Genomic DNA, 57671 nt, shown 5'->3' on the forward strand with positions numbered 1-57671 from the left:
TTTTTCAGAAGTGGTTTATGCGCACGCTTGAGGCGATTTTCATGCGTGAGTACAGGTTGTTTTTAACTGACATTATTGAAGCGATTGATGAGATTGAAGATTTCACTTCAGGAATGGACTTCACTGAATTTCTAAACGATAGGAAAACCCGAAAGGCAGTTGTAAAGAATATCGAAATCATTGGTGAAGCCGCTAAGAATGTGCCGGATGAGATAAAAACAAGTTATCCTGATATTCCATGGCGGGTGATTGCCGGTATGCGGGACCGCTTAGCTCATGGTTATTTCGGAATCGATTATGTGATTGTGTGGGATGTTGTTGGCAATCGTCTGATTGGTTTAAGGGATTCTATCCGGGCAATTCTGGTTGAGATAGATTGAGCAGGAAACAAACGCTGAGAAAGCACACTCCATTATAACAACGGAAAGAATAGAGCATTGTGACTACATTTCCAAAGTTGAGAAGGTTCTGTTCTATACAGGCGGGTTTTTTAACAATGCCAACCAAAGTACTAATATAAAAAGACCCTCCAAAATGTGCATCAGAGGTCTCATAAGGGAATCAATATGATCAAAAAGGATATTATTCTGGGAAGACTGGATGAGCTGTTTCCGGAGTTGAAAAGGAACTATAAGGTAAAGGAAATAGGTCTTTTTGGGTCGGTTGTGAGAAATGAGTACAAAACCGGTAGCGATATTGACTTCCTTGTTGAGTTTGAGAAAGGTGCGGATCTTTTTGATCTCTCTGCCCTTGGAATTTTTCTTGAAGACGAGTTCGGGTCAAAGGTAGATATCATCTCGAAACGTGCCGTAAGGGATGAATTGAAGAGCAGGATTTTTTCAGAAGTGGTTTATGCGCACGCTTGAGGCGATTTTCATGCGTGAGTACAGGTTGTTTTTAACTGACATTATTGAAGCGATTGATGAGATTGAAGATTTCACTTCAGGAATGGACTTCACTGAATTTCTAAACGATAGGAAAACCCGAAAGGCAGTTGTAAAGAATATCGAAATCATTGGTGAAGCCGCTAAGAATGTGCCGGATGAGATAAAAACAAGTTATCCTGATATTCCATGGCGGGTGATTGCCGGTATGCGGGACCGCTTAGCTCATGGTTATTTCGGAATCGATTATGTGATTGTGTGGGATGTTGTTGGCAATCGTCTGATTGGTTTAAGGGATTCTATCCGGACAATTCTGGTTGAGATAGATTGAGCAGCAAAAAACTTAACCCGTCCTACCGGGAGTCAAATTTTATGTGTAAAAATGTTCACATATTATATATGTCGTGTGACTTAAATAGGACATTAGTATCTGTTTCCTCATCCAGCATTTCTGGCGCTTTTTCAATTGTATAATCTTTTTATACCCGTTGTATTTGTAGTTTAATGTCGATGGCTATCACTATTGAAGGTACTGCATTTCCACTCGGCGAGATAAACAAAAATGGATGGGGAATCCCTTTTTCAGAAGCAGACAATGCCATTTCCTCTCTCAAGGGTTCTGTACTTCGAATATGTCCACGGGATGCACCCCACGAATGTGACTTTTCTGAGGATCCAAACGCAGAGATTGGCAGGGTTGTTGATGCCTGGCGTGAAGGACCAGAGATCAAAGCAAGAGCGTCAGTAACTGATTCCGTAGCTGAAAGAAAGATTCAGGACGGAACCTGGGAGAACACATGGAGTGTCTATTCTCTGGCAGATTCCATCAATGATAGTTGGGCCAGCGGAGTCCATGCCAGGTCCCTTACACTTGTCCAGACTCCTGCTTGGGAGCAGGCAACCTGGAATATAGCAGCAGCTGAGGACGGAAAGGTGGCAGTACGTAACATTCATCAATTCAAAATCATCGCATCGGGTGATCATGTGACAGATAACAAAGACAATCCTAAGGGTGGTGGAGATCCTTCACCGGATGAAAAGCTTGCTGAGCTCGAAAAGGACAAGGCGGTTAAAGAAAAGGAGATCGAGGATCTGAAAGCTACTAAAGCAGAACTTGAAACAAAGGTAGAGAATCTCGAAAAAGTGGTTGCTTCCTATGAAAAGGACAAGGCCACATCTGTTCCACTGGAACAGGTGCAGGAACTCGTGGCAAACAAAGCAGATGAGATCGCCACTGCCAAGATCACAGCTTACAAGGAAGAGCAGAGAAGAGCCAGTGCAATGGACAGTTTCACGGCTGCCAGGAAGGATCTAAACCTCGAAACAATACCTGAGAATTTTCAACATCTGACAGCATCGGATATCGAGAAGCTTGCGGAAGACCTTGGAAGTATAAAACTCGGAGCATCTGTTGAAAGTATCAGTTACCCCAGCTCAACCGGGGCCGGGACCGTTGGAAGATGGGACAGCACTAAGAAAGAATGGGTGGTGGGATAATGACATACACTGGCGTTATGAAACCTGCTAACAAGATAGTGGCAGGCGGGAGTCCACTGACCCAGGAGCTTAAGGTCGAGACTGCTACAAGCATGTACCCCGGTCGTCTGGTCAAGAGGGGTACCAACGATGATGATATGGTAATGAACACTGCAGGTGGTCCTGCATTGGGTTGGCTCGGATATGAGCAGACCAATCCAGTATTCATGCCCACGGATGTTGATACCATCTATGTTCAGGATGACATGGCAGCTGTCCTGTACGGTGGGGGTTTCCTGATAGTTGGCAGTCTTGCATCGGGCCAGAACGTGGTCAAAGGTACTCGCCTTAAAGCAGCTGCAGACGGAGAGCTTGCAGCAGGTATTGTTGGAACTGACGAGATCGTAGCAATAGCTGAAGAATCAGTTGATGCAAGCTCAGCGGCTGCAGACATTGTGGTACTGAGTCTAATATAAGGTGAAAAAATGACAAATGCACTCGCAACATTCTCAAAAGAAATTGATTCCTCTCTTGTTCCTGCCTTAAGGAACGCACTTGTTGGCAGGAAATTGGTACATGTGACCCCGGAGAAGGGGTTCGGTATCACTTCCGTTGACTGGGGAAGGATCACAGACGTTAGCGATGGATACGTATCGTACGGTTTCCGCGATGGTAACGAGGATAAGGTCGAGGTCTATCTGACCAACTCAAAGGTACCTGTATATTGGAAGGACTACACGGTTGACAGGCGAATATATGGAAGCTGGCTTAGAAGCGGGGTAGACGTTGATAGAGCATCTGCTATATCGGCTGCATACAAAGCAGCAAAGGCAGAGAATGCAGCCATCATTATGGGTATCAGCAATGATGGTACAAATTACGATCTCAAAGGCCTCTATCAGGGTGCAGGTAATGATTACTCCGTGACCAAGGATTTCGGGACCTATGGCAATGCTACCGATGCCCTGGCAGGTGTCTATGAGCTCATGGACGACGATGGCATTCCTGTTGACAGCCTTTCTTTCAACTGGATACTTGCAACCGCCCAGCGCAGACAGCTGATGGCCAGTCGCAGTACAAACGGTATCAAGGAGATGCCGGATATCCTAGAAATGCTCAATGGAGGACAAATCTTTGGAAGCAGTACTCTTACTGCAGGTACCGGACTCGTCTGTCCCACAGAGAACTTCGGAGAGCCTTATGTTGACTTCTACATGACATCCGATTTCAGAACAGAGCATGGTGTCGATTCGAAGCACCCTGATACAGGTGATCTCAACGGTCGTATCTACAGTGCCGGTATCCTGAGAATAAAACAGGATGTAGCGATTTGTAAGACGAGCTCTATCTAAGGTGAGAGGATGGTTAAGGTTAAGGTACGTGTTAACAATCTTGCAATCGATGTCGATGGAAAGGAGATGAGGTTCAGGCGAGGGGACGTGTTCGAGATCCCAGCAGAGAGAGCTGCAGGGCTGGGCAACTCTGTCCTTATTCTTGAGAACATTCCTGAGCCAGAGCAAAACCCTCCAGATACAGTAGCAGCCAGAAAACGGAAGTGAATAAGTGAGTCTGTGTACGGTAGTTGAGGTTAGAGCCATCGTGGACCCAAAACACCTCACAGACGATGATATTGCTTCCATCATTGCTCATGCCAGCAATGTCATTGTCCTGAATACCGGGGCCAGTGTAGATATTGATGACGATATTTTGAGCACAGCCTGCGTTCACCTAGCTACCTCTATGGTCCTCCAGAAGATGAAGTTCACAGGAGAGTTGGCAGCACAGATAAAACTTGGTAACGAGTCCCAATCTAACAGTATTGACATTGATATAACCAGACACGAACAGCTCGCTGAAAAGTACATGAAGAAGTTCAGGTACGCAACAACCGGATTTTCAATATTGTATGGGAGAGCAGGTGTTAAAGTGGTTAATAACGAGGAATGATGATTCACGATATTGGATTATTCCACACCTGCAATATCACATCCAGAATTCAGTCTGGCCAGGATGAGTTCGGTTCACCAATTTATACAACCACCAGTAAGGTGTCAAGCTGCCGTTTCATCCAGAACAACGGTCGAATAGTTTCACTGGATAGTGGAGAACATGTGGTCACAGAAACCTCTGTTATACTTCCACCCACCGTAACAGTTGCAGAGGGTCAAACGATCACAAGCAATGTCCCCAGTTTCTCTAACACTTACGACGTTACAGCTGTAAAGGCCATCTTCTGGCCCATGGCAAATGTAGTGCATCACTACGAATGCGAGCTCAAGGCGGTGGAATAATGGAGATCGACTCTGACACTTACGACAAGATAATTGAGACCCATACCGATGTCAAGCACGTTCGTGCCGGTATCGATAAGATGAGCTGCCAACTCGATGACCACGAGAAGAGGATTCGTGTACTTGAGAAGTGTTCCATCGAGGATCATGAAGAAAGGATCCGCATGCTGGAAGAGCGACAGAACCGGTGGCTGGGAAGGAATGCTTTCATTGGTCTGGCTGTTGTCATGGTCTTGCAGATAGCGGGAATTGTGGTTCAGATAGTGTTTCTTGGGAGCTGATCATGTTCAAAATGAATGTCATTGGTATCGATGAGTTGCAGAAGAACCTGAAAGAGCTAGGTAAGGACATTGCTGATGTCCTGGAGGAAAGTACACTTGCAGGAGCAGATGTGGTTGTAAGAGCTGCTCAGGAGAACTCCAGAAAAGGTGGTGATAATTTCCCTTACAGGATAACTGGTAATCTGTTCCGCAACCTTGCACACGTGAGCCCGGTATCAGTAGAGAAATCGAACGATAAGTGTGAGGTGATGGTAGGTTCTACCATGAACTACGCAATGCGCCTTGAGAAAGGATTCAACGATACCGATTCACTGGGACGGAGATATCATCAACCTCCAAGACCGTTTCTTCGCCCTGCACTGGATGAGAACGCGGAAGAGGTCGAGAGAGCCATTGCCCTCAAACTTGAAAAACTTATCAGGAGCTACAGATGACCTCGATCCATGGGGCTCTCAGGAACCTGCTCTTTGCAGACAATATGGTGATGAGCCTAACCAGTACCCGGATCTATCCTCTCAGATTACCACTTGAATGTCCACTGTCTGCTATCAGTATTCACAAAATAAGCAATCCAATCGACCATGTGACAGGGTTTGCAACTCCCAGATACCAGTTCTCATGCTGGTCCCATACCTATGCCCAGGTCCAGCAACTTTCAGATGCGGTCATTGACTGCTTGAACAGGTACAAGGGAGTGGTTCATGGGAATCCTATCAAGCAGATCGTATACCTGGAGTCTCACGATGCCTTGGAAGACGATTCTGGTATCTATCATGTCCCTATCGATTTCAAGATTATACATATGAGGTAATAACATGGCACAAACAACTGTACAGAACTCAAATGCCATCCGGTTTGGATCCGGAAAACTGGAGATAGGTACATCCATCGGATCGCTTGTCAATATCGGCGCCATTCGCAATGCAGTATTTAAGGAAGAATGGGAGGATGTCGAGGTCAAATCCGATAATGCAGGCATTGTAAAGGTCGGAATCAAGGAACATGTCGCATACATCGAATGCGATATGATGGAAGTGAACCTGGAGAACCTGAACACTATAAGAGGTGACTTGGATGCATATTCAACAGTTGCTGAAACTCCTGTTTCCGTGACCAGTGAAACACATACACTTGAAGGCACTGATTTTACAAGACTCGATCACAGGAACGGCGATGGGGCCGAAGTATCCGGCATTGTGGTAACTGATTCATCTGATGATCCGGCTGTCAGGAACATTGACTACGTAATAGCTGTTGATACAGAAGGATACACCTGCATTGCAAGGATCTCTGATTCAATTGTCATCTCAGATGGAGAAGGTATCAAGGTGGATTATTCCTATATTCCCATCTCTGCTGCTACTCTTACAAGCGGTGGAAAAACCTCAATCTCGAATCGTGTTGTTCGCATAACCAACACCAATGAGAACGATAAGACCTTCCGTATAACAATCTACAAGGCCACTGTCAACGAAGGTCAGAATATTGAGTTCCCTGCAGATGATGGTGATGATCCCGCAATGCCACATCTGAAAATGAAAGGAGTGCTGGATGTATCAAGGACTGCAGGAGATCAGCTTTTCGAGATATATGATGAGCAGGGGGTCTGAATATGTCTGATATCATGAAGGATTTCGATACCATCGCACCTATTAAGCGGATTGCAAGGATCGGAGGAGAAGAAGTCGATGTTTCGGTGTTCTCGACACGTGCAACCCTGAAGCTAATTGACATGACCGACTCTCCAGAGAAGATACACGATCTTGAAAACGGTAAGAACATTGAGGGGTTTGTCGAGGTGGTAGCAACTGCATGCAAGCGTTCGAATCCAAAGATAAGCACAGACTGGCTCATGGATAATGTGGACATGTTCACCCTCGTTGAATTCTCAAAGTTCGTCCTGGAGCCGATCATTCAGAAACTTGAGGAGATAAAACCTACCGAGGGTCTTGAAAAAAACTGTCAGTAACCATCGGGGATATCTTCTCCCAGATGGGGATCATGTATTCCTGGGCCACCCCAGATCATCTGCTGAATCAAATGTCGATGAACCAGGTCATGCTCTACTATGAAAAAGGGATCAAGGCAATCGAACTGCAGGCAAGGATATTCTGGGGCGTGCTTGGTGAAGCTTTGAGTGGACAGGAAAAAGTAAGTGAAACAGACAATGGTGACAAACCGGACCTGGATAGGTTCTACGAACTTTATGGAAACAGGATAAAAAGAAGGTAATCATGGCTTCTGTCGGTGAACTCATAGTCTCGATCATAGGTGATATCAGCCAGATCAAGAAAGCATTTGAGGACGTGAGCTCACAGGCTGGTCAGATGGGTAAGAAATTCCAGGAAACTGGAAAGCAGATGACCTCTGCCGGGAAAACACTCTCCACTTACGTTACTGCTCCTGTTCTGGGACTTGGGGCTGTGGCATTCCATACAGCTTCATCTTTCGATGATTCCATGAGAAAGGTCAAAGCCATCTCTGGTGCAACAGGTGATGAATTCAAACAGCTCACCGACCTTGCCAGAGAACTTGGCCGAACGACCCGTTTCTCTGCAAGTGAAGCTGCAGAAGGTATGCAGTACCTCGCAATGGCAGGTTTTTCTACAGGTGAAGCAATGGAATCTATCGACGACATGCTAAGCCTTGCTGCAGCTGGAGCCATTGATCTTGGTACTGCTGCCGATATCGCATCGAACGTTCTTACTGGTTTTAACCTGCAGGCAAGTGAGGCAGGAAGAGTTGCAGATGTCCTTGCCAAAGCATCTGCTTCCTCTAACACCGATATCACCCAGCTGGGACAGGCAATGTCCTATGTTGCTCCCCTTGCCGCTGCAATGGGAATATCCATGGAAGAAACAGCTGCCATAATCGGCAAGATGTCAGATGCAGGTGTCCAGGGAAGTCGTGCAGGTACTGCACTAAGGGGTGCAATGACAAGGCTTGCAGACCCAACAGCTGAAGTTGCCGGGGTACTTGAGCAATATCAACTAACCCTTGCAGATGTGGATCCCACCACACAGTCCTTCACAGATATCATTGAGAGACTGAGCACTGTTGGTCTGTCCACAGCAGATGCAATGGCACTCTTTGGACAGGAAGCAGGGCCAGGTATGATAGCACTTCTGTCTACCGGGTCTGGTGCTATACGTGAGCAAACAAAATTGCTCGAGAACTCCGCTGGCGCTGCTGCCAAAATGGCCGAGGAAATGGAGGGCGGACCAGGGGGTGCTATACGTGAACTGAAGTCCGCCCTCCAGGACGTGATGATAACCTTCGGAGATGTGGTTGCCGAGGGGCTCATGCCATTGGTCAGTGCATTCACTAAGTTTCTCAATCTTGTATCCGGGATTCCAAAACCAATACTCAAGGTCATTGTAGCAGTAGCTGCCATCGCTGCAGCCATTGGTCCTATAATTATCATGGCAGGCTCAGCAATTGGTGCAATTGGGACAATAACAACTTTCCTTGGTGGCGCCGGGTTGGCTGGAGCTTTAGGTAGCATTGTTGCAATAATTACAGGTCCTATAGGAATAGCAATTGCTGGTCTTGCAGTGGGTGCAATACTTATATGGAAGAGCTGGGACAAAGTATCTCCCATTGTCAGGGAAACTCTGGAGAACATCAGAACTGCAATTGAACCGTTCATTCCTCTTGTGAAAGATTTCGTATCCAATGCCATGAACAAGATCACTGATTGGTGGACAGAGAATGGAGGTACGATCACTTCTGCGATAGCTGTCATCGTATCTGCTCTCGGAACACTGGTCTCATACATTGCAGACCATGTTGTCGATAATGTAATGATCTGGTTGCCTCTGGTTCTAAAAACATTTGAGTACGTGTTTGAACAGGTGCTAAATCTGATACTGCTGTTCTCTCAAATCCTTACAGGTGACTGGGAAGGTGCATGGCAAACATTGCAGAACATTACTCAGAACAGCATGGATTTCTTGTACTCAATAATATCGAGTGCATTGGAACCTATACTGAACCTATTCGCATCTGCTGGAAGCAGTTTCTATCAATCAGGCAAAGATCTGATACAGAACTTCATCAACGGGATCAAGTCAATGGTGAACCCTCTTACATCAACCGTCTCAGATGCGTTCTCAAGCATTTCCAGATATCTCCCTCATAGTCCTGCTGAAGTCGGACCATTGTCAGAACTTCCAAACTGGGACGCATTCTTTGTATCTCCACTCAAGAAATCAGTTGGAAAGATGGATTCAATGCTGACTGCAGGTCTTGGCAGTATAGCCGGAACCTTTTCTACAAGCAATAATACAACTAACAACACATATGCAGGCGATGAGTTCGTAATTCAGAACGTCAACCTGTCCGCAGATTACCCGTTCGAGAAGTTTGTTCATGACCTAGAGAAGTACAACAGACAGAAGCGTATCCAGCGGGGGTATACCTCATAATAGTGATATTCGATGGTTCTACGGTCTCTGTCATCCGGGAAACTGAGATCTCAGTGGACGTTCCTTTCAAGGAAACTACTCTGTTGTCTGGGAAAGTACACATCCAGGCATCTGCAGAGCAGCGATTTTCCAGGACGTTTGAATGCTACACAGAAGATTTTTCCGAGATCTCTACTCTGCTGGAAAAACTAGGTTCATCAGGAACTCTTGTGATAGATTCTGATTCATACACCAGCTGCTATATCGTCCCCCCGCTCAGGTATAAAGAAGTCATCAAGGGCAGTGGGAAGTACACATACACGATCACCTTTGTGAGGCATACGGCATGATGGTAGACCTAAGCACTTACCCCCTGGAATCTCTGAAGGTTTCAAAAACTATCAGGGATGCATTCTGGCAACTGGAATCTCATCTAGTGGATGTTTCTATCCCGGATAACTATTCGTATGTACTTGTTAAACTGGAAGACCATTCTGGAGCTAACAAAACTGTATTTTATGGGATTACAGCCCCTGATGAATCCTATAAGCTGAAACTGGTTGAAGAAGCAGTTGATATCTATGCATATGACCTTCGATGGTATCTCTCCCGCCAGTTCGTGCCAGAATCACAGCTGGTATTGGCAAACACAGATGACATTATAACATATATTGAGGATCTGCTCGGCGGCAGTGACTGGGCTACCGTAACTGGAGTAGAGCCGTACAGGGTACGTAATCCTGATCCTATAATCACTAAAAAGGAATTTATTTTCAATCCTAGCACATCTAAACTTGATGCTATCACAGAGATTGCAGAGTATTACAACTGTATCTTTGAGGTAAAGTGGAGGAACGTTGGAACAGAGCAATCACCTGAATGGGTGACCAGTGCTTATTTTGTCAGGTCCAATGAGATCGATGATGAAGTTGATGGCTTGGACCTTCCATCTCCCACAATACTTGCAAAGACGGATAATGATACAATTGAGATAACAGTGGCCAACTCCTCCGATGACAAGTATAACCGGATCATTGCCATAGGATGTGATTCTTCCGGGAACTGGTACAAAGGTGTGGTTGAAAGTCCGAATGTCACAGACGGTACTGCAAGACCAAGAGAGTACATGGAGTATCTTTCTCCATATGTAGTGAGCCAGGAAACTGCAGACCAAAGAGCCTCTGAACTTTACGCTTTGTTCAATTTTCCTGTGAAGAGGATTTCTGCAAAACTCACCCAAAGGCATGATCTGCAGTTGTACCAACTTGTTAAGTTCGATGGGTGGACTGAGTATACAGATGCACTTTATACAGTAGGTATGGCCGGGATCAACTGGGTCAGAATAGTTGAGATCTCTCATGTTAAATCTGCTACAATCTCCGAAGTCAACATTGTATGCGTACCAGACCGTGACCTTAGCCAGAGCAGGCTTAAAGCATACTCTGTAACCCCAAACACTGTAGATGATACTGAATCTATTATTATGGACACTCTGGCATCACTGGCCTCTGCTGAAATTGGCACAGCAGCAGATCCATTACTTGGATCATCAATCACCACTGTTGCACTGAATAGAGGAGGCACGATCACTGCCAAGTTGCTGGGAGCAAATGAAAGCATAGTGCTGCCAGTGAACAATGAAAGGGTAATTGTTTCTGGGGGTGGTGGGGGCGGTTTCAAGAACCCGGCAGAAGAGGACCTGGACATGAACGGGTTTAAGGTGAAGACCTCTGAAACTGGCAAAGACCTAGTATTCGAAGTACCCGTAGGCCAGAAGATCGTTTTCACAAGGAGCACAGCATGACCATTGGCAAGATAACAAGCTCACAGCAGGATCTGGTCTACGTTAAAGTCAGACCGGAAACAGGTGTGGAACTGGAGACTAGGATAGGTGGGATGCAGGCAGATATTTCATCTGAAGGTACTCTAGGACAGGAGTTCACGGCGGCGCATTATTTTGGCAGGATAAAGATCGCTGTAAAGAGTACAGGTACCAGTTCACTTGTGGCAAGACTGTATGATTCGCATCAAAAACAGGTCAAGTACCATGAAACGGTGTTCAGGGAAGTAGGTCAGGATAAGGTATTGCACTGGGCGTTTGACCCGCTGCCGCCTAGTATGTACTACTGGGAACTGGAAGTATGGAGTGGAGCCTCACTGTTCAAGCTGTACGGCTATACAGGGTCCACATATGGTGGATGCTATAAGGACGGAGTACTGCTGTCTGGCACGGATCTCATGAGCAAGGTAGTCTATTGCGAAGACACGGAAGTGGAAAGGCCAGTAGCAGTAGTGGGCGATACAGTGGATTCAGGAGTAACCACAGTCAAGACAGGTTCTCCTCTGGGACAGATAATGGTGGGCGTAGTTGAAAAGAACATCTCAAGGGAGCTGGATGAGCTGAACAATGGTGGCATGATAATGACAGGCTCGTGGTTCATGGAAATGGATGATTAAAGAGCAGGAGCGATCACATGGGATTTACAAGCGGAGCAAAGACATTACCAGACCTGGTAGATGATATCGCAGATGGCCTAATAGCCAGTTCTGCGTACTGGGAAGATGGAGACACGACATGGGATACAACGGACAGGTCGGTGGGAGCAAATAATGCAAGAAGATGCCTGAAATATACTGGAGATTCTGCAGATATATGGGTGGCACTAACAGTTGTGAACATATCAAATGCATCAGTGGACTGGACAGGTGCTTACCACAGGTACGCAAAAGGCCTGAGCATAGTGTTTTCATCGAGCTGGGATTCTGTAGATCATACGTATGGAACCACAAACACCCACACTTACATACCATTTGAAAGGCGGTCTGCAAACAATGGAAGTATCTCAGCGGATCTAGGAACGCTTCAATTGACATACTATCTGTGGATAGATCCTACTGGTTTTGTAATGATGGCAAAACCAGAGCCAAGTGCCACAGAAGACCTACAAACTTCATTTATAGTAGTGCTGGAGCACATGGATATCAAAGAATACAGCGATGGACTGACGAACTTCTACTGTTACCAGTGTGAAAACTACACAGGATATACAGATGATGACAGCACAGATGTATATAGACCATACAAGATGATAAGGCCGTTTGTTTATGAAAACTATGATGGTAATGGCATTGAATTTTATAAGGATTCATGGTATGCTTTCAAGAGCACAGGAAACGGAAAAGTGTACTACATGAAGCCTCTGATATACAATGATGCTGCAGAAACAATGCCGATCTACCAGAGCAAGCTGTTCTTCATGTTCTCATCAGCAGTAGGGCTTGTAGACGGAGACGTAGTAGCAGTGGATGGAGAAACAACAAAGTATCTCTGCAAATCGCTGGACTCTCCTGACAAAACGGAAATAATCAACTATGCGATGAAATACGTGGCCTGAGGTGAGAGGATGGGATTTACAAGTGGAGCAAAGACATTACCTGACCTGATAGATGATATCGCAAACGGATTGATTGCATCATCCGTGAACTGGGTAGAAGGAGACTCGACCTGGAACATAACAGACACTACGAACAACAACGCCCGCAGGGTAGTCAGATATACTGGAGATTCGGCCGACATCTGGTTTTCACTTGAATGTGTCAACCAGACAGGTATTAGGATAAGCACTGCGGACGCAGATACATATGCAAAGGGATTGAGGATAACCATTGCAGCATCATGGGACAGCATAAACCATACATGGGGAGAGACAAATCAGCAGAGCTTTGTATATTTTGAAGGAGAGTATGCAGATTCATCGCCAAATGCTGATCTGGGTATACTTCAGCTCAGCTATTATATGTGGATAGATTCTACGGGTTTTGTGGTAATGGCAAGACCAGAATCATGGCCAGATGATGCGCGCCAGGCAAGTTTCATAGTAGTGTTGGAACACATGGCTTCAAAAGAATACAGTGATGGCCTGACAAATTTTTATTGCTATTGTAACGTAAATGCAAACTGGTGCAATGGTGGATATAGCCATGCTGACTTCAAGCTAAATAAGTACATGAGACCGTTCTCATTTATGTCTGGATACTCGGTAGATTCGGGAATGCAATGGTGGAACGGTGGAAAACACGCATTCAAGAGCAATGGTAATGGAAAGGTCTACTACACAAAACCGTTAGTTTGCAACACTGCAGATGAGAGGACTCCCATCTACCAATCTGAACTGTTTTTCCTGTTTTCCACAGACAGGGGCCTGGTAGATGGGGATGTGGTGGCAGTAGATGGCCAAACCACCAAGTATCTATGCAAGTCGATCTCATCCCCAAACTCAACAAGTTTGCTAAACTATGCAATAAAATACGTGGCATGAGGTGCACATGACCTTCGAGACAGTGGTATTTGGCAGCTACGAGGTTGGAGTGGGCTTCACTCCCGGAGACTCAATACCAGAAGGAGGGTACAGGGTGTTCATAGTGCCGACAGTCAACATGGGAGATTATGCGATGGATGTGTCGTTATCCTATGTTGATCAGTTTGGCAACCCGGCCACTACCACTGTAAGTACATCAGTGCCAGCGCACACTGTAGCTGGAACCCATGTTCAGATGGTATTGAACAACGGGGACAGTGGAGTAAGGGAGGTTACAGCAGTTACAGTAGTGGGAGGTACAACAGGAGAGACCTTTAATCTGGAAAGCTGGAACGAAGGGTTAGGGGTTGCAATAGAGATCGCTCCAAGATGCCAGATGGATATACACGAAACTGCAGGATGGACCAGCAAGGACTATGCAAGGACTTCGCTGTTGGAAGAAGAATCCAGTAACAGCTTGCAGTACACTCAGAACATAAACACAAGCAATGTAGATTATGACGGGGACAAGTTCAAGCTCCAGGTAGAGCAGATCGACATTTACCCGGAGAACTCGGCTCATGTAGATACGGACGATGGATTCCTGCCGGGAATATTCACTCTGGATAACGTGACTATGAGTATGAAACTGAATCTGGTTCCAGAGGAAGATTATAACAAAGTGGATTCAACGTACATGAACAAAGGCTTTGAGATAATTGCATCAGGCTTCACGAAAATTACCTTCGACTATGATGTGGTGCTGGATTCAGCACATTTTATTGCAGAACTGGTGGACAGCAGCGGAACAGTGAAATGGAGCAAGAACGGGACAGCTTCTGGAACAGGTCAGATAGTGACATTTGTGGATGATCACTTTGTATTTAGGGTCAGGTGTACTGCTCCAGATTCTCCAAGTGTCTGGACATCACCCGCAGATCCTTGGGACAATCACATGTATATTGCAAACGTGCAGCTGGACAGGTACAAGCCTTCCGGATACATAGAGCAGACCACGTACAAGTACAGGGAGAATATGAAGCAGCTTGAACAACTGTTCATAGGAGGCTCACTTGGAACAACTGGAACAAACATCCAGGCACAACTTGATATCGGAGACAGCCTGGCAACGACGACTGGGTGGATCGGGCCGGATGGAACCTCTGTCACGAAGTACTCATTAGCTGGAAATATGATCAATACAGGAGGGCATAACGGCTCATATTGGAGGACAAAAATATACCTTACAGGAGATGGCAGGTACACTCCGTCCTTTGACTACCTGAAGTACACGTTCCTAATTTGCCTGTATGAAAAGCTGCTGGAATGGGCACCAGTTGTGCCGAAGGCATTGGATGTGACAATTGATGGTAGGCAGTTGCCACTCAGCATCTATGGGAACATTGACAAGATAAGCAACGTAGGCCTGATACTGTCAGGAAACTTTTTTGTGACTCCTGCGAACTTACTGCTGCAGGTCACAATGCAGCATCAGTCTTCAGTGGACAATGACATAGATGTAGTGGACACGGCGAGGGCCACAGGGATGTGGTATTTCCAATTATATGATTCGACAGACTTCGTATACGGGTGCAACTACAGCAATGTAGAGTTTATGAGCAATACCTTTAAGCTCAAGGCCCAAACTATTGAGCCGAACTATGGCACGGAGATAGACAGTGACCCCGGATTTCTGTCATGTAATCCGACAATAGATGCAGGAAACAAGGAGCTGTCCATAACGTTACCAGCAGACACTACATTCAATTGCATCAACTCTGAGTATGAGAGGCATTCATTCATTTGGCAAGTATCGGGCTTTACGTCACTGGAATTTGATTACGATATAAGTATCAATTCCAGTTACTTCATACTGGAACTGGTGGACGCTGATGGTACGGTTAAATGGTCGAAGAACGGCACAGCTTCGGGTACAGGTCATGTAGTCTCGATGACCACGACAAAATGGGAGCTCAGACTTCGCTGCAAGGGGAACTATACATCGCCTGCTATCTATTCAGACTACATCAAGGTAAGCAACATCAAGATTACTCGATATTCACTCAATGGCTATATAGAGCAACCTTGGCGCATGGGCAAGAATCATGTGGACCATCTGCAGCAACTTGATTTGAACTGGACATCAGGCACAGCAGGAACTGCAGTAAAGTTACAGATGGACATAGCAGATACCTGGGATGGCACTGGGACGGGCTGGATCGGGCCGGACGGCACTTCAGGGAGCTACTACACGGGAGATATCCAGGCCATAGATGATGGAGGGTACAACGGGAACTACTACAAGTTCAAGATATACTTTGAATCAGATGGCAGGTACACTCCCACGTTTACATCAATAAAGGTAATGGAGTTTATCAAAAACTATCTCAAGCTCCTTAAATTTGGTAAAACCTGGTCAGAGGCTACAGTAGGTATAGTGATGTCAGGCTATGTCCGGGATCAGGAGAATACAATAATCTCAAACGGAGTAAAAGTAGTCCTGGAAAGCACATACACCTTTGGAAAGGATACAATGGGAGCAGTCAATCCAAACACAGGGTTTTACCAGGTATTTGTCAAGGATGCAAAATATGACAAGAGGCACCTGATCCTGCAGGTTTCAGGCAAGACCACTAATCTATCACTATCGGAGTATGGAAGTCCCGAGATATTGGATGCAACAACTGGTGATGTTCCAAACCAGGACCTACATTTCTGGAAAGCTCCACTCTGCAAGTCCGTGGCTCATGTTGATTCACTCGTCACTTATTGAAGTAGAATTGCTTTCCGATAATACTTCTTTCAATTTCCCCAGATAACCCTGCAATTCCTGAGCATCTTTTGGATCCTTTGCACCAATCTCAAGAAGCAATTGCATGCCCAATTGTTGCATATTATCGATATTTGTTGCTGCAACTGAATTAAGTGCCATTCCACAACTGCAGCAGAAGTCTGAAGTTGGACCATTCATGGTCCTGCACCTTGGACATTTGATAGGACTCAACTGTGGCTTTGCATCTTCTTCTTTAGCCAGGCCATGCATTTTCAACAGTGCATTATCCACCTGTTTCCCAGACATATGAATATATACAGATGGCATATTAGATCCGTGGACCCATCCAAGGTGTTCTTCCATCTGTGCCTGGGTCAGATATTGTGCAAGTTCTGTGCTTCGGCTATGTCTAAAAAGATGATTATGTACTCTTTTTTGGATTCCTGCCTTTTTCGCAAGTTTTCTAACGAGGTACCGGAAGGCTTGATATTGGAGTTGATTTCCATTATTTGTGGTGCCATGGCCCACCCATAAATATGCATCAGAATTATTTCTATGGGGATGAAGATCTAACCATGCAGATAAGTATGGAACACTTGAGATCAACCGCACTCTCCGCATGCCAGTTTTCCCATTAACTGTAATGACTGCACCGTACTGATCGTGTACGACATGTTTGATCTTCATGTTCCCCATTTCCGAGATTCTACATCCCGAATCATATAATACAGCCACAATTGCTCTATCACGTGGATTATCAGCTGCGCTTATAATCTTTTTAATTTCTTCTTCAGTGAGTAGTTCTTCTGGGATTTTTGTTTGATTTTTCTTGACTCGCACCGAAATCCATTCTACCATTTCGGGTTTCCCAAGCCATCTGTAGAGTCTACGTATTGCAGATTTATAATCTAGCTTTGACCAGTGACTAAGGTTGGAGCGTTCAATCTTTGCCACCACTCTTTTGATGTCAGATTCTGTAGCAGATTTTATATCTGTGTCCAGCCATTTTGCAAACATACTACAATGGCTTAAGTATTTGATCACTCGTGCCTTTGAAATACCCTCTAGAAACAATTGACTTTCAAATTCGAAAATTGTGTCTTTGCTGCTCTGGCTATAGTCAGCTTCATATATACGACGCTCTGCAGAGTCCAGATATTTGTCAAAATCATATATTCCCATTAACAACACCTATTATCTTTCCTAATACTATCTTTTTCCAAGTTGGGTGAAAGTGTTTTGGGCATTATAACCGGTCCCGTATTCCGGTTGTTGGAATGGTGGCTCTTGCGGCACTGATCGCTATCATCCCTCCTCCGACCAAGAACATGGCAGTGACAATCGATAGTGTATGTCTGAACAGTGCATCTCCGAATCCGGGAAATACTGTTATTATTGATTCGACCACAGCAAACTCCCCTTTTGCAATCGATGTAGAACTATCTGTAACTGATCCTGATGGATATCCTGTCAGGGATGCCAATGTAGTACTGCGCGGGCTCGGAGGTGTTGCGACCAGTGTCACAGACGATACCGGGTACTGTAAACTGACCACTAGTAATACTACGAGTGGAGACGAGATAAGCCTTGGAGCCAACCAGAATGAAGGAAGCATGGATCTGACGATATCTGCCGATGGTTTCTATGATTACGAGAAAACAAATGCAGTGAGGATTGTCAGGACTACGTGATCCTTTCTTGACATCTTTTTTTATAATCCCATTACTATGTGCAAACGTTCCTTTTTACCGGACTGTGGCGCAGCTACAGGCCTTCCCATCAGGATGGTGGTGCTTACCATAATAGGTATGATCGGCATGTACTTAATCCTTACAGCGGTCCTTAGCACTCCCCTGACTCCTGATACCATGTATGTTTCTGTGAATAAGAGCAGTTTCAGCATCAATAATACTTTAAGTGATTCACCTGAGCTGCTGGTACATGTCTTTGACCAGGGGGACGTACCGGTGGGAGGGGCTAATATCGTAGTCTGGGACCCTTCAAGGGAACAGGCTGCAGGCGGGATTACTGACGGCTCTGGCCGGTTTGTCTTCAAACTGACAAATATAACCCTCCCTGCGGGCAAGAGCGAGGGCTTCATAGCTGTCAGGGTCATGCAGGAAGGATACTTTGAATATTCGGATAACTTCTTTGTCAAGGTTAGAAAAGAATGAGATGTTAAGTGTCTTTTGTGCTTATGCCTTCGCACGATTGGTCAGGTAGAACTTCATAAGCAATGTAATTACAAAGATAAATGCGATTCCGAAGGAAAAGTAAGGGGAACGGATGATGTCCCACCTTCCCGCAGTGATAAGCGCACCTGTGAGAACAAGTATGAGCGCACCGATGATACCCGACATCTCCAGCGGTACCTGCATGGAGCCAATGTTGATACGGCTGCGTTTTTCTGCTTTTTCCAGGCGTTCCCGCAGTTCTGCCATCTCATTCATGAGGTCCGTTGAGAACTGCTCCGGTCCTTCCCTTGCGTCCTCCGGGATCAGATCAGCAAGTCTGGCATTGTCTTCCTGAAGCTCGTGGATGTTCCGGCCAAGTTCTGTGACCTGCTGGCGCAGGGACTGCAGCTCCAGTGTGAGTTCTCCGGAGGCAGCTGCATTACTCTTTAAGCTCTCCAGTTCCTGTGTGATCCCAACGATGCCTTCTCTGGTATCTTCAAGCTCCTTTTCCAGATCAGTATCATATGCCGACAGGTCATCCTCCGGCATGTCCCCCCTGGACAATCTTCTCTCAACGGCGCGCAGCCTCTTTTCCACACTCCTCAATTCCTGGTCCTGGGAGTGCAGCCTGCCGTTGATGTCTTCTTTGATCTTTTTTTCGTCATTCATATGGATCTGCCTGCCAACAGATTCATACTTAGTTAATATTTTATATTAAAACCCTTCGATTTTTACTCAGATGCCTGTAGCGGGAGTGAGGCCGGGGGCACAGTGCTTCTGTCTGTCAGCAATGTACGTGGAACTTCAGGAAAGAAAAGATTCAGGCTGTGGCCTGATAACCCTTTGGAAAATGGGACCGATGGAAAAGATGTTTTTCCGATGCCGATCATGAATGTTTCTGCAATGAATCCTCACCAGCAGATACCCTCGTAATCGATATCCGTGCTGAGCTTCTTCGGGTCGATCATTTTCCTGCCGTCGATAACTGTCTTGCCGGCCATGGCACCGAACTCTTTGTCCAGTTTCCCGAACTCATCCCATTCTGTCATGATCAGGCATCCTTCGGCCTCTTCGAGGGCCTCGGATGAGGTCTTACAGTAAGTGATGTCAGGGAATACCTTCTTCATGTTTTCCGCAGCCATGGGATCATATGCCGCAATGTCGGCGCCCTGGCGCAGGAGTTCGGCGATGACGGGAATGGAGCGTGATTCGCGGATGTCGTCTGTGTCGTTCTTGAAGGCCAGCCCGAGCACGGCTATTCTTCTGTTCCCGAGTTCGCCCAGCCTGTCCTGTAACAGCTCCACCATCTTCAGGGGCTGGCGGTCATTGACACCCACCACTGATTCGAGGAGATGGGGCCTGTAGCCGATGCCATTGGCCTTGCCGATTAGCGCCTTAACATCTTTGGGGAAGCACGACCCCCCAAAGCCCGCACCGCAGTTGAGGAAGCTGCGCTCTACCCGGAAGTCCGTGCCTACGGCATCCATGACCTCATAGGTGTCGATGCCGAGCTGCTTGCAGATATTGCCAATTTCGTTTGCGAAGGATATCTTGGTTGCGAGAAATGAGTTATTGACGTACTTGATCATCTCGGCGGTCCTGGGATCGGTGTGCGTGACCGGACAGTCCACCCCCCGGTAGAGTTCGGAAACCACAAAGCCCGACCTCTCATCGATGGCACCCACCACGATCTTGTCAGGGTGCATGAAGTCGTAGACCGCCTTGCCTTCTCTCAGAAACTCCGGATTCATAGCAACCCCGAAATCCCTGCCGGCCTTCTTGCCCGAATATTCCTCGACTGTAGACAGCACGACCTTCTCAGTGGTCTCAGGCACCACTGTGCTCTTGACAACGACCACATGGTAATGCTCCTTCTTAGCGATGGCCCGGCCAAGGCTCTCACTTGCAGCCTTAACAATTGAGAGGTCGATGCTCCCGTCCTCTCCTGAGGGCGTTCCCACGCAGATGAATGACGCATCGGAGTTCTGCACAGCATAATCATAGTCCGATGTAGCAATAAGCGTCTTCTGGGAATGTTTCTCCAGCAGCCCGTCCAGCCCCTCTTCCCATATGGGCGCCCTGCCGGAATTGATTAGCTTCACTTTTTCTTCATCGATATCTATACAGATGACTTCATGTCCTAATTCTGCAAAACAGGCGGCAGAGACTGAGCCTACGTAGCCGGAGCCGATAATGGATACTTTCATGGGTGTTTTCTCCTGGGTGGTTGATTGATGGGGTGGGTATATTAGGGTAATAGATACCTTCTTTTATTGAAATCTCTAGCCTAGTTAAATCCTATTAACTGCTTGGTGCTGTAATATATTCATAAATTGAATCTTCAACAGGATGATTCATCTTATACCTTACTTTTACAACTGAAACATTTTTGTTGTTGTCATCTACTAAAGTGGTTTCTTCGAAGCTATCATCAATAGGTGTTACATCTCCCATCTAATAGAAATCATTACTTTCTCCATTGCTTTTTTTGATGAATAAAGGCAAACGAAGTCCATTTCTGTAATTTCTAATGGTAGATACATCATTACTCTTCAATGTTCTTCTAGATTTAGACATCCATTCAAATTCTGAATTGTTGATAAAACCTTCTTCATATTTTGTAGTACTCGAAATATTTTCTTCTTTGTGATAGTTTACGAATATTGGACAATTTGTCTTTTTGGGATGAATAAGATAACCTCCAACATTCTGCGCTAAAGGATTCTGATCCCAATTTAGAATTCTAAAAACATCTTTTCGAGAATATTTTTGATACAATAGGAACCCATCGACATACTTATCTCTGTCAAAATTTCTATCATAAATTGTTTCGGAATAATCCAGCATATCATTTAGAAAACGGAAGAATATTTCAGTTTTTAGAGTATCAATAAATTGCTCACTAAATGATAGAATTCTATTTGCATAAGTAATGATTTTTAAATCGTATATTTTACTTACACTCACTAGTTCCTTGTTATGATTTTCAGTTACAAAATCAAAATTGATGTTTTTGACACATGATTCAATTGTTTCATCAGGAACCGAAATTCCATATTTATCGAAAATAATTGCTTTAAAATCTTCCTTTAACAGATTATTTCCAGCAATTAGCTCTTTGAGAATAATGACTTCTTCAACTCTTTTTGTGTTTGCAATTTCATTGGAGAACAACTCAAGGAGTTTTGTTTCCTTTTCTAATAGTTTGTTTTGTAAGGATTCTTCTTGATTTAATACGAAATTGAAATAGGATTTTGAATAGTTCACATACAATTGTGGATCTCTTGAACCATGCTCTACAAAGTCCATCATCATAGGAATTTCACCAATCTTGAATTTTAAAAGTTCATAATCTTTAACAAGATCCTTTTTAAGATGTAAATATATAATCTAATTTTTCAGATGGATCTGAACTTTCCAATCTATTAATCGCATCAATTCTCTCTTTTTCAGTATTATTTCCAGATAATGAAACAGTTCTGTAACCTATTGAATTAAATGCATCAGAAAGTTCCTGACTTTCAGCTACACTACTACAAAATATTAATCCTCTAGTGCAACCATTATCACAGCCATAAAATTCAGCTTTTTCAATAATTCTAGTTACACGTTCTTTTGCAGTTAATAATGAGAATGCTGTATTTTCATCTAAAACTTTGCCATCTACAGTGATATCAGTTACACCAAAATAGTGAAAATTCGACAACATCTTTTCTTCTAAAGCTCTATGCAAGCGAATTTCGTAAGCAATGTTGTGTTCAAATTGAGAAAAGATATCAAATCCATCTGTCCTTTCAGGTGTAGCAGTCATGCCTAAAAGGAATTTGGGTTTAAAATGATGGAGTATTTTTTGATAGCTTTCTGCTCCAGCTCGATGAGTCTCATCTATAACAATATAATCGAAATGTTCCTCATCAAATCGACTAAGATGTTCGTATCTAGAGATGGTTTGAATAGTTGAAAATATAAAATCAGCATCAATTTTTCTTTCATTGCCTGAATAAATTCCCATTCTTCGCTCGTTGCCAAAAATATTTTTGAAACTTTTCATAGCATTCTCTGCTATATTTCTTCGATGGACTATGAATAAAAACTTTTTAGGATTGTATGTTTTCACATCAAATGCAGACAAATAGGTTTTCCCTGTACCAGTTGCAGAAATTAATAGCGCTTTTTTTTTATTTTGTGATCTTAAATCTTTCAGACTTGCCAATGCTTCCTTTTGCATTTTATTAGGAGTAATTAAATTTTTGTGGTGTAATTCGATGCTCTTTTTTGAACTTGAAATAAATCTCTTTCAAACTGTAATCAATTTCATAAGACTCAATGAATTCATCATCGACACATAAGGCATTTTCGAATTCATTTTTAAATTCATTAATTGAATCAATTATTAACTTTGAGTTAGAAGTAGCTGAAACTTTCAAATTCCACTCTTTGTTTGAGCATAATGCATTAGCTGTAAGATTGCTGCTCCCGACAATCAAGTTATATCGATTATTTTTTTTGAACAAATATCCCTTCGCATGGAAATCAGAATCAACTGCTATTTTTAACTCAATATTTTTGAGCTTTAGTAAAGATTTCAATGCTTCTGGTTGAGTAAAATATTGATATTGAGATACCAATATTTTCCCTTTTATTCTAGAGTTTTCAAGGTCTTTTAGTGGATTTATTAAAGATATCACGCCACTTTTTGTTGCAAATGCTACCGAAAACCAAAATTCGTCACAATTTTTTAGTTCTCTTGATATAGTTTGTAGTACTTTTTTCCCATTGTTTGTATCATTTACTAATAACTCTGGTAGGTAATCTTTTTTTGAAGATAGAGATTGGTCAATAAAACCGGTTTTCAGACTGTCTAATAAGTGTACAGGAAAATGATCCATTTCAACATTCCCTCATTAATTTTGAAACAATAGGGAGATCTGCTTCAGTCCAATCCAAGTTTGATAATTTTTCTGGATTTACCCACTCGAATGCAATATGTTCTTTCAAGTTAAATTTTGAACTTAAAGTGCTGCAGATGAAACTGTGCATAGTAACACTAAAATCAGGATATTGATGATTTACAGTTAAAAATTTTCTCTCAACTTTTATGTTTAGATCAAGTTCCTCTAATAATTCACGCTTTAATGCTTGTTCTTTAGTTTCATCAGATTCTATTTTCCCACCTGGGAATTCATATCTTAAAGAAATGTAATCGTATTTTCCATGATCTCTTTGAACACATAGAATCTTATTATCATCAATTATTATTGCTGCAACTACTTCATAGTGTTTCATTTGTTTTGTACGTCCTAGAAAACATGATGATTAAAATAATTTGTAAAACATTTTAAAATTGTCGGGTTGATTTGGTTAGTACCAATTAGATACGTCCAAAAAAAAGAATATCGTAACTCTGAAACAGGTGAACACAACTTCCCTTCATCTCTGTAGTCACCCTACTCAACCAAACCCCTTCCGACATCGACTCCACCAGAAACTCCAGCGTATCCCCCCAGTTCACCCCCGCTCGAATACTGCTGCAGGCATCGATAATACCTTGCCCTTGTCCTACAGTATGTTGATCGGCGGATAAACGTGCCAGAGCAGGACGTAATTGGGCGGTATCTCGTGTCTGATAATACCAAATCAAACACCGATATAATGCAATAGTTTCCAGTATTTCAGCGAAGGAATGTGCCGCCTTCGGTGGATGGTTATGTTGTTTCTTTTCCTGGTGGGACAAATCTTAATTACTCATTGGCACATACTAAATATTTAAAAACCTCAAAGTATTGATATCTATGGATTCAGAAACCCCGACCCCGCAAAAAGAACACCTTCTCCCTCTCCTCCGCGAATTCTTCCGCACAGAGGAGCATGTCGAGCTTGCCTACCTTTTCGGGTCGGTGGCGGAAGGGGAAGAAGGTCCTCTGAGCGACATCGACATCGGTGTTTACTGTCCCGCAGGCTCACGAAGGCGCAGAGGGACAGGAAGCGCCTTTAGTTGATAGCAATTCTCACAACCTTTGCTAAAAACGACAGGGTAGACCTGCTGTTACTCAATGATACCCCGCCGGTGCTAAGCTTTGAGATTATCCGGCCAAACGTCCTGATATTTGAAAGGGACAGCAGCCTTAAAGTGAATGTTGAGCAGCGTATCATGTCAACATATCTGGACTGGAAATATTATGAAGATCGTCTGAACCAGAATCTGCTCAAAAGGATTCTGGAAAAGGGGCTTGCATGAATGCGCGATGAGGACAGGATACTTCGCAAACTGAATTTCATGCAGAAATGTGTCAGTTACCCGAAGTCTGTAGATGCAGGCAGCTCCGGGCTGGAGAATAATTACGAACTACGCAGTGCGGTTGAACGTAACTTCCAGCTCGTCATTGAAAGTGCAATAGACATTGGCGAGATGATAATTTCCAGAGAAAGATTCGAAAAGCCTGAGACATACAGAAGTGGATATGGATATTCTGCACATGTTCCTGACCGAAAGGCTAGAGGATTTCGATGAATTCGCACGGCACATCGCTCGGTATTTAAGAAGCGACTCTTGAATTCTGTTTCTCGCCGGGTCTGCAATATTTCCCTATGTTCAACGCAAGAATGCAAAAGCGCAAGGATAACAACAGCTTTGAGCCTTCGAATTCTATAATGTGATCATTCGTGTTCTCCTGAAGATCTCAAGGTTACAGTTGTACCGCTCCCTTAACACCATATGCATAACTCTGCCTCCCACCCTGTGCAATATGCCAAATACACAATCCCGGCCTTCAGGCCGGGCAATCACAAAAAAGGTGTGTCCTAATCTTCAGATCGGATGCACGGTCACGGTTTCGCCTTCCTCGACCGCATTCAGGACGCTGTCTGCAACAGTGGAATCGTTCCTTACCTTGATGTCGCCGTGTCGGCCCACTGTGGCCGAGAACAGGAATTCGTCCCCTGCATATATCTCCACGTCCCTGGCTGCCAGTTCCGGGACATTGAGGACAACATGCCTGTCGGTGCGCTCGATGATCGGGCGCTGGGGTGATGTATCCTTCTCTTCCTCTTCCTGCTTTCTTTTCTTGTTCTTCTGGTCCTTCTCGTCGGACTTGCGCACGTCTATATGGATCCCGAGCCTTTTTTCGATATCGTCTATGGTGCTGCCGCCCTTGCCAATGACGCGGGGCATGTCCTTGTCACGCACTTTCACCAGTGCGCGGCTGTCAGAGACCATCTCCACGTTCACAGGGCCGCTGGCATAATCCTCCAGCACGGCCTTCACCTCATTTTCAGCAAGCTTCCAGGAAGGTCTCCTCTCTTCCTCTTCACCCAGAGGCATGACCACGATCTGTTCTCCGTATGTGTATATCTCGAACTCGCTCTTGCCGGTCTCGAAGTCTGATATCAGGATGACAGGTCTTGCAAGGTCCTCCTCTATCATTCCTGCAGGCACCTTCACCGTGAACTTCAGGATCTGCACCTTAGCTACCTCTCCCTTGTCGATGAAAATGACAGTATCGACGACCTGGGGTATCACACCGAGCTCCACCCTGCCGATAAGCCTCTGGATTGCATCCACGGCACGATTGGCGTGCACGACACCGATCATGCCCACGCCTGCAAGTCTCATGTCCGCAAATATCTCGAAGTCCTTTGTCTTGCGTACCTCATCGTAGATGGTATAGTCCGGGCGCACCAGTAACAGCACGTCTGCAGTGTTCTCCAGGCTGCCGTCCAGGGGTGCATACTGGGTGATCTCATTTGGAACCTGCAGGTCCCTGGGAGATTCCATCGTCTTCACCACAAATCCCTGATTGTTCAGGAAAGTTGCCACACCGGCAGCAAAGGTAGATTTACCAGCTCCGGGGGGGCCGGAAATGAGTATTCCCCTCTGAGCGCGTATCCTGTCTTTTAGCATATCACTAAGGCGGTACTGTTCAAGGGATACGGATGCCACCGGGCGGACTGCAGTAATCTCGAAATCGTCCGAAAAGGGAGGATTGGCAATAGCTACCCTCATACTGCCTATCTGGAGCACTGATGCACCACTATAGGAAAGTTCGAAGAATGAATTATGATCGGAACGTGCCCTGTCCAGCAGTTCCCTGGACATCTCCTTAAGTTCTGAATAGGTACTTGGCTCATCGTTTATCCTCACATACCTTACATCTACGATGGATCCTTTCTTTGCCATGGGCGGGACCCTGTTCTTAAGGTGTACCGACATCGTATCGGGTGTGAAGTAATTCTCTATGCGCAGGGGACCTAACTCCTTTGGCTCGGGTTTTACAAACTCAACATCTATTCCCATAGCCCTCGCGACCATGGACTGGATCCTGTCACCGGTCACGAACTTGGCCCCGAGCTCTATCGCCGTTTCACGTATCAGGGAATCTATCTCTCCTCCCCTGGCAAGTTTAACCTGGTCCAGGTTTGGCCTTTCCCCGTGGAAGAATAGCTTTATCTGGCCTTTATTGGCAAGGTCCTGTAATCTCTGTAACTCTTCAAGCCCCTCAAATCCGATCTCAAGTCCGCGGTTAGCCTGGGCTTCAAGCTCAGCAACCACCGCTTCGGGAACAACGATACTGGATTTCCCGAAATGCCCCCTTTTAACACCTTCAGAAATAATACCGTCGATAACCGAACTCGTATCAGGGACGACTTTCTGTCCGTCCTTACTACCTTCTATCATAATACAGCTTTATGAAATGGATTGTATAATTCAGTTGCGACCCTCGAAATTCTGTTGAAGAAAAAACCTTTGGATAAAATATTCTCCACAGAACCGATCCTCCATGTAATATCAGTACACGTCTTCCGGATCAAAGATCTTCTTCCCGACCACATCTCCTTCGATGTTGCGGTAGAAACATGATCTGTAACCTGTGTGGCAGGCACCGCCTTCCTGTTCGACCATAAGCAGCACAGCATCCATATCACAGTCGATGAAAATAGCCTTCACTTTCTGCATGTGACCTGAACTTTCTCCCTTCTTCCAAAGTTTGCCGCGGCTCCGGCTCCAGTAGTGTACGATCCCTGTCTCAATGGTCTTCTCAAGAGCTTCCTTGCTCATGAAAGCACACATGAGCACTTCCCTTGTGTCATTGTCCTGTGCAATCGCCTGTATCAGGCCGTTATCGTACTTCAGGTCATCTGTATTAATCATGGTGATCACTGGTATTTTTTTAAGTTCCTGCAAATTTATAGCAATCACTAATTGATATATAGTATAAAAGCCTATTATCTATCAATATAAATATAATTACTACATAATTACAGATATTCGGTTTACGATTGCATTTGACAGCGGGTGAAAACATGGACTATAGTTTTGATGGCACCGGTGGATATCGTATTCCCACCGGTATAAGTGGATTGGATGTACAATTGGGCGGCGGTGTCCCGCCAGGCACGACAATACTGGCTCTGGCAGAACCCGGAGCTAATTCGGAGATATTTGCCAAGCAGTTCATTTACGGAGGTCTCCTGAACAATGAGGATGTTTACTATTTCTCATCGGAACATCCTGTCTCGGAGATCATCCAGGAAATGGAAGAACACAGATGGGAAGTGAGAAAGCATCTCGAGAGTGGTAGGTTTGAGTTTATCGATGCCTATGGTCCACGGTTCTATAATGTGCTTCCCAGAGAGTTCACCAGCAATCTCTCGGCGAAGGATTTCCTGAAAAAGGGGACGGATTCAATGAATATGCTCAAATCCACGGTGATCCTGAAAAGAGAGAACAAGTACCGTGGTGTGATTGATTCCATCTCCTACTTCCTGCGTTCCTATAATCTCAATACAGTGGTAGAAGCCATCGAGATCGTCTCTTCCGTTGGCAAGGCTACAGGCGCCATCCAGCTGATCCTGATGACAAGCGGTATGCACGACCAGATAACAGAGAATAACATGAAGCACATCTGTGACGGCGTCATTGAGTTCAGGCTCAAGGAAAGAGGGAGTGAGATAGAGCGTACTATCATGATACGGAAGATGCGTGGAATGATAGTTCCCAATAGGACGATCTCCTACATTGTCACTACCAAGGGTATCGAACTCGAGACGACCACAAGGGTACTCTGATCAGGGGGAACCGTCAGTTTCTCTTTTTTTTATGACAGATAGGTTTATTGCTTATCTTTTTATTTTATAAAGGCTATTTTATTTCTGCAGAACAAGGAACACTGATTTTCATGAAACAAGATTTAGTGCGCATCCTGAGGGATATATTTTCCTCAGCTGGTTACAACGTTGCGGATTCTCATAAGCATGATTTTATCGCTGAGAAGAATAATAACAGGACCTATATCAGGCTCTCCTCTCATCCGGATATTGCGGAGATAAAGAATTTTGTCAACCAGATGGCCGATGGTGAAGGATTGTATGTGGTAACGGACAGGGTAGGAAGCGACATTCTTCAATATGCTCAAGCCGCGGGCCTTAAGGTATGGAATCGCGATGATATGTCCCTGCAGATCGGCAGAGCAGTAGTAGCTGATATCGAAGGTAGTGCAAGTGAGCTTGATCTGCTAAACATGTCCTTAAGAAAAAACTCTGATCCTGCAGCATCTGATGCAAGACCTGCTGAAACTTCCAACGCTGATGAAATTGCAAAAATGGCAGTAGATGCTATTTTCGGGAATGGCGGTGCCTATAGGGAGGAAACACCTTCAGAGGAAGGCTCTTTGCTCTCCCGCTACTCAGAACGCTCCCCTGAGCCTGTCACTATAAGTGCTCCCGTCCGGCAGCAAAGGGATATTCCCGATACCCCTCCGCAGGCTGACGGCATATTATTGAACCTTCGCTCGGCTCCGGTGAACATGACAAGGGAACATGCTGTTTCTGCTGCAAGGTCTTATGTCTATGATTTTAAGGATATACTGCTCAAACTCGTACCTTTCTGGAAATATGACTATCACCTGAGCACTGAACAGAGGTACAGGTCCAAGATAGTGGATATATCAGGAGAGGGTTCTGGTTGTATAAATGCTCTTAACGGTAACAATGAACAGCTTATGCTGCACGAAATACGTGAAACCGTTTCCATTCCTGATGTGCGCTATGAGGTAAAGCACCCGTTGACAACGGAGGAGGAGGCAAGAAAGGATTTGCTTGATAGTATTATCGATGAGCATACTAAGGATCTGCGCTTTGATAATACTCAGGGTGAAGCAATTATATCCGAGCACAAGAGATTTAAGCCTGTGCCCGATGATATCGAGCTTAATGTAAAGCTGGTCTATGTACCTGTATGGGAAATCAAGGGACAACGTAACTCCGTTGAGATAAATGCGTATAATTCGGAAGTACTGCGCAATCCCGTGGATGATGATGCAGAGTTCGTATAAGGTCTGATAAAGGCTCTCTTAATTTGTTCGTACATATGCGAATATTTTATATATGAAAAACCCATATATGGGATTACCAGCTAAATCACCTTGTGGTAAGTAAAATAAAGAGGTATCAACATGGTAGATGTAAGTGATAAAGCAGCAGCAGAATTGAAAACATTGCTTGATGAGCAGGAGAAACAGGATTATTCACTCAGGGTATTCATAGCAGGCATGAGCTGCTGTGGTGTCCAGTATGGAATGTCACTGGAGAACGAGATTAGCGAAGAAGATGTCACAGAAGAGATAAATGGTCTCAAGATCGTCATGAACAAGGATGATGTGGAAGGCCTTTCCAGCGCAACCATCGATTATGTAGATGGACCACAGGGCAAGGGTTTCGTTATTGATAACTCTTCTTCTGCAAACGCATGTGGATCATGTGGCGGCGGTTGCTCTTAAGCGCTTCCGGACAAGAGCATAAGAATACTTAAATAATAAAATTCAATTATTGTTACAAGGTGATTACATGTTTCCGGGAATTGGCGGCAGGGGCATGAACCCTGCAAAAGTAAAACAGATGATGAAACAGATGGGTATAGACATCAAAGAGATCAATGATGTGGAACAGGTCATCATAAGAACCCCTGAAAAAGATATCGTGTTCAATGATGCGAATGTTTCTATTATGAATGCACAGGGTGTGGATACCTATCAGATAGTCGGTACCCCGGAAGAAGCTGCCAGGGAATTTGAAGCCCCTGATGACGATGTCAGGCTGGTTGCAGAACAGACCGGTGTTTCAGAAGAAGAGGCAAAAGAAGCACTGAAGAATGCCAACGGCGACCTTGCGGAAGCCATTCTGGCACTTTCGGCCTGATATTCTTTTCAATCTCCTTATACTTTCTTTTTTTACAGATCATAGTGTCAGCGAGCTGGCGCTGCCTTGTCTTTATTCAGATCCTGATACAATGCTGTCCCGGATGATCCTGAATTCCGGTTAAATGTATTGATGAGTATTCAGACCAAAATACGCATATACTATTATCATGATTATACATTATAATAAACAGATTGAACATCCTGTATATGTGGCATACTTTCTTTAGGTCTTCCCTGATCCGTACAGTCTCATTCCGGATGCTGGGTCCTGCCTGTACAGTGTCTTATAAAACGCTCTGTTTGCCGGGAACTGTATCCGCTCGCGGAAAAAGTGCCACTATTAGATGTCACTATTGATAGTATATGAATGGAGTAAACATGTCTGAGAACTTTGATGTCAAGCTGGATGGAAAGAGTTACCTTCCGGACCCTTCGGTAAAAGAAGATGCATGGATAAAAGATTACGATAAGGTCTATGCGGAATCTGTAAAGGATCCGGAGGCGCACTGGGGGAAAGTTGCAGAGGAACTTGATTGGTTCAAAAAATGGGACCGGGTCCGGGAATGGGATCACCCTTATGCAAAATGGTTCACCAACGCCAAACTGAATATCAGTTGTAACTGTCTGGACCGCCATATATTCGATGGGAGAAAGAACAAGGTGGCTCTGATATGGGTTGGTAATGATGGTAAGGAAGAGGTTATCACGTATCGTCAGCTTTACCGCGAGGTAATGAGGTTCGCGAACGGCCTGAAGTCACTCGGGGTAGTTAAAGGTGACAGGGTATGCATCTATATGCCGCTTGTTCCCGAACAGATAATTGCCATGCTTGCATGTGCCCGCATAGGGGCTGTCCACAGTGTCATCTTCGGGGGTTTTGGTGCCAATGCATTGCGCTCCCGCATAAAGGACGCACAGGCAAAGATAGTCATCACTGCAGATGCAAGTCTTCGACGTGGCAAACGTCTCGACCTCAAGTCCATTGTGGATGAAGCCGTGGTCAATACCTCAAGTGTTGAAAAAATAGTGGTTCTCAGGAGGATGACCCCCGCGATGGAGCTATTCTCCGAGATAGAGGTCGATTTCTATGAGATAATGGAGGGTGTAGAGAAGGAGTGCGAACCAGAAGTGATGGATGCCGAGGACCCGCTATTCATTCTCTACACAAGTGGCACCACCGGTCCGGCGAAGGGTATTGTCCATGCATGTGGTGGCTACATGGTGGGCACCTACTATACCACGAAGACGATGTTCGACCTCAAAGAGGGTGATGTCATGTGGTGTACTGCAGACCCCGGGTGGATAACAGGCCACAGCTATATAGTCTACGGTCCACTTGCAGTGGGCGCTACCATCCTGATCTCCGAGACCACTCCGGACTATCCTGACCCGGGTGTCTGGTGGGATATGATTGAGGATTTCGATGTGACGGTATTCTACACCGCACCGACAGCTATTCGAATGTTTATGAAGCTGGGTGAGGAATGGCCGGAGAAGTACAACCTGAGCTCCCTGCGGATACTGGGCTCTGTGGGTGAACCCCTCAATCCCGAGGCCTTCGAATGGTACTACCGTGTTATAGGAAAAGGGAAATGTCCGGTCCTTGATACCTGGTGGCAGACTGAAACGGGCATGCATATGATTACAACAGTTGCGGGTGAACCCATGAAACCCGGGTTTGCAGGCAGGCCCGTGCCCGGTATCGTTGCAGATGTGGTTGATGAGGGGGGAAAACCTGTGCCGCCCGGGACCGGTGGTTTCCTGGTCATAAAGGAACCCTGGCCTTCCATGATGAGGACGGTTTACAATAAAGATGAGAGGTATCGCCAGTACTGGACCACCATTGATAATTATTATGCAGCAGGTGACCTTGCAGTAAAGGATGAGGATGGTTACATCATGATACTCGGACGCTCGGATGATGTGCTGATCGTATCCGGCCACAACATCGGCAGCGCGGAAGTGGAAAGTGCCCTGGTGTCCCATGAAGCGGTTGCTGAGGCTGCGGTCATAGGAAAACCCGATCCCCTGAAGGGTGATTCCATCAAGGCCTTTGTCATCCTCCGCATGGGTCACAAGCCAGGCGACAAGTTGAAACTGGACCTTGTGTACCATGTAAGAATGAATCTTGGTCCCATTGCGATACCTTCTGAAATAGAGTTCGTGGAATCTCTTCCGAAGACCCGCAGCGGGAAGATCATGAGGCGATTACTCAAAGCACAAGAGCTTGGTATGGACCCGGGAGATGTTTCCACTCTGGAGGACTGATCTCCTTCCTTTCTTCCTTCAAAAACTATAATAACAGTTATGAAGCATGTACTATAACTACTACTTGTAGCAGGTGAGAATTATGATCGACTTTTTTGAGTTTTACCTTTCCGAAGACTGTCCCTATGGAGATGAGACTACAGAACTTCTTGGTATCCGGGGCAATGGCAGATTGCGAATAGTGTCCAGAGAACACGGTGTGGCGGCATGTATGGATGATCTGGCTGCTTTCTACACGGATAAAGGTCTGGAAGTGGTCACTTTCCTTGATAATGGTGCAGAGTTCAACCCCAACGATGTCATATTTGGAGCGCAGGGCGACCTGCCCATGCTCTTCAAATTGTGGAGGGTGTCCCAGACCTTCCTGTCCCTGGTTTGCGCCATCGCTTCCAATACCCGTATCGCCGTGGAACTTGCACATAAGGTCAATCCGGATGTGCTGATTGCAACAAGCAGGAAGACCCACCCCGGATTTCGCAGGTATGAGCTCAAGGCCGTCAAAACAGGTGGAGGGCAGCACCACCGTAATTCACTGAGTGATTCTATCCTTGTCACACAGAACCACTTCAATGTTGCAGGGGATCCCGGCAATCTAAGGGCAATGAAAAAAGTAGAGTTAGAGCCAAGGACCCGGGAGGAGGCTTTCAAATATGCACCTCTTGCAGATGTGCTCTTACTGGATCATTACAATCCCGGTGAGCTGGAAACCCTTGTACCCGAGCTTCGGTCCCTGAACCCTCAGCTTGAGATCGGGGTGGGTGGGATCGATCTGAGGATGGTCTCCGAATATGCAGGACACGTTGACTTTATAGTAACCAGTTCCCTTTATTATTCAAAACCTCTGGATCTTACGACAAAGATCAGGAAACTTTAGGCCTTTAATTGACCTGTAAGTGCAAAGTTATTTATTCTATAAACACAAAGGTTGTGTGCAAGAAGCGCATTACCGTTGTAAACAGCCTGCTTCCTCGGGGGAGGATGGCGGATACATGTTTCCTGCTCAACGGGCGTCGAAAAGATAATTAAGTCAATAGGTCATTTTCTATTTTAAAATGAAAAGGTGTGAATATGAGTAAACCGGAATTATTGGATTTCAGTGCAACCTGGTGCGGACCCTGTAAAATGCAGAAACCTTTCCTTGATAAAGTGAAGGATGAATTAGGGGACCAGGTAGATGTAAAGGTTGTCGATGTCGATCAGAATCAGGAAATGGCTGCAAAATATGGCATCCAGGCTGTTCCTACTCTGATCATTGTGAAGGATGGGGAACCTGTCAAGCGCTTCACGGGTGTAACTAACGCAGGCATTCTTATTGAAGAGCTCAAGAGAGTACTCTGAGCATTTTCATCTTTTTTTCTTCCGTATTTTTCTTTTTAACTTATTCTCCTGAAATACATGTAAATACTTTGAGATTAATCCCTGTCCGAGGGATAAGGATATTACAGGATATGGTCGACCTTGGAATTATGGTTTTCAGGCAAAAGAACGTTAATGGTTCCTTCAAGCCTCACCTTTCCGTCAAGTTCCGCTCAGACGAAGGTGAACTTCTCACATTCTCTATAGATACTACAAGGACTCCTGCGAAATATCCACAACCTGATGCCTATCTTATCACCCATGCACATTCCGACCATAACGGCAAGTCTGCAATGCTGTCCGATCGCGCCATCTGTTCCGATAAGACTGCCCGTGCCCTTGAGATAAGGCACGACAAGACATACAAGGGCAGGACTATGGAACTCGGTGCTTCAACAGAGGTGAACGGAGTTAAGGTGAGTACCTATCCAAATTTCCATACCGCGGGTTCTACTGCCTTCTACTGGGAAAATGACGTAGGTACCCGCATACTTGTTACAGGTGATGTGAAGGATGCCTCACAGCTCCCGGATTGTGATGTGCTCATCACCGAGGCAAATTATGGGGACCCCGGGGATACTACATGTTATTTTGATGATGATATTCAGGGTTTCACGAATGCACTGCAGGATAACGCCTGTGTTGCCTTTGGCGCCTATGCCTTCGGCAAGGCTCAGAGGGCCGTGGAACTGATGCGCAGTTGTGGCTATAACGGAGCCGTGGAGATGGAAGAGAAATCCCTGCAATTGACGCGTTGCCTGCTCGACGATGCAGGTGACCTTGCAGGTATTGGTGAATCATGCGGCGATCCTGTCTGCGTCGTACCTCCATGGGATCTTGATAAACTGCCCTCCGGAATGACAAAGTATGTTATGACCGGAAGATCCGACTATCGATATCCTGCCATTCAGATAAGCGACCATCTGGATGCAAGGGGCCTGACAGATATGGTCCGGGAGCTTGACCCTGAACTCACGGTGGTATATCATCCGGGCGGCCACAGACCCGGGAGGTTTGCCAGTCACCTGAATTCCGGGGGATTCAATGCTATCGCTATTGACAGGATAAGCAATGTGCTGAGCAATGAGTTTATCTAGTAGTGCTCTGTACCAGATGCAGGATAAAAGCTTATATAACTAACCGTTTTTTATAGTACCCGGATATCCAACCTATTCAGGAGATTATCAATTGTCAAAATCGTCCAAGAAAAAACAACCTAAGGCTGCTCCCGTAGAGGAGAGTACCGAAGTGGCTCAGCCTGGACAAGATGAGTCCGTCGGAAAGGTTGCTTATAAACCAAAAACTCCCGAAGAGCGAAAAAAGGCACATGTTGAAGGTATTATCAAGACCGCTGTAGCTGCCATGCTTGGTATCGTAGCCGGTATACTGGCTACCATGGTCTATGACGCAGGCACCGATACCAGGTGGTATGCCGTACTCATTATCGTTGCCGGGTTTGCATATTATATTCAGAGGATCATATTCCCGCTCATCAAGATAGACACAAAGGAGTTTGGTTTCAAGGATTGGTTCTATGTGGAGTTCATCGTCATAGACTTCTGCCTTGTGACATGGACGTTACTTCTTAATTGATATCTCTTTTTATTATTTCTATTTCCAGTGACAGGGATCTTACATGCGAATAGCCATACTGAACAAAGACAGATGCCAGCCAAGACGTTGCAGTCACGAATGTGAGAAATACTGCCCCAGGGTAAGGACCGGGGATGAAACCATTGTTTTCCTTGATGACGGAAAACCTGCCATCTCGGAGGAACTCTGCGTAGGCTGTGGTATCTGTATCAACAAATGCCCGTTTGACGCCATTATGATCATCGGGCTTCCTGAAGAGCTAAATGAACCCACGCACAGGTACGGTCCGAATGCCTTTGCACTTTATGGACTACCAGTGCCGCAGGTGGGAAGGGTCACGGGTATACTGGGGCCCAACGGTATCGGTAAAAGTACTGCCGTACAGATACTCTCGGGAGCTCTTGTACCCAACTTCGGTGAGGATGAAGGTAGCTGGGATAAAGTGCTGGAATACTATGCAGGTACGGCCCTTTATGATTATTTCAGTGATGTGATAGACGGGAACATCAAAGTATCACAGAAGCCTCAGTATGTGGACCTCATACCCAAGGCATTCAAGGGCAAAACCAGCGAACTGCTGGAAAAGACCGATGAGCGCGGTGTTCTAGATGAACTCATAGAAAGGCTTGACCTTACCCACATCACTGACAGGAAGATCACGGAACTTAGTGGTGGGGAACTTCAGAGAGTAGCCATTGCTGCCTGCGCAGCCAAAGATGCGGATTTCTATTTCTTTGATGAGATCAGTCCGTACCTTGATATCTACCAGCGGATCAATTCCGCCCAGCTGATACAGGAAATTGCAGAGGAAAAAGCGGTGCTGGTTGTGGAGCACGACCTTGCGATACTCGATATGCTTGCTGATGTTGTGCACGTTGCATACGGCCAGCCAGGCGCATATGGTGTCATCACCTATCCCAAAGGAGTGCGCATAGGTATTAACCAGTATCTCAAAGGTTACCTGCCCGAGGAGAATGTGCGTATCCGTCCCGAGGCCATCAAGTTCGAGGTCCATCCTCCAAGGGTCGGGACAGATGTTAAAACCCTTGTGGAGTATGACAGCTTCTCCAAAAGATACGGTGATGCCTTCCTCCTCGAAACCGAGGCCGGCTCCCTAAAACAGGGAGAGGTGCTAGGAATAGTCGGTCCGAACGGTATTGGTAAGTCAACTTTTGTGAAGATGCTGGCAAGTGAGATCGAGCCTGACGAAGGTAAGCTCGACCTTGATATTTCCATATCCTACAAACCCCAGTATATCAAGGGTGACAGCTCTATGCAGGTACAGTATTTCCTGCGCGGTATATCCTCAAAGTTCAACACCAGTTATTTCCAGTCCGAGGTAGCCAAACCAATGCAGCTTGAACCGTTGTATGAACGTTCCCTTACAGATCTCAGTGGCGGTGAATTGCAGAGGGTCGCCATTGCCGCCTGCTTGTGCCGGGATGCGGACATGTACATCCTTGACGAGCCCAGTGCCCATCTTGATGTGGAGCAGCGTTCAATGACAACCCGGGTCATTAAGAGGTTTGCAGAGAACAACGGCAAGACCGCAATGGTCGTTGATCATGACATTTATATGATAGATATGCTCAGTGAACGTCTCATAGTCTTTGAGGGCGAATCCGCAGTTTACGGTAAGGCACACCGGCCTGCCAGCATGCTGGATGGTATGAACAATTTCCTTGAGAATCTGGATATCACTTTCAGGCGTGATGAGGATACATCCCGGCCGCGTGTCAACAAACCCAACTCAAGGCTTGACAGGGAGCAGAAGGCTAAAAAGCAGTACTACTACCATAACCTGGAGTAGTCTCCCTTTTTTAATCATATTCTCTCACAAAAAAGTCCGGACCTTCTTAATCATGCTGTAGTAAGAAGTTCGCCATTTTCAAAGTCTCATCAGATCAGAGATTTAATGGGTGCTGCATTCCTTCTAATGAAAACTGAAGACGCCTCTTTAGAAAGTGGCGTTTATTCGATATTTATAAATATGTTCGGGTTCCATGAAAATACAGGAGTGAATTTCAGCGGCCCTTGTATGTAATAAAATAATCCTTTAGCGGCTGCTGTATATATATATATATTAAAGATGGGAGGACTGGGATTATGCTGTCAAAGATACCGGCGGACATAGACAAGGTTAAGCCTGAAAACATGAACAAAGAAATATTGAGAGCTGCAATAGTTGCTGAACTGGATGCTATCAATCTGTATGAGCAGATGGCAGAGATGACTGACAACGATGAGGTCAAAAGGGTACTTATGGATGTTGCGCTGGAAGAAAAGACCCATGTGGGGGAGTTCCAGACCCTCTTACTGAGAGAAGACAAACAACAGGAAGAGGAACTCAAGGCCGGGGAAGAAGAAGTAAATGAAGAGCTTTCAAAGTAATACGGAGGTCAGGATATGTTTTCAGAGATACCGGTCAACCTTAAAATTGTAGCAGAGAAAGATCTTGATAAAGAGATAATGAGGGCTGCCATGATAGCTGAGCTGGACGCTGTGAATCTTTATGAGTCCATGGCATCACTAACAGAAAGTGAGGACCTCAAAGCCATTCTGATGGATGTGGCCCGGGAAGAGAAGGTCCATGTCGCAATGTTCCAGACTGTCCTCATGGAAGTGGACAAAGAGTATCTGAAAGTGATGTCGGAATATTCTCTCGGAAGGGGGAGGGTCTGAACGGTTTTGTGTTCTGACTCCGGTCCCGGGAACTCATGGCTCTTATGATCTCTTTTTTGCAACCGTATAGGCATCATATATGTTATAGAGCCAGAAAATCGCAAGTATGATAAAAGTGACTCCAAGATGCAATGTTAGTATAAGGGTGAACGCAATTGCAAAGAAAAGCAGTCCCTTTTTCATATCTCCGTTGCTGATCTGACCCAGGCCCGGGAATATCAGCGAATATAACGTGGATTTCCACGGTTCGGGTTTGGGTTCCTCTGCAAGCGTTTTATTTTCTGATGCCACATTTTGTTCTTCTTTCAGGTATATACCCCCAAATAAATTTACTCTCCGCTACTATATTAGAATTATCCCGGTCAGCTCGCTTCACCAATATCACTCCCGATAGGATTACACCTTATCGAGTAGTTTGCCGATGATACTCTTGGGTGATTCTGTCTTCTGTTCTTCTGTTCTTTTCCTTTTTCCGGTTTTAAGGTACCATGTAAGGAACTCAGTGTAGATGATGATGCCTATGAGTGTTGACCAGATGGTCAGGAGGATATGGAAATTATTGACCGGTACAAGTCCGTCTGCAAACAGGAAATGCCGGTATGAGAGAAAAGCTAAGGATGTTCCGGGTAAAACAATGACTGCCATTATCGGTACTATCAGCAGTGTCAGCATGGCTAGTCTGGATGAAATGGCCACCAGTATGAAAAGCACTGTCAGAGCAAATGTTACGAAAAGCAGTGCAGAGCCGATAAGTGCAAGAAATCCCATTGATACCCTCTTGTAATAATTTGTTTTATTTATACATTCTATTTATATATAGGTATACTGTCGCCGGTATGAGCGCAAGCATGCAAAAAAGGGCGATAAAGGACGACATCATAAATCCGGCAGCTTCCACACGGCCCGGAGCCGGGTACTCCGGTCCGGACTCTTGTTCTGTGTATGTTTCTGGGTATTCCTCATATCTTATCTTCTCCTCATTCTCGCCGGGTCGGGCATTTCCTGTCATATCATCTACATAGAGTACCGGATCTTCGGAAGTCGAACTGCCCGGCTGATCTTTCTTATTGATAAAATCAACTGTTGCTGCAGGCAGTTCAAGTTTACCCGTATGTTCTGTTGTCACTGTATAACTTATCTCTTTCAACTCTCCCGGCCCAAGCGACCCTTTCCAGTCGTTCTTGCCGGAAACCAGCGAAAACTGCTCCGGTATATTGTCGGAGAGGACAGCTTCGACTTCCCTGCTTCCGGTATTTACTATGTTTATGGTTACCTTTATTTCCTCACCTGGTAATGCGTAACCAGGTGACAGGTATTTTTCCACGGTTACTTTCGAGCCATGTATCTGGAAAACTTCCTCTATGGGGTCGGATTGTATTGTGCAGGTCTCTCCATTGTCTTTCCATTGGACCACTGCGTTTGTGAATGTGAAGCTGCCGGGAGTTGTAGGTTTTGCGTAGTATTTTATCTCTTTGAGAGTACCTGCTTCAACCATTACGGCCCATTCTGTATTCTTCAGATCATAAGGTATGAGCGATGGGTCAGTTTCATCCTTTACTGTCACTGCTACAGGGAAGCTTGCAGTGTTCTTTAGTATGATACTGATCCTGAAATATTGCTCAGTCCCAAACTCGATGTCACTGCCAGGTTTCTCTACAGTTTCCACATTTTTTTCCACGGAAATATAGGGCTTGACCAGAACCTCTGTCTGGCCAGATCCTGAATATGCATTTCCCTTAAAGTCATAACCCGTTATCTCCGATCTTATGTTCATGGTTTTTGCGACCGGTGTAACAGGTGCGGATACGGGGATAATGAAATTTTTTGTCTTTGCGGGCTCCAGTCCGGAAGATTGGATTTTCGGTTCATTCACATTTCCCTCGCTGGAACCTGTGGTCAGTATCAGGCCGTGAAGCGGAACTGTGCCATTATTGGTAAGCATGAACCGATACTCGATTTTCTCTCCGGAATCATAGATGCTTTTATCGGTCAGGACATCTGTCTTTATCTGCGGTACCCCGGTTCTTAGCGTTTCCACGAAAACTTCTTGGTCTTTCTTATTGACGTAAATGACATGGAGCATGAACTCATCAGAGAATTTCCTGTGATCGCCTGACAGGTATTTCACTTCAACGGGACCTTCATCGCTCATAACAGTTATCGTTGCCCCTTCTTCCGTGATATCGTCCAGTCTTACACTGTAATCGCCATCTTCGATGATGTCACTGGTTTTAAGTGCTGTCTTTGGTATGTTTGTGATCCAGACCCGCTCAAACTTCTGTTTGTAAGTCTCCAGTGAAACAATGCCTTTACTGATATCCAGTACGTTGATCTTCAATTCATCTTTATACACCTGTTCGCTGTTTGCAGCTGTATCAATGTAAAAGGACTCCTTGAAATCTTTATTGACATAGACCAGCAGTATTGCCGAAGGCTGTTTGCTGCTCATATTCACGGTATGCACCTTTACAGTGTATCCATCAAGTTCAGCTCTCTCTCCTGGTCCGAGTTCATACATACCTTTGAATATCCATATGTTCTCGTCGTGGAGGTCGTAGGCGTAAGCTGATGATGAAAGAATCGATAAAAGAAGTATCAGAATTATCAGCTTTTTTACAGCCATCATCACATCTATGTATTTTTATCTTTTAAATGTTATTGTATTTTGATTGACTTTCGCTCTCATTAATATGTATAGTGCAACAGCTGCAATGGCATAGATCATAATCCATGTACCTGATTCCAGTGACCCGATACTTTCTATGGAGAGGCGTGTGACAAGGTTCAGCGGTGAGTTGGTAAAGAGGTATGATACCATGAAAAGAAAGATCAGTATCATGGAGTACAGCAACTGGGAAACCCCTCTGTCCTTGAAAGTAAGGGCTATGGTACTGCTTAAAAGGACAAGCATAAGTCCTATAAGTGTGACCACCACCAGTATCTGTACGAAATTGCCTATGCTTATCCAGTTCAGTTCCAGGAGCAGCATCCATGTAAAGGACTGCAGGGGAACGATCGCGGTCGCCAGCAACACCTTCCCGCTGATGATATCCAGCAGGGATGCGGGAGATGCGAGCAGCAATTCCATGGTCTTCCTCTCATACTCCTCTGTTATAAAATCGATTATTAGCCCTCCTGAAATGAATGCCGGTGTAAATACCAGCAATGGGAGGAGTGCTACGTATATGAACTCGAAATAAGTGGAAGAGGTTTTAACTCCTCTGTTTATAATGTTTATGTCCACGGGTGAGTAGCCCTGTAAACGCTGTGTCCTTATATCACGCACCTGCTGCTCGAACTTCTCGAGAGGTTCTTTGATCTGCATAGAGATGAGTGTGGCCTTTATCTCGGATTTTGGCAGGTAGATCTCCACATTGAGAATATCTTCTCCTCCGGGAGGTCCTGAAGCTGTTACTATTATAGCATCTGCCCTGCGCTCGTAGAAATCGGTGTACGCCAGTGTCAGATCGCTGTACAGGACGGTATTGAGCTTACTTTCTTGCAGCAGATGATAAAGCTCGTTATCTTCGGTCCCGACAACAGCTATCTTTGTACCCTGCATTTCCATGTCCCCGATTGCAGTGGGGTCATAGAAAGAAGTAAGTCCTATTACAAGGAAGGTCGAAAAGGTTGCTATGAAAAGCTGGATCAGTACGGAAAGTATGAACGTCTTCTCATGCATGAGTTCTGCAAGCTCTTTTTTAGCAATGCTCTTTATCTTTTTATGGGATTTTCCTGACCTACCCAAAGAGAATCACCCTCAGGATGAACATGTTATATGCGCTGTGAATTATGGTTGCCAGAAGCACTGTGATAAGATATCTCCCGGTTCCCAGGCGATACATTCCCAATGAACTTATCATCGTTGTGGAAATGTGAAGTATAAGTGGAATAAGCAGGAGGGTGCCCATCGTCATTACTGAGCCAAAGGCTGAACTGGCTATGGGTGCCAGTGTAAGGACCGCGACCGCCTTCTCTCCAACAAAGAACCCGGCCCCTGATAGGATTGCAAACCTGGCGGCATTCTTCAGGGAGGGATCTGCAAGTTTCCTTTTATAAATAGTGTAAATACCTGCCGATTTTACCAGTTCCTCCGCCAGCGCGGAAAGTCCTATCATAGCGATGACCGAATATGGGGCAGGCAGGTTAAAGAGCATGACTATAAGCATCAACTGGCACATGTACACGAACGGGATGAATACGATACTAAGCAGGAAAACTGACCCGTATCTGTGTGAAAGGAAGATCTCGAAGGAATCTACGATCTTCTCTGTTATGGTTTTCTGGGTGAACAGGTCCTCTTCCCTGAAAATGAACGTTCCGAATGCAAATGCTGACAGTGCTACAAAATAGAACGGGAAGGTCGAGAACATGTATGTTTCGAATAATATGGATTCGCCCTCTATGAGGCGCACTATCAGTGTGACCGGGGATATGGAACTGATAGCATGGATATTGGTGAACATAGCCGGGAAGAACAAATAACCTGAGATGATCACCGAGAGGAATACGCTTGCGAATGTCAGTTCCTTGAAACTTCTTGACAGGATGGCTCCGAAAAAGGAAAGTGCGAAGAACAGCAGTACCACCGGGAATATAGAAGCAAGGATCAATAGTATATCCTGTAAACCTTCCTTCCCTGAAGGAATCCCCATGATATAAAGAGTGATGGCAGCCTGTATGAGTACAGTGATCAGAAGGTAGGGTATGGTCTTTCCTATCACAATATCCCTTCCCAGCAGAGGTGCTGCAAGCATCAGTTCACCCTTTCTGTTGGTACGTTCGTCCATGATGCTTGTTGAATAGAACTGTGAGACAAAGTATATGGGAAAAATGAACAGGAATGCATAGAGGATTGCCGTAAACGGGATGGGTGGTGAGAAATGGGTAGGTGTGGAGATCTTCTGTCTCTCAAAGAATGCTTTTCCTTTGTATTTATCCAGCTCATCGGCATTTTCGGGTGGTGTGAAAGAAGAGCCCGGTCTGATGGATTCAGGTGTCATTTCTTCGCGGTTGTATTCACTCGCTTCTCCGGTGTCCTGATCATTTTCCATTTCCCTTGAACCTGCTTCCAGCTGACCTGCAGTTTCTTCGGCACTCAGGAGCTGGATATTTTGGGGTCTTTCGATATCATGGACCGTAACCCATACTGGGTGGCTGTTGTTCACATCGTCGTATGAGGTAAGTACTAATTCCCGGTACTCCTTGACAGTGTTCTCAAGTGCACTTCCCGCAGATGCAGCTTTTCTGGTCTCTCCCAGATATGCGTTGTTCCCGATGATAGCAAGGTCGTTCCCGTATTGGTAGAAATTACTCGCTTCATAAACACTGACGGTACGGCTGTCAAACCTCTGATCGCTTTCCAGGATATATTCAATTCCGGGCTCGGTCGTTGATACACTGTAGATTCTCTGGTTCATGCTCATGTCGGTCTGGGCAGCGGCAAAAGAGGCGATTATAACCAGTATCAGGGAAAATATGAGCAGTGCAGATGATCTTACATCGAATTTGAGTCTTGACCGGAAGAACTCCCATTTTGCTATTGTGTACCAGCCTGGCATCACTTTTTATTAATCTCTTATTATATTAATATATATGTGACAATTGAATTCTCTTGTAAAACTGTTAACAGTTATATGCGATAAAAACAAAGTCCACTATAAAATATATATATTTAAGATATTGACGGAGTCGTTAAAAATGGTGGATATTCTATCTCAAACTATACCCTATACTGATATCCCGGTGTCACAGCTTTTGTTCGCACTGATAGTGCTTGTTGCCGGGATAGTGATTGCCGGGATACTTTCCGGAATGTTCCGCAACGGTCTGAAGAAGACCCAGCTTCCGGGACTTATCATTGAATTCCTTGTGAGATTCTTGCGTGCATTACTCTATGTAGCGGTCTTGCTGACTGTTGTCAGTGCCCTGGGAGTTGATGTGAGTGCGGTGATCGTGGGACTTTCAGCGGTCATAGGACTGGTTCTTGGCTTTGGTATGCAGGATTCCCTGAATAATGTAGCTGCAGGTGTCTGGATCGCATCACTGCGACCCCTTGACAAAGGAGAATATGTAACCGTTAATGGTCTTTCCGGTACCGTGGATGCTGTGGGCATTATGGCAACCGAACTCCTTACTCCGGACAACCAGTTCATCACCGTACCTAATAAACTGGTATGGGGCAGTCCCATTATCAATGCTACTCGTATGCCCACCCGCAGGGTCGATGTTGACGTGGGTGTGAGCTATGGTACCGAGATAGGCAAAGCAGTCAATATTGCCCTGGAACTTATGAAATCCCATCCAATGGTGCTAGAGGGACCGGCTCCTTCAGTTGTGACCACTGAACTGGCTGACTCTTCGGTCAATCTGCAGTTGCGTGCATGGACAAAGACATCCGATCTCTGGACTGCCAAGAACGAACTGACCAATGGCATATATGATGCTTTCAACAGAGAAGGCGTTGAGATACCGTTCCCGCAGATGGACATACATCTTGATAAGCAGTAACCCGGGTTGCCATTGGCAACCACCGGTCCCTATTTTTTTATAAAACTTTTTATATATAGTAATCAATACTCTCTTCTTGTGGAACAGAATATCATCGAAGTCAATGGGCTCAGAAAAGAATACGGGGATTTCGTTGCAGTTGAAAACCTGAGCTTTTTCATAGGCAGGGGTGAGATATTCGGAATAGTGGGTCCAAACGGTGCCGGCAAGACGACCACACTGAAGATGCTTGGCGGGCTTATCCGTCCGAGCAAGGGTAGTATTACCATGAAAGGCCTGGAAATGTCCCGGGACCCGGTGAGGATAAAGTCGTTTTTAGGTTTCCTTCCAGAAGAATCGCCGCTTTACGAAGGTATGTCAGTGGACGATTATCTGATGTTCTTTGCAGAGCTCTACGATATCGATAAAAGTGTAGCCCGGAAAAGGATATCGGATCTGCTCTTCGACCTGTCACTCAATGCAGACGGTAAGAAAATAGGCGACCTTTCTAAGGGTATGAAGCGTAAGGTTGCGATTGCCCGCTCTCTTATAAATGATCCTGATGTCCTGATCTACGATGAGCCTGCATCAGGCCTTGACCCGATGACCTCCAGATACATCACAGATTACGTACGTTCCCTTAAAAAAGCCGGAAAGACTATCGTTTTCACTGCACATAATCTCTATCAGGTAGAGAGTCTTTGTGACAATATCCTGATAATGAAGGACGGCAGGGAAGTCATACAGGGAACAGCAGACTTGATACGGGAGGAATACGGGAAGATACAGTACCGTCTTGAGTTCAGGGTGGATAGCACAGAGGAGTACGACCTTGCAGATATAAAGCAACTGAACGGTGGTTATGTCATAGTGACCGATGATATAAATGTAGTCAACAATACTACCAAGTGGGTTGCCTCAAGAGGCGGGGACATTGTAGAGATGCGTACGATCGTTCCTTCACTGGAAGACATCTTCCTCAGTATTATGGGTATTGAGCTTTTTGTTGATTGATCTTTTTTGATTTATATCATGTCATTGCAAAAAAATTAATAAGAACACTGATGCAGGGATGCGAATGAGTAGGTACTTTTCCTTTATACTCATTATATATGAGTTCTTATGCCTGTTGGGTTATGGGACATACTCTTAAGAGACCCTGTCCGATCATTTTAAATGCTCTTTGTTGCATATGCAACTGTTGCTATAGCAACAATAGGGCATATTATGAAATCTTCATCCAAAAATGCAAACCTTCTGATGGCAAAGATCAATGAGTCCGTAGGTAGGGAATCGTTCCTGCTTTCAAGACAGATCCGGATGTTTATAGCGAAGGAACTTGAACCCTATGGCATAGGAAGTGGCCAGTTCCCTTTTATGATGTGTCTGCTGCATCACGATGGTATAAGCCAGGAGAGTCTTACAAGATCATTGAACTGTGATCGGGCCACAGGTACCCGGGCTCTGAACAAACTGGAGAAATGCGGTTACGTACGCAGGGAGGCCAATCCTCAGGACAAACGTGCCTATTGTGTTTTCCTGACAGAAAAAGCGATACATCTGGGACCTGTAATAAGGAAGGCATCTTCGCAGATAAATGATGTTATCTTCAAAGGATTCACCGGTGAGGAAAAAGCCATTTTCATAAGTATGATCACCAGGGCCATTAATAATATGTCGGCTGAGAACGAGGCGAAGAAGGCTTTAAAATGAAAGATGCGACAGTCGAACCGCGCCTCTCGCCGGAAAGCGAGGCCGGTGGAAGTACCGCCGGCATGAAAGCTCTGTCAGGTGATCCGAAAAAAGCAATGATCAAGCTGGCACTACCGATGATGCTTGCCATGTCCATCCAGACCGTGTATAATCTTGTTGATACGTTCTGGGTATCAGGCCTTGGAGCTGACTCTCTTGCAGCGGTAGGTTTCGTATTCCCTTTTTTCTTTGCCTCTATAGCCCTCTCCACTGGTCTTGGTGTGGGCGGTGGCTCTGCAATATCCCGGAAGCTGGGTGCAAGGGATAAGCAGGGGGCTGATAATGTTGCTGTCCACACGATGATCCTCATGCTCATTCTGGTGGTATTGTTCACGGTCCCGCTCTACATGTATGCGGACAGGATATTCACTCTTATAGGCGCCGGAAAGACAGTAGGACTGGCAACTTCATACGGAAAGGTCATCTTTGCCGGAAGCCTGCTTATGTTCTTTCCCAATGTAGCAAGTGCTATCCTGCGTAGTGAAGGTGATACTAAACGTGCCATGAATGCAATGATACTTGGTTCTGTGTTAAATATAATACTGGACCCAATTCTGATCTACTGGCTCGATATGGGTGTGGCGGGTGCGGCCTGGGCAACTGTGATCTCTCTCGGTGTCAGTGCCGTTCTCATGGCCAACTGGTTGTTCTTCAGAAAAGATACATATGTTTCCTTCGATTTCAAGGACTTCAGCTTCGACAGGGGTATCCTCCGTGATATCTTCAGGGTAGGCATACCTGCATCCTTCCAGCAGTCATCCATGGCCTTGATGATGCTTTTAATGAATGCCATCATAATCTATGTCAGTGATACCGATGGAGTAGCTGTCTACACTGTTGGCTGGCGTGTCGCAATGATAGCTGTTGCTCCTCTCATCGGTATTTCGACTGCTGTTATAACCATGAGTGGTTTTGCCTTCGGGGAAGGTTCTCATGACAAAGTGTCTTTCTCACACCTCTATGCCACAAAAATGGGCTTTCTTGTTGAGACTGTTATTGCGGTCCTGACATTTGTTCTCGCCCCGCAGATCGCCTATGCTTTTACCATGTCTGAAGGTGCAGCCCATCTGACCGGTGACCTTACGATCTTCCTCAGGATAATCTGTATCTTCTATCCGATGGTATCCCTGGGTATGCTTTCATCAGCTCTTTTCCAGGGAGTGGGAAAGGGTGTTAATGCACTTATGGCAACAATTCTGCGTGCTCTCATATTCGTTCCTCTGTTTGCTCTAATCTTTGCAGTAAGTTTCGATTATGGACTTGTCGGCATCTGGTGGGGCATTGTAGTCGGGAATACCCTCGGAGCGGCAGTGATTTTCCTGTGGGCAAGGATGTATCTGGGAAGCCTGGCCAAAAAAGAGGCGGGACATACTGTAGCTGAGGCCACATAGGAGTGTCTTATCACAGAACGCGCCCTTTCCAAAAACTTATAAGCTCTTTGTCGGATAGATAACATTAGTTTTATTAGTTTCCGATAAAGGGCGTTTGCAATTTTTTACGGATAACATACAATATTATCATGGTGAAAATTTCATGATCAAACATCTTGAAAATACCTCGGAGGCCGGAACGAATACAGAGGAATGCCTGCATTTTACGGATAATGAGCAAGTCCTGCTACTGGAGACCTCTGGTGGTGAAAAATTGTACAGAAGGTTTGATTCCATTGTAGTTGTTCTTCCCTGTGGAAGGAGTACTCTCACAACTTCCTGGGTCAACGGAGGATACAGGGAGGACCTGCAGGCAATTTTCAATCATAGTGTGCCAAGGGGGAAGAACTCTATAGAGGATCTTGAAGGGGGAAGTATCCCTGCTTATCTTGAATTCATTTCAAAAGGTCTTGGACTGGATCCTGACACCTCATCCGGCTTGCTGACGGCTGCCTGTATGGATAATGTTGCCATCGCCACACGTTCTTTCAGGAGTGTCGAGGTGACAGCGGTAGTAACCGGTGGTATCGAGGTCAACGGCGGACGTGTCGGGGATCCTGCATCATATTATCAGGAAAACGGGACCTATCAGTTCATCAAGGGAACCATAAACACTATACTTATCGTAGGTGCAAATCTGCCGGAATATTCAATGAACAGGGCTGTTGTGACAGCTACCGAGGCAAAGACCGCGACCCTGCAGCAGCTTATGGCACCGAGTCGCCACTCACAGGGTATTGCAACGGGTTCGGGGAGTGATATGCTGGCCATCGTCGCAGACAGGACCAGCCCAATACTGCTCACAGATGCAGGAAAGCATTCCAAGCTTGGGGAAATGATCGGACTGTGCGTGCTTGAAGCTACTCAAAGGGCCCTGGAGCTGCAGTCAGATCTCACACTTCTCTCCCAGAGGGATATGATGGTGCGCCTTGACAGGTTCGGTGTTGATGAGGCAATGTACTGGAAGGCAGCATCAAAGCTTGAAGGCCAGAATAGTAAGGCCACTTTTCTAAAAGCACTTCGGGAGTTTTCAAAGAATCCCTCTCTGGTGGGAAGTGCAGCTGCCGTTCTGCATATCCTTGATGAGGTATCGTGGGGGCTTATTCCGGAGACTGCCGGAAGGAAAACTTCGATTGCCATTATGAAAGGTCTGCCTGATCTGTTAGGATGTGCTGTTCCGGTGCCTTTTGATGACATTCTGGACGAAAAGAACGCTATTATGGACAACTGGATCAATATAACTGCATGGCTGGTCAAGAACGGCAGATATGGCGGGGTGTCTGATAAATGAAAACAGATTCGGGATAACTATGAAAGAACTGATGAATCTCTCAACTTACAAGGTCGAGATGGATATATTCGATTCTGACTGGGGTAAGATCTCAAACTTCCTGACCAGACACCAACTTGACGGGATCGAGCTTTACGTAGATCATATTTCAGTACCGGAGATACCGGACCATCTTATACAGGGTGTGCACCTTCCTTATTGGATGGGAAGGCACAGGGCATGGCTTGATGATGCTGTTTTCTGCTCCGATATTGAGGACGCTGAGAAAACATATCTTTTCGGTGGTCAGAGCCGCGAGGAAGTGATTATGAACTTCAGGAGGTCAATGGAGAATGCAGGCCTGCTTGATGTGGCATACGGGGTGTTCCATGTGGCTTACGTTGAACTGGAGCATGTGTTCACACGTTCTTTCAATTGTACCGACTACGATGTTATGGACACTACGGCGGATTTTTTGAATGAAGCCGTTGCATTGTTCCCCCGGGGAGAGCCTCCCGTGCGTCTCTTTTTTGAGAACCTATGGTGGCCGGGACTGACATTTCTCGACCCTGGGGCTATAAACCATTTTGCCGAACGCCTTGATTTTGACAACTGGGCCTTTGTGCTCGATGTAGGTCATCTCATGAATGCTACCACCGTTTGCAGGGAAGAGGAATGTGCTGTGGATACTGTCCTGGATGTACTTTCAAAGCTTCCTGAAGACGTAGTGGACCGCATAGAAGGTATGCATTTCCATCACAGTTTGTCCGGAGATATCATGCAGTCAGGCCAGGATATTTCTGTTCCGGAAGGCTTTGCACAAATGGCTTTCTTTGATCGTCTGGGTAAGGTCATGGAGGTGGTTGAAAAGATGGATCAGCATATGCCTTTCACACATGAGCGCTGTTCGGAGATAGTAGAATACGTATCTCCTGACTACCTTACACATGAATTCATAATCCATGACCTGCAATCCATTGATGAAAAGATAAGGACGCAACGTGCTGCTTTGAATAAAAAGACCCTTTAAGATGCTTCCTGCCTGTATCTGCTTTGCAGGCCGTATACGTGGGGTGATCACAAGTGTTCACTTCTGACAGATAAGATGCAGTGCGGAATTTATATATATAGGACTGCATAATCCCTTATATCTATGAGTATAGTCGATAATAACGAATCTGAAGATCCTGAACATATTGACCGTTTAAAACTTTTCAGTGCTCTTGGAAGTGAAACCCGTCTTAGGATGCTCGGGAAGCTGACCGAAGGAGAAATGCATATCTCCGAACTTGCACGAGAGCTGGGGATTTCGGTCCCTGTAGCAGCAAAACATGCAAATATACTTGAAGCGGCAGACCTCATACAGAGGAAAGTATATGGTAAGACCCATGTACTTCAATTGAATAACAGGAATATGTTCAAGGCACTTGATATGTTCGCACCCTGCAAAAGCGTTGAGGTGGAAAAAGGCACAACATTACTGGAGACATTGAAGAAGGTGTCTGTTGTCGAAGTAAGGAACATACGCGGTCAGGAGAACATTGTTTCTACCAATGGTGAGGAAGGTTTTTTTGTTTATGAGGTGAACGGCGAGTTCTCTGATAAGACTGTAAGTAATTTCACTTTTGATAAGAACTCAACTGTAATGTGGAAGAAACTTGAACCTGTAAGTATGCTGAAGATCAGGGTCAAGGTCAGGGAAGAGTAATTATCTTCCTCTTGTAGTTACTTTTGATTTGTATTCCTGTTTCTGATACCTTCCCTGAATTACTTTCACTTCGCTTGGAAGTCGTGTATATAGGCCGATGCAGAATTAATATGCAATGACCAGTTGGCACCCTGTTAATGAACACCATATGACTCTTATGGAACGGATGAAGGTCCTTTCCGAGGGAACAAAATATGATAGCTGTAACCAGGGTGCTGTATGCCATGCATTCGGGCCTGACGGTCGATGCATCCAGCTCTACAAGACGCTTCTAACCAATACGTGTTCAGGCGAATGTACCTATTGTCCTAACAGATATGGGAGGCAATCTGCAAAGGCTTCCCTTACTCCGGAGGAGATTGCGAAGATCACCTGGTCCTTCTACAGAAAGAATGCTATTGAAGGCTTGTTCCTGTCTTCTGGAGTGATGGGGGATGCAGAGAGAACAGCTGAGAAGCAGCTTGAGGTCGCAAGACTTCTACGCAATCAGGGTTTTAAGGGGTATATACACATGCGGTTGATGCCGGGTACTCCGTTGTACCTGCTGGAGGAAATCGCTGACTATGCAAACAAGTTCGGTGTTAATGTAGAAACCACAAGTTCTGTCAACTATTCGGAGATATGTCCTAACTTCGATTACAACAGTGATGTGCTGCAGAGGCTCAAGTGGACAAGGGACCTGATAAACAAGAAACGAAAAGAAGTAGGTTATGGGGGTCGTATCATAGGTGCCAATGACACTCAATTCGTTGTGGGAGCACTATCAGAATCCGATAGTGAGATTATCCGGACCGTGGATGATCTCATGGACAGGTATGAACTGAGGCGACCGTATTTTATGAGTTTTAACCCGGTTCCTTCCACACCCCTTGAGAATAATCCTTCACCGCCTGGGTGGCGGGAGACCAGGCTATACCAGGCATCCTATCTATTGAAGGACTACGGCCTGAAGGCCTTTGATCTTGGTCAGGTTTACGATGACAATGGTTTCCTTGCAGACACAGACCCTAAAATGCTGCTTGCGCAATCACATCCTGAGAGATTCCCGGTAAATATCAATTCAGCAAGTCTGAAAGATCTGCTTCTTGTTCCGGGCATAGGGCCGGTGGGTGCCAACAGGATAATCAGGTCCAGACCCATCTCTTCCGAGAAAGAACTCATGCGAATGGGTGTGGTTATTTCCAGGGCACGTCCTTTCATTGAGATCAATGGGAACAGGCAGACCAACCTTTCATCTTTTATGGAGGCAAGCTAATGATCATAGCTTTTAAGGAAAATGTAGAAGGCGTGCTACTGGCATGCTCACAACTGCTGGATCGTCCGGATCATGACCTTGTTTTTGCAAAGGATCTGAATGAGCTCCGGGACAAAATATCTTTTTCAGGGATTGAGGGGGAAATGAAGGTGGTCGGATTCAAACCAGTGGCCAACTGCTCCGAGCTTGCTGCCGGCATATTTTGTAAGAGAAAAAGCAGCCGTATGTCCCAAAGGGATCCCGGTGTGGAAAGGTATATCGATCTTGTCCTTAGGCATTCGTCCTGCAATCCTGCGGAACTGGTACATTTGATATGTTCCTGTGCCGGGGATGCCAATCATTTGTATTCGGGGAAGGCCCTTGCGGGTAAGAGGTATTATAATTATATGCGGGATGTAATACGTGCATACCAAAAGTTGTGCATGTTCGCCAGGCCTGATCTTGTAAACGGCATCCTGTCAGTAAAAGTGGACTCACCTCACTTTATCGGCGACATGTTCTGTCGATGGCTTGCGGGAAAGAATCCTGATCTGCCAGTCTATGTCGTGGAAAAGGATATTGCATGGATAGGCAACGGCCACTATCTTGGCCTTGAAAATTTTATGACCGTACGCTCCTCTTTTGTAGAACACCTGAGTTTCTCAAGGGAGGATGATGAGGTAGACCATTTGTGGGATGTTTATTATGATTCGCAGATGATCCCTTCCCGCAGAAATAAAAGACATTCAAAGCACTTACAACCAAAAAGCTCAGCTTCTGTTAGTGAGATGTCCCGAAGGGACCGATATAAGGTTGAACGTGGGATAGCAAGTTGCACTCTTGATAGGTTTAATACTTAGGAGCGCAATTCTGGGATAGTATGTCGGAAGATATCACGAGTTTACGTTCTGTACCCGGGATAGGGGAAAAGATGGCAAAGCGGTTCATCGAGCATTTCGGGAGTGAGAGCCTGGCCCTTGAAGCTATTCTCAGGGCTGATATCGCAGGGATCTCTCAGGTGGAGGGTGTGGGACAACGTTATGCTATCTCTCTGGTACATGACATAAGGTCAAGGGCCGAAGGCGTGGATATCTCTGATTTCCTGAAAACCCGGGAAGCTCTGGACGTTTATGATAGGCTGCTCGAGCTGATAGCAGATTTTGCGCATACCACTTATGCAAGGGATAAACTGCATATGTTCATACCGTATCCCTCAAAAAGGTCGGATATTATCATGCAGATGCGCAGCTCGGTATCCGGGTATATGGAAACTGCAAAGCTCCTTGCAGATGACAAAGAGATAGTTTCCATGCTTACAAAGGTAAAACCACTGAATCTCAGACACACCGTCCCGAAAGTACGTGACAGGGTTATAGTTACGGCAGACCAGGATACCTTCGAATATAGTAGAGGAAGATTCGGTTATGGGCTGGATGTGCAACTTGCTGGCTCTCTTTCCGAATTTGTTGACATTTCGAGAGGCTACTCCTATGTTACTGCGGCGAATGATACGTATATGTCCTTTGATCTTCCGGAAGAGATCAACCCGGAGTTTGTTCCGGATATTACTCAAACCGAGGACTGGGAAATAATTCCGGAAAAGGAGATCATTGCCTTCTCTAAAAATCTTGGAAGCCTGCAATGCGCAATAGGGATTGTCAGGTTGTTGCGTTCTAAGGGAATATCATTTATGGATGCTGTTCCGGACGGAGACCTGGAGGAACTTGCTTCCACCTTATCGCTTATCGATACGGACGGGAATATTATAAAGGGGACAGATGAAGAGGTAGACCGGCTGCGCTATGTTATTGAGAACCTTGATCCATGTGTTACAGATGCCCTGAAAGATGCGAACTCGAAGTTTGACGAATGTCTTGTGAAGAGTGAGTTCACACTTGGGGGCCAGGATATGCTCAAGGTGATGAAAGGCTCCATGGAACTGAAGGATCTCCTGGGGAAGAAGCTCCATACTTCCTATCATTCCGTAATGAAGGAATGCATGACTGCTATCTGTAGTGATCTGAGTCTGGAGAATAAGGAAACGCTGTTCATAGACTCTCTTTTTCCTGAAGAGATCGGCCATCCGGTTGAGATCGACCGGGAACAACTGTCTTCATTCAGGCAGCATCTGGAACGCAAGGTCCTCAAAAGACAACTTGAGCACAAGCGTGAGGTCGCCAGGGTACTTTCATCCTATCTTGAAGTTGTCAGGAGCATGGTCAGGGAAGTACTGGATTTTGATGTCGGGTTTGCCATCGGCTGTTTTGCCATGGCTCATAATCTTGAAATGCCGGATATAGTTGAAGGCCCTGGTATTGGATTTGACAAAGGCCGGAATCTCTTCATAGCTTCCAGGCACGGGGATGTTGTTCCAATTGACTATTCCCTCGGAAAGAACAGTTATGGACCGGATGCTGACAGCAGCCGTGTAATACTGCTCAGCGGGGTCAATTCAGGAGGCAAGACCTCCATGCTCGAGTTAATAGCCCAGTCTCTGATCCTGACTCATATGGGCTTCCCTGTGCCGGCATCATCTTCCGAGGTATCTCTTAGTGATGGTCTTTATTATTTTGCCAAGTCCAAGGGTACCCTGGATGCCGGAGCCTTTGAGACAACGCTAACCGAATTTGCAGTTGTGGCCGATGATTCTGCTAAGATTGTGCTGGCCGATGAGCTTGAATCTATAACCGAACCCGGAGCTTCTGCCAAGATCATAGCTGGCATACTTGAAGTCCTCACTGGGAATGAGGAAAGTATGTCAGTATTCGTATCCCATCTTTCGGAACTGATACTTGAGAATACCACATGCAACATAAGGGTTGATGGTATAGAGGCAAGTGGCCTTGACGCCGACCTTAACCTGATAGTCGACAGGAGCCCGCGCTATAATTACGTTGCGAAAAGTACGCCCGAGCTCATAGTAGAAAGATTGTCAAAGAAGACATCGGGCAGGGAACAGGCTTTTTATGAGAAACTAAAGAAAAAATTCCACTGAAAAATGCTATGCAGTGAATTAAAGGGTTCCTTTAGTGCTTTTTATCCCTTTCCCTTCGAAAAATACTGCCCTTCTGAGAGCATACGCGAATGCCTTGAAGAGTGCTTCTATCTTATGATGGTCGTTATCACCGTAGACGCTGGCATGCATATTGATTTTTGCATTATGGACCACGGATTCGAAAAAGTGGCCCACCATCTGGGTGCTGAACTCGCCTACCCTGGCTGACATGAATCTGGCATCCAGCACAAGGTAGCTGCGCCCTCCGAGGTCAAGTGCCACGGTTGCAAGTGCCTCGTCCATGGGTATGCGGGCTTCACCGAACCTCGCGATCCCTGACTTATCGGCAAGTGCCTTTGCTATCGTCTGACCCAGGACAATACCTGTATCTTCTATAAGATGGTGGTCGTCCACAACCAGATCCCCTGTGGCTTTGACAGTAAGATCGAAGCTAGCGTGTTTTGAGAATGCTGTGAGCATGTGATCAAAGAATCCTATGCCAGTGCTGATATCCGATACTCCTGTACCATCCATGTTCAGTTCTATCCGGATATCTGTTTCGCTGGTCTTGCGTGAAACTTCTGCTGTTCTCATAGTACACCTTTTTATACGCTTTTCTATAGTTCCTGAATGATTGTATTTATTGCTTCTGTAAGTGTGAACTTCCCTGTATACAGTGCACTTCCTACAACAACTGCAACAGCCCCTGTATTTCTGATGGAGATGAGATCATCAAGGCTTGTGACGCCACCGGATGCTATCACCGGTATGTTGACGGAGTTCACCAGTTCCTCTGTAGGTCGTGTATTGACTCCCTGCATGAGGCCTTCTGTATCAATATTTGTGAATAGGAGGCTTCCTGCTCCTAAATTTTCGAACTTGATGCCCATTTCCACGGCAGTGTGTTCGGATTGTTTTTTCCAGCCTTCTATGGAAACTTTCCCATCTCTGGAATCAAGGGCAACATTTACATGTTTGCTGCCAAAGGAATCTGCAAGTTCCTTCACAATGTCGGGGTTTTTGATGGCTGCGGTGCTGAGGATCACGCGGTCCGCACCCCGTTCAAGCAGATCCGCAGCATCTTTGAAGGACCGGATGCCTCCTCCTACCTGTATTTCGGCACCTATTGGTTTGCATTCCTTTACTATTCTCTCGATAAGCGGGGCGTTCTGGCGTTTGCCCTCGATAGCACCATCAAGGTCTATAAGGTGAAGTGTCCTTGCACCCTGGGATATCCAGTCCTTTGCAACAGCCACAGGGTCATCAAGGGAGATCATCTCACTACCCGGGATTCCCTGTACCAGTTGTACGCATTTGCCATTTCTCATGTCCACAGCGGGGATTACTTCAAATGTCATGATAGTCCTCAGGGCATCATTCTTTCTATTGGCACGACCAGTATGTCCCTTGCACCGGCTTTTTTCAGGTCTCCGACAGTTGCGAATATCCTGTCTGACTCGACCACCGCATGGACGGCAAGCATGGAATCGCTGGATTCTACCTTCATTACTGTGGGTCCCGCCATTCCGGGGAGAACTCTTTTTACTTCATCCAGGTGCGCAGCAGGAACATTCATCATCAGGTACCGCTTTCCCTTTGCACGCAGGACACTTTCCAGGGCTGTTCTGATCTGTTCTATCTTCCCGTTCTTTTGCATGCTTTGTTTGTTTGCGATAAGCTGGACCGAGGAAGAGAACACCTTGTCTATCATCTTCAGATGATTGGTTACGAGAGTTGTGCCTGAGCTTGAGATGTCCACGATAGCATCGGCAATGCCGACATGTGGTGTCATCTCGCAGGCGCCGCTTACTTTTATTATCTCAATATCTATTCCCTTGTCCCTGAAGTATCCTCCTGTGATATTTGGGAACTCGGTTGCAACACGCATGCCGTTAAGTCCACTTGCGGAAGAAATGCTTGATTCTTCGGGAACTGCGAGCACAAGGTTCGCTCTTCCGAAATTAAGGTCAAGAAGCACTTCTACATCCGATTTTGTTTCATGTATGAGATCAAGTCCAGTGACACCAACATCAGCAGCTCCGTCCTGCACATATTCGGGAATATCTGCAGCCCGCGCAAAAAGATATGTGATCTCAGGATCGGTGGTCTTTGCGAAC

Annotated in this window: 65 protein-coding genes and 1 pseudogene (1 of these 66 running past the window's edge); 49 read left to right on the forward strand and 17 right to left on the reverse strand. The window is 45.6% G+C overall.

Annotation, left to right across the window (positions count from 1 at the left end; all coding sequences use genetic code 11):
• From CUN85_RS09780 to CUN85_RS09885, 22 genes are all read left to right on the forward strand, one after another.
• A partial coding sequence (locus tag CUN85_RS09780) for a HepT-like ribonuclease domain-containing protein (RefSeq protein ID WP_328591262.1) occupies positions 1-380 on the forward strand: 380 nt, incomplete at its 5' end.
• Positions 381-566: 186 nt separating this feature from the next.
• Positions 567-866, forward strand: a complete 300-nt coding sequence (locus CUN85_RS09785) for a nucleotidyltransferase family protein (RefSeq protein ID WP_135390146.1) — start codon at positions 567-569, stop codon at positions 864-866.
• Complete coding sequence (locus tag CUN85_RS09790; protein WP_235856279.1) at positions 853-1215, forward strand: HepT-like ribonuclease domain-containing protein; 363 nt, start codon at positions 853-855, stop codon at positions 1213-1215. The genes CUN85_RS09785 and CUN85_RS09790 overlap by 14 nt, the downstream gene beginning before the upstream one ends.
• Before the next feature lie 179 nt (positions 1216-1394).
• Entirely contained in the window at positions 1395-2381 is a 987-nt protein-coding gene (locus tag CUN85_RS09795) for a hypothetical protein (protein WP_135390147.1), read from the forward strand.
• Positions 2381-2836, forward strand: coding sequence for a structural cement protein Gp24 (locus CUN85_RS09800; RefSeq protein ID WP_135390148.1), 456 nt, complete (start codon positions 2381-2383; stop codon positions 2834-2836). Before CUN85_RS09795 ends, CUN85_RS09800 begins: the two co-directional genes overlap by 1 nt.
• 9 nt (positions 2837-2845) lie before the next feature.
• A complete protein-coding gene (locus tag CUN85_RS09805) occupies positions 2846-3712 on the forward strand; it encodes an encapsulin (protein WP_135390149.1) in 867 nt (288 codons plus the stop codon).
• A gap of 9 nt (positions 3713-3721) precedes the next feature.
• The gene (locus tag CUN85_RS09810) at positions 3722-3919 is read left to right on the forward strand and encodes a hypothetical protein (protein WP_135390150.1); all 198 of its coding nucleotides are present in this window, start codon (positions 3722-3724) and stop codon (positions 3917-3919) included.
• Between the two features lie 4 nt (positions 3920-3923).
• Positions 3924-4307, forward strand: coding sequence for a hypothetical protein (locus CUN85_RS09815; RefSeq protein WP_135390151.1), 384 nt, complete (start codon positions 3924-3926; stop codon positions 4305-4307).
• Positions 4304-4651, forward strand: coding sequence for a hypothetical protein (locus CUN85_RS09820; protein ID WP_135390152.1), 348 nt, complete (start codon positions 4304-4306; stop codon positions 4649-4651). The genes CUN85_RS09815 and CUN85_RS09820 overlap by 4 nt, the downstream gene beginning before the upstream one ends.
• Entirely contained in the window at positions 4651-4932 is a 282-nt protein-coding gene (locus CUN85_RS09825; RefSeq protein WP_135390153.1) for a hypothetical protein, read from the forward strand. Before CUN85_RS09820 ends, CUN85_RS09825 begins: the two co-directional genes overlap by 1 nt.
• Positions 4933-4934: 2 nt before the next feature.
• The gene (locus CUN85_RS09830) at positions 4935-5366 is read left to right on the forward strand and encodes an HK97-gp10 family putative phage morphogenesis protein (RefSeq protein WP_135390154.1); all 432 of its coding nucleotides are present in this window, start codon (positions 4935-4937) and stop codon (positions 5364-5366) included.
• Complete coding sequence (locus CUN85_RS09835) at positions 5363-5743, forward strand: hypothetical protein (protein WP_135390155.1); 381 nt, start codon at positions 5363-5365, stop codon at positions 5741-5743. Before CUN85_RS09830 ends, CUN85_RS09835 begins: the two co-directional genes overlap by 4 nt.
• Positions 5744-5747: 4 nt before the next feature.
• On the forward strand, positions 5748-6542 hold the full coding sequence (locus tag CUN85_RS09840; protein WP_135390156.1) for a hypothetical protein: 795 nt from the start codon (positions 5748-5750) through the stop codon (positions 6540-6542).
• A gap of 2 nt (positions 6543-6544) precedes the next feature.
• Positions 6545-6901 carry a hypothetical protein gene (locus CUN85_RS09845; RefSeq protein ID WP_135390157.1) on the forward strand — a complete coding sequence of 119 codons (357 nt, stop codon included), beginning with the start codon at positions 6545-6547 and terminating at the stop codon, positions 6899-6901.
• Positions 6902-6924: 23 nt separating this feature from the next.
• Entirely contained in the window at positions 6925-7164 is a 240-nt protein-coding gene (locus CUN85_RS09850; RefSeq protein WP_135390158.1) for a hypothetical protein, read from the forward strand.
• Between the two features lie 2 nt (positions 7165-7166).
• The gene (locus CUN85_RS09855) at positions 7167-9359 is read left to right on the forward strand and encodes a phage tail tape measure protein (protein WP_135390159.1); all 2193 of its coding nucleotides are present in this window, start codon (positions 7167-7169) and stop codon (positions 9357-9359) included.
• Between the two features lie 2 nt (positions 9360-9361).
• A complete protein-coding gene (locus tag CUN85_RS09860; protein ID WP_135390160.1) occupies positions 9362-9688 on the forward strand; it encodes a hypothetical protein in 327 nt (108 codons plus the stop codon).
• Positions 9685-11142, forward strand: a complete 1458-nt coding sequence (locus CUN85_RS09865) for a hypothetical protein (RefSeq protein WP_135390161.1) — start codon at positions 9685-9687, stop codon at positions 11140-11142. Before CUN85_RS09860 ends, CUN85_RS09865 begins: the two co-directional genes overlap by 4 nt.
• Positions 11139-11795, forward strand: coding sequence for a hypothetical protein (locus tag CUN85_RS09870; protein WP_135390162.1), 657 nt, complete (start codon positions 11139-11141; stop codon positions 11793-11795). The genes CUN85_RS09865 and CUN85_RS09870 overlap by 4 nt, the downstream gene beginning before the upstream one ends.
• A 17-nt stretch (positions 11796-11812) precedes the next feature.
• Positions 11813-12733 carry a hypothetical protein gene (locus CUN85_RS09875; protein ID WP_135390163.1) on the forward strand — a complete coding sequence of 307 codons (921 nt, stop codon included), beginning with the start codon at positions 11813-11815 and terminating at the stop codon, positions 12731-12733.
• A 9-nt stretch (positions 12734-12742) separates the two neighbouring features.
• Complete coding sequence (locus CUN85_RS09880; RefSeq protein WP_135390164.1) at positions 12743-13657, forward strand: hypothetical protein; 915 nt, start codon at positions 12743-12745, stop codon at positions 13655-13657.
• Between the two features lie 7 nt (positions 13658-13664).
• The gene (locus tag CUN85_RS09885) at positions 13665-16409 is read left to right on the forward strand and encodes a hypothetical protein (protein ID WP_135390165.1); all 2745 of its coding nucleotides are present in this window, start codon (positions 13665-13667) and stop codon (positions 16407-16409) included.
• On the opposite strand, the gene CUN85_RS09890 is transcribed toward CUN85_RS09885, so the two are convergent.
• A complete protein-coding gene (locus tag CUN85_RS09890; protein ID WP_135390166.1) occupies positions 16392-17591 on the reverse strand; it encodes a tyrosine-type recombinase/integrase in 1200 nt (399 codons plus the stop codon). The genes CUN85_RS09885 and CUN85_RS09890 overlap by 18 nt on opposite strands.
• A gap of 95 nt (positions 17592-17686) precedes the next feature.
• On the opposite strand from CUN85_RS09890, the gene CUN85_RS09895 reads away from it, so the two are divergent.
• Positions 17687-18100, forward strand: coding sequence for a carboxypeptidase-like regulatory domain-containing protein (locus CUN85_RS09895; RefSeq protein ID WP_135390167.1), 414 nt, complete (start codon positions 17687-17689; stop codon positions 18098-18100).
• A gap of 36 nt (positions 18101-18136) precedes the next feature.
• Positions 18137-18583 (forward strand): Ig-like domain-containing protein, encoded by a 447-nt coding sequence (locus CUN85_RS09900; protein ID WP_135390168.1) that lies wholly within the window; start codon positions 18137-18139, stop codon positions 18581-18583.
• Between the two features lie 21 nt (positions 18584-18604).
• Here the strand turns inward: CUN85_RS09900 and CUN85_RS09905 are convergent, their stop codons facing one another.
• The 6 genes and pseudogenes from CUN85_RS09905 to CUN85_RS09920 form a co-directional block, all read right to left on the reverse strand.
• The gene (locus CUN85_RS09905; protein ID WP_135390169.1) at positions 18605-19252 is read right to left on the reverse strand and encodes a hypothetical protein; all 648 of its coding nucleotides are present in this window, start codon (positions 19250-19252) and stop codon (positions 18605-18607) included.
• Between the two features lie 242 nt (positions 19253-19494).
• Positions 19495-20790 carry a UDP-glucose dehydrogenase family protein gene (locus CUN85_RS09910; protein ID WP_135390170.1) on the reverse strand — a complete coding sequence of 432 codons (1296 nt, stop codon included), beginning with the start codon at positions 20788-20790 and terminating at the stop codon, positions 19495-19497.
• A 94-nt stretch (positions 20791-20884) separates the two neighbouring features.
• Positions 20885-21898, reverse strand: a pseudogene (locus tag CUN85_RS13170) (DUF3427 domain-containing protein).
• Positions 21899-21953: 55 nt separating this feature from the next.
• A complete protein-coding gene (locus CUN85_RS13175) occupies positions 21954-22811 on the reverse strand; it encodes a DEAD/DEAH box helicase (RefSeq protein ID WP_205804419.1) in 858 nt (285 codons plus the stop codon).
• A 4-nt stretch (positions 22812-22815) separates the two neighbouring features.
• Positions 22816-23472, reverse strand: coding sequence for a phospholipase D-like domain-containing protein (locus CUN85_RS13180; RefSeq protein WP_205804421.1), 657 nt, complete (start codon positions 23470-23472; stop codon positions 22816-22818).
• A gap of 1 nt (position 23473) precedes the next feature.
• Positions 23474-23869: a (deoxy)nucleoside triphosphate pyrophosphohydrolase gene (locus CUN85_RS09920; protein ID WP_135390171.1), complete on the reverse strand. Its 396-nt coding sequence runs from the start codon at positions 23867-23869 to the stop codon at positions 23474-23476.
• A gap of 506 nt (positions 23870-24375) precedes the next feature.
• Between CUN85_RS09920 and CUN85_RS13390 the strand changes: the two genes are divergently transcribed.
• From CUN85_RS13390 to CUN85_RS09930, 3 genes are read left to right on the forward strand one after another with little or no spacing between them, the layout of a single operon-like run.
• A complete protein-coding gene (locus tag CUN85_RS13390) occupies positions 24376-24582 on the forward strand; it encodes a nucleotidyltransferase domain-containing protein (RefSeq protein WP_235856280.1) in 207 nt (68 codons plus the stop codon).
• On the forward strand, positions 24579-24821 hold the full coding sequence (locus tag CUN85_RS13395; RefSeq protein ID WP_235856281.1) for a nucleotidyltransferase domain-containing protein: 243 nt from the start codon (positions 24579-24581) through the stop codon (positions 24819-24821). Before CUN85_RS13390 ends, CUN85_RS13395 begins: the two co-directional genes overlap by 4 nt.
• Positions 24822-25094, forward strand: a complete 273-nt coding sequence (locus tag CUN85_RS09930; RefSeq protein WP_235856282.1) for a DUF86 domain-containing protein — start codon at positions 24822-24824, stop codon at positions 25092-25094.
• A gap of 297 nt (positions 25095-25391) precedes the next feature.
• On the opposite strand, the gene CUN85_RS09935 is transcribed toward CUN85_RS09930, so the two are convergent.
• Together CUN85_RS09935 and hisI are read right to left on the reverse strand one after the other, a co-directional pair.
• The gene (locus CUN85_RS09935) at positions 25392-27257 is read right to left on the reverse strand and encodes a PINc/VapC family ATPase (protein ID WP_135390172.1); all 1866 of its coding nucleotides are present in this window, start codon (positions 27255-27257) and stop codon (positions 25392-25394) included.
• A 111-nt stretch (positions 27258-27368) separates the two neighbouring features.
• A complete protein-coding gene (hisI, locus tag CUN85_RS09940) occupies positions 27369-27731 on the reverse strand; it encodes a phosphoribosyl-AMP cyclohydrolase (protein ID WP_135390173.1) in 363 nt (120 codons plus the stop codon).
• 152 nt (positions 27732-27883) lie between these two features.
• On the opposite strand from hisI, the gene CUN85_RS09945 reads away from it, so the two are divergent.
• The 12 genes from CUN85_RS09945 (at position 27884) to CUN85_RS10000 (ending at position 38676) form a co-directional block, all read left to right on the forward strand.
• On the forward strand, positions 27884-28648 hold the full coding sequence (locus tag CUN85_RS09945) for an RAD55 family ATPase (protein WP_135390174.1): 765 nt from the start codon (positions 27884-27886) through the stop codon (positions 28646-28648).
• Positions 28649-28758: 110 nt separating this feature from the next.
• Positions 28759-29913: a hypothetical protein gene (locus CUN85_RS09950; protein WP_135390175.1), complete on the forward strand. Its 1155-nt coding sequence runs from the start codon at positions 28759-28761 to the stop codon at positions 29911-29913.
• Between the two features lie 120 nt (positions 29914-30033).
• Positions 30034-30357, forward strand: coding sequence for a HesB/IscA family protein (locus tag CUN85_RS09955; RefSeq protein ID WP_135390176.1), 324 nt, complete (start codon positions 30034-30036; stop codon positions 30355-30357).
• A gap of 67 nt (positions 30358-30424) precedes the next feature.
• Positions 30425-30775 carry a nascent polypeptide-associated complex protein gene (locus CUN85_RS09960; protein WP_135390177.1) on the forward strand — a complete coding sequence of 117 codons (351 nt, stop codon included), beginning with the start codon at positions 30425-30427 and terminating at the stop codon, positions 30773-30775.
• A gap of 380 nt (positions 30776-31155) precedes the next feature.
• The gene (gene acs, locus CUN85_RS09965) at positions 31156-33045 is read left to right on the forward strand and encodes an acetate--CoA ligase (RefSeq protein ID WP_135390178.1); all 1890 of its coding nucleotides are present in this window, start codon (positions 31156-31158) and stop codon (positions 33043-33045) included.
• A gap of 82 nt (positions 33046-33127) precedes the next feature.
• Positions 33128-33919, forward strand: a complete 792-nt coding sequence (locus CUN85_RS09970; protein WP_135390179.1) for a nicotinate-nucleotide pyrophosphorylase — start codon at positions 33128-33130, stop codon at positions 33917-33919.
• A gap of 194 nt (positions 33920-34113) precedes the next feature.
• A complete protein-coding gene (locus CUN85_RS09975) occupies positions 34114-34383 on the forward strand; it encodes a thioredoxin family protein (protein ID WP_135390180.1) in 270 nt (89 codons plus the stop codon).
• Between the two features lie 110 nt (positions 34384-34493).
• Positions 34494-35498, forward strand: a complete 1005-nt coding sequence (locus CUN85_RS09980; protein ID WP_135390181.1) for an MBL fold metallo-hydrolase — start codon at positions 34494-34496, stop codon at positions 35496-35498.
• Between the two features lie 91 nt (positions 35499-35589).
• Positions 35590-35994 (forward strand): EMC6-like membrane protein, encoded by a 405-nt coding sequence (locus CUN85_RS09985; RefSeq protein WP_135390182.1) that lies wholly within the window; start codon positions 35590-35592, stop codon positions 35992-35994.
• 43 nt (positions 35995-36037) lie between these two features.
• Positions 36038-37804: a ribosome biogenesis/translation initiation ATPase RLI gene (locus tag CUN85_RS09990; protein ID WP_135390183.1), complete on the forward strand. Its 1767-nt coding sequence runs from the start codon at positions 36038-36040 to the stop codon at positions 37802-37804.
• Positions 37805-38100: 296 nt separating this feature from the next.
• Complete coding sequence (locus CUN85_RS09995; protein ID WP_135390184.1) at positions 38101-38385, forward strand: ferritin-like domain-containing protein; 285 nt, start codon at positions 38101-38103, stop codon at positions 38383-38385.
• 15 nt (positions 38386-38400) lie between these two features.
• A complete protein-coding gene (locus CUN85_RS10000) occupies positions 38401-38676 on the forward strand; it encodes a ferritin family protein (protein ID WP_135390185.1) in 276 nt (91 codons plus the stop codon).
• Between the two features lie 42 nt (positions 38677-38718).
• Here CUN85_RS10000 and CUN85_RS10005 read toward each other — a convergent pair whose 3' ends face one another.
• The 5 genes from CUN85_RS10005 to CUN85_RS10025 form a co-directional block, all read right to left on the reverse strand.
• Positions 38719-38967 carry a hypothetical protein gene (locus tag CUN85_RS10005; RefSeq protein ID WP_235856283.1) on the reverse strand — a complete coding sequence of 83 codons (249 nt, stop codon included), beginning with the start codon at positions 38965-38967 and terminating at the stop codon, positions 38719-38721.
• Positions 38968-39072: 105 nt separating this feature from the next.
• Positions 39073-39444 carry a hypothetical protein gene (locus tag CUN85_RS10010; protein WP_205804423.1) on the reverse strand — a complete coding sequence of 124 codons (372 nt, stop codon included), beginning with the start codon at positions 39442-39444 and terminating at the stop codon, positions 39073-39075.
• A 25-nt stretch (positions 39445-39469) separates the two neighbouring features.
• Positions 39470-41302: a COG1470 family protein gene (locus tag CUN85_RS10015; protein WP_135390186.1), complete on the reverse strand. Its 1833-nt coding sequence runs from the start codon at positions 41300-41302 to the stop codon at positions 39470-39472.
• 15 nt (positions 41303-41317) lie between these two features.
• Positions 41318-42424, reverse strand: coding sequence for an ABC transporter permease (locus CUN85_RS10020; RefSeq protein ID WP_235856284.1), 1107 nt, complete (start codon positions 42422-42424; stop codon positions 41318-41320).
• Positions 42417-44237 (reverse strand): ABC transporter permease subunit, encoded by a 1821-nt coding sequence (locus tag CUN85_RS10025; RefSeq protein ID WP_135390187.1) that lies wholly within the window; start codon positions 44235-44237, stop codon positions 42417-42419. Before CUN85_RS10025 ends, CUN85_RS10020 begins: the two co-directional genes overlap by 8 nt.
• Before the next feature lie 139 nt (positions 44238-44376).
• Here CUN85_RS10025 and CUN85_RS10030 point away from each other — a divergent pair, with 139 nt between their 5' ends.
• The 10 genes from CUN85_RS10030 to CUN85_RS10075 all read left to right on the forward strand — a co-directional run bounded on the left by CUN85_RS10030 (position 44377) and on the right by CUN85_RS10075 (position 55554).
• The gene (locus CUN85_RS10030) at positions 44377-45186 is read left to right on the forward strand and encodes a mechanosensitive ion channel family protein (RefSeq protein ID WP_135390188.1); all 810 of its coding nucleotides are present in this window, start codon (positions 44377-44379) and stop codon (positions 45184-45186) included.
• A 78-nt stretch (positions 45187-45264) separates the two neighbouring features.
• Complete coding sequence (locus CUN85_RS10035) at positions 45265-46179, forward strand: ABC transporter ATP-binding protein (protein WP_235856285.1); 915 nt, start codon at positions 45265-45267, stop codon at positions 46177-46179.
• Positions 46180-46392: 213 nt separating this feature from the next.
• On the forward strand, positions 46393-46878 hold the full coding sequence (locus tag CUN85_RS10040; RefSeq protein WP_167848854.1) for a MarR family winged helix-turn-helix transcriptional regulator: 486 nt from the start codon (positions 46393-46395) through the stop codon (positions 46876-46878).
• On the forward strand, positions 46875-48308 hold the full coding sequence (locus tag CUN85_RS10045; RefSeq protein WP_135390190.1) for an MATE family efflux transporter: 1434 nt from the start codon (positions 46875-46877) through the stop codon (positions 48306-48308). The genes CUN85_RS10040 and CUN85_RS10045 overlap by 4 nt, the downstream gene beginning before the upstream one ends.
• Positions 48309-48450: 142 nt before the next feature.
• Positions 48451-49638 (forward strand): adenosylcobinamide amidohydrolase, encoded by a 1188-nt coding sequence (locus tag CUN85_RS10050; protein ID WP_135390191.1) that lies wholly within the window; start codon positions 48451-48453, stop codon positions 49636-49638.
• A gap of 19 nt (positions 49639-49657) precedes the next feature.
• The gene (locus CUN85_RS10055; RefSeq protein ID WP_135390207.1) at positions 49658-50647 is read left to right on the forward strand and encodes a TIM barrel protein; all 990 of its coding nucleotides are present in this window, start codon (positions 49658-49660) and stop codon (positions 50645-50647) included.
• A 123-nt stretch (positions 50648-50770) separates the two neighbouring features.
• Complete coding sequence (locus CUN85_RS10060) at positions 50771-51325, forward strand: ArsR family transcriptional regulator (protein WP_135390192.1); 555 nt, start codon at positions 50771-50773, stop codon at positions 51323-51325.
• A gap of 115 nt (positions 51326-51440) precedes the next feature.
• Positions 51441-52580 (forward strand): radical SAM protein, encoded by a 1140-nt coding sequence (locus CUN85_RS10065; RefSeq protein ID WP_235856286.1) that lies wholly within the window; start codon positions 51441-51443, stop codon positions 52578-52580.
• Positions 52580-53419, forward strand: a complete 840-nt coding sequence (locus CUN85_RS10070; protein WP_235856287.1) for a DUF4130 domain-containing protein — start codon at positions 52580-52582, stop codon at positions 53417-53419. The genes CUN85_RS10065 and CUN85_RS10070 overlap by 1 nt, the downstream gene beginning before the upstream one ends.
• Positions 53420-53439: 20 nt before the next feature.
• On the forward strand, positions 53440-55554 hold the full coding sequence (locus tag CUN85_RS10075) for a helix-hairpin-helix domain-containing protein (protein WP_135390193.1): 2115 nt from the start codon (positions 53440-53442) through the stop codon (positions 55552-55554).
• An 18-nt stretch (positions 55555-55572) separates the two neighbouring features.
• On the opposite strand, the gene hisB is transcribed toward CUN85_RS10075, so the two are convergent.
• The 3 genes in view from hisB to hisG are tightly spaced (at most 23 nt apart) and all read right to left on the reverse strand, a layout consistent with a single transcriptional unit that may run on beyond the window.
• The gene (gene hisB / locus CUN85_RS10080; RefSeq protein ID WP_135390194.1) at positions 55573-56148 is read right to left on the reverse strand and encodes an imidazoleglycerol-phosphate dehydratase HisB; all 576 of its coding nucleotides are present in this window, start codon (positions 56146-56148) and stop codon (positions 55573-55575) included.
• A 23-nt stretch (positions 56149-56171) separates the two neighbouring features.
• The gene (gene hisA / locus CUN85_RS10085) at positions 56172-56912 is read right to left on the reverse strand and encodes a 1-(5-phosphoribosyl)-5-[(5-phosphoribosylamino)methylideneamino]imidazole-4-carboxamide isomerase (protein WP_135390195.1); all 741 of its coding nucleotides are present in this window, start codon (positions 56910-56912) and stop codon (positions 56172-56174) included.
• A gap of 8 nt (positions 56913-56920) precedes the next feature.
• Positions 56921-57671, reverse strand: the 3' portion of a protein-coding gene (gene hisG, locus CUN85_RS10090; RefSeq protein ID WP_135390196.1) for an ATP phosphoribosyltransferase. 104 nt of this gene lie beyond the right edge of the window; only the last 751 of its 855 coding nucleotides appear in the window; its start codon lies off the right edge, out of view; the stop codon is at positions 56921-56923.

It is taken from the genome of Methanolobus halotolerans (assembly GCF_004745425.1).
Lineage (GTDB): Archaea > Halobacteriota > Methanosarcinia > Methanosarcinales > Methanosarcinaceae > Methanolobus > Methanolobus halotolerans.

Coding starts and splice junctions, on each gene's coding strand:
- CUN85_RS09990 (WP_135390183.1), top strand. CDS start 36,038: ATGCGAATAGCCATACTGAACAAAGACAGATGCCAGCCAAGACGTTGC.
- CUN85_RS09855 (WP_135390159.1), top strand. CDS start 7,167: ATGGCTTCTGTCGGTGAACTCATAGTCTCGATCATAGGTGATATCAGC.
- CUN85_RS13175 (WP_205804419.1), bottom strand. CDS start 22,811: ATGCAAAAGGAAGCATTGGCAAGTCTGAAAGATTTAAGATCACAAAAT.
- CUN85_RS09955 (WP_135390176.1), top strand. CDS start 30,034: ATGGTAGATGTAAGTGATAAAGCAGCAGCAGAATTGAAAACATTGCTT.
- CUN85_RS09795 (WP_135390147.1), top strand. CDS start 1,395: ATGGCTATCACTATTGAAGGTACTGCATTTCCACTCGGCGAGATAAAC.
- CUN85_RS09845 (WP_135390157.1), top strand. CDS start 6,545: ATGTCTGATATCATGAAGGATTTCGATACCATCGCACCTATTAAGCGG.
- CUN85_RS10060 (WP_135390192.1), top strand. CDS start 50,771: ATGAGTATAGTCGATAATAACGAATCTGAAGATCCTGAACATATTGAC.
- CUN85_RS09930 (WP_235856282.1), top strand. CDS start 24,822: ATGCGCGATGAGGACAGGATACTTCGCAAACTGAATTTCATGCAGAAA.
- CUN85_RS10000 (WP_135390185.1), top strand. CDS start 38,401: ATGTTTTCAGAGATACCGGTCAACCTTAAAATTGTAGCAGAGAAAGAT.
- CUN85_RS09900 (WP_135390168.1), top strand. CDS start 18,137: ATGTGCAAACGTTCCTTTTTACCGGACTGTGGCGCAGCTACAGGCCTT.
- CUN85_RS09980 (WP_135390181.1), top strand. CDS start 34,494: ATGGTCGACCTTGGAATTATGGTTTTCAGGCAAAAGAACGTTAATGGT.
- CUN85_RS09970 (WP_135390179.1), top strand. CDS start 33,128: ATGATCGACTTTTTTGAGTTTTACCTTTCCGAAGACTGTCCCTATGGA.
- CUN85_RS09975 (WP_135390180.1), top strand. CDS start 34,114: ATGAGTAAACCGGAATTATTGGATTTCAGTGCAACCTGGTGCGGACCC.
- CUN85_RS09935 (WP_135390172.1), bottom strand. CDS start 27,257: ATGATAGAAGGTAGTAAGGACGGACAGAAAGTCGTCCCTGATACGAGT.
- CUN85_RS09875 (WP_135390163.1), top strand. CDS start 11,813: ATGGGATTTACAAGCGGAGCAAAGACATTACCAGACCTGGTAGATGAT.
- CUN85_RS09905 (WP_135390169.1), bottom strand. CDS start 19,252: ATGAATGACGAAAAAAAGATCAAAGAAGACATCAACGGCAGGCTGCAC.
- CUN85_RS10040 (WP_167848854.1), top strand. CDS start 46,393: ATGAAATCTTCATCCAAAAATGCAAACCTTCTGATGGCAAAGATCAAT.
- CUN85_RS09950 (WP_135390175.1), top strand. CDS start 28,759: ATGAAACAAGATTTAGTGCGCATCCTGAGGGATATATTTTCCTCAGCT.
- CUN85_RS09910 (WP_135390170.1), bottom strand. CDS start 20,790: ATGAAAGTATCCATTATCGGCTCCGGCTACGTAGGCTCAGTCTCTGCC.
- CUN85_RS09895 (WP_135390167.1), top strand. CDS start 17,687: ATGGTGGCTCTTGCGGCACTGATCGCTATCATCCCTCCTCCGACCAAG.
- CUN85_RS09880 (WP_135390164.1), top strand. CDS start 12,743: ATGGGATTTACAAGTGGAGCAAAGACATTACCTGACCTGATAGATGAT.
- CUN85_RS09790 (WP_235856279.1), top strand. CDS start 853: ATGCGCACGCTTGAGGCGATTTTCATGCGTGAGTACAGGTTGTTTTTA.
- CUN85_RS09920 (WP_135390171.1), bottom strand. CDS start 23,869: ATGAAACACTATGAAGTAGTTGCAGCAATAATAATTGATGATAATAAG.
- CUN85_RS10010 (WP_205804423.1), bottom strand. CDS start 39,444: ATGGGATTTCTTGCACTTATCGGCTCTGCACTGCTTTTCGTAACATTT.
- CUN85_RS09850 (WP_135390158.1), top strand. CDS start 6,925: ATGGGGATCATGTATTCCTGGGCCACCCCAGATCATCTGCTGAATCAA.
- CUN85_RS09840 (WP_135390156.1), top strand. CDS start 5,748: ATGGCACAAACAACTGTACAGAACTCAAATGCCATCCGGTTTGGATCC.
- CUN85_RS10015 (WP_135390186.1), bottom strand. CDS start 41,302: ATGATGGCTGTAAAAAAGCTGATAATTCTGATACTTCTTTTATCGATT.
- CUN85_RS09995 (WP_135390184.1), top strand. CDS start 38,101: ATGCTGTCAAAGATACCGGCGGACATAGACAAGGTTAAGCCTGAAAAC.
- CUN85_RS09870 (WP_135390162.1), top strand. CDS start 11,139: ATGACCATTGGCAAGATAACAAGCTCACAGCAGGATCTGGTCTACGTT.
- CUN85_RS09805 (WP_135390149.1), top strand. CDS start 2,846: ATGACAAATGCACTCGCAACATTCTCAAAAGAAATTGATTCCTCTCTT.
- CUN85_RS13390 (WP_235856280.1), top strand. CDS start 24,376: ATGGATTCAGAAACCCCGACCCCGCAAAAAGAACACCTTCTCCCTCTC.
- CUN85_RS09825 (WP_135390153.1), top strand. CDS start 4,651: ATGGAGATCGACTCTGACACTTACGACAAGATAATTGAGACCCATACC.
- CUN85_RS09810 (WP_135390150.1), top strand. CDS start 3,722: ATGGTTAAGGTTAAGGTACGTGTTAACAATCTTGCAATCGATGTCGAT.
- acs (WP_135390178.1), top strand. CDS start 31,156: ATGTCTGAGAACTTTGATGTCAAGCTGGATGGAAAGAGTTACCTTCCG.
- CUN85_RS09960 (WP_135390177.1), top strand. CDS start 30,425: ATGTTTCCGGGAATTGGCGGCAGGGGCATGAACCCTGCAAAAGTAAAA.
- hisI (WP_135390173.1), bottom strand. CDS start 27,731: ATGATTAATACAGATGACCTGAAGTACGATAACGGCCTGATACAGGCG.
- CUN85_RS10045 (WP_135390190.1), top strand. CDS start 46,875: ATGAAAGATGCGACAGTCGAACCGCGCCTCTCGCCGGAAAGCGAGGCC.
- CUN85_RS09865 (WP_135390161.1), top strand. CDS start 9,685: ATGATGGTAGACCTAAGCACTTACCCCCTGGAATCTCTGAAGGTTTCA.
- CUN85_RS10055 (WP_135390207.1), top strand. CDS start 49,658: ATGAAAGAACTGATGAATCTCTCAACTTACAAGGTCGAGATGGATATA.
- CUN85_RS09800 (WP_135390148.1), top strand. CDS start 2,381: ATGACATACACTGGCGTTATGAAACCTGCTAACAAGATAGTGGCAGGC.
- CUN85_RS09785 (WP_135390146.1), top strand. CDS start 567: ATGATCAAAAAGGATATTATTCTGGGAAGACTGGATGAGCTGTTTCCG.
- CUN85_RS10050 (WP_135390191.1), top strand. CDS start 48,451: ATGATCAAACATCTTGAAAATACCTCGGAGGCCGGAACGAATACAGAG.
- CUN85_RS10075 (WP_135390193.1), top strand. CDS start 53,440: ATGTCGGAAGATATCACGAGTTTACGTTCTGTACCCGGGATAGGGGAA.
- CUN85_RS10065 (WP_235856286.1), top strand. CDS start 51,441: ATGACCAGTTGGCACCCTGTTAATGAACACCATATGACTCTTATGGAA.
- CUN85_RS09890 (WP_135390166.1), bottom strand. CDS start 17,591: ATGGGAATATATGATTTTGACAAATATCTGGACTCTGCAGAGCGTCGT.
- CUN85_RS09830 (WP_135390154.1), top strand. CDS start 4,935: ATGTTCAAAATGAATGTCATTGGTATCGATGAGTTGCAGAAGAACCTG.
- CUN85_RS13180 (WP_205804421.1), bottom strand. CDS start 23,472: ATGGATCATTTTCCTGTACACTTATTAGACAGTCTGAAAACCGGTTTT.
- CUN85_RS10070 (WP_235856287.1), top strand. CDS start 52,580: ATGATCATAGCTTTTAAGGAAAATGTAGAAGGCGTGCTACTGGCATGC.
- CUN85_RS09945 (WP_135390174.1), top strand. CDS start 27,884: ATGGACTATAGTTTTGATGGCACCGGTGGATATCGTATTCCCACCGGT.
- CUN85_RS09820 (WP_135390152.1), top strand. CDS start 4,304: ATGATGATTCACGATATTGGATTATTCCACACCTGCAATATCACATCC.
- CUN85_RS10025 (WP_135390187.1), bottom strand. CDS start 44,237: ATGCCAGGCTGGTACACAATAGCAAAATGGGAGTTCTTCCGGTCAAGA.
- CUN85_RS09885 (WP_135390165.1), top strand. CDS start 13,665: ATGACCTTCGAGACAGTGGTATTTGGCAGCTACGAGGTTGGAGTGGGC.
- CUN85_RS10030 (WP_135390188.1), top strand. CDS start 44,377: ATGGTGGATATTCTATCTCAAACTATACCCTATACTGATATCCCGGTG.
- hisA (WP_135390195.1), bottom strand. CDS start 56,912: ATGACATTTGAAGTAATCCCCGCTGTGGACATGAGAAATGGCAAATGC.
- CUN85_RS09835 (WP_135390155.1), top strand. CDS start 5,363: ATGACCTCGATCCATGGGGCTCTCAGGAACCTGCTCTTTGCAGACAAT.
- hisB (WP_135390194.1), bottom strand. CDS start 56,148: ATGAGAACAGCAGAAGTTTCACGCAAGACCAGCGAAACAGATATCCGG.